This is a genomic window from Streptomyces sp. NPDC006208, assembly GCF_040613775.1.
In the GTDB taxonomy this organism is placed as follows: Bacteria; Actinomycetota; Actinomycetes; order Streptomycetales; family Streptomycetaceae; genus Streptomyces.
The window spans coordinates 56,873-114,543 of sequence record NZ_JBEXSW010000029.1 but is presented as its reverse complement, the minus strand read 5'-3'; the positions used below and the strand labels follow the sequence as shown (position 1 = coordinate 114,543).

General features: G+C 70.7%; 44 protein-coding genes and 1 pseudogene (2 of these 45 running past the window's edge). 21 read left to right on the top strand and 24 right to left on the bottom strand.

Features of this window, described 5'->3' with window-relative positions:
* The 3 genes from ABZ208_RS23865 to ABZ208_RS23855 all read left to right on the top strand — a co-directional run.
* Positions 1 to 236, top strand: partial view of a SpoIIE family protein phosphatase gene (locus ABZ208_RS23865; RefSeq protein WP_356911480.1) — the final stretch only. 2,473 nt of this gene lie to the left of the window's left edge; 236 of the gene's 2,709 nt are visible here — the last part of the coding sequence; the start codon falls outside the window, past its left edge; its stop codon occupies positions 234 to 236.
* 196 nt (positions 237 to 432) lie between these two features.
* Positions 433 to 1,515 carry an extracellular solute-binding protein gene (locus ABZ208_RS23860; protein WP_356911485.1) on the top strand — a complete coding sequence of 361 codons (1,083 nt, stop codon included), beginning with the start codon at positions 433 to 435 and terminating at the stop codon, positions 1,513 to 1,515.
* A gap of 147 nt (positions 1,516 to 1,662) precedes the next feature.
* A complete protein-coding gene (locus tag ABZ208_RS23855; protein WP_356911479.1) occupies positions 1,663 to 2,139 on the top strand; it encodes a hypothetical protein in 477 nt (158 codons plus the stop codon).
* A 239-nt stretch (positions 2,140 to 2,378) separates the two neighbouring features.
* Here ABZ208_RS23855 and ABZ208_RS23850 read toward each other — a convergent pair whose 3' ends face one another.
* Positions 2,379 to 2,783, bottom strand: a complete 405-nt coding sequence (locus ABZ208_RS23850) for a RidA family protein (RefSeq protein ID WP_356911478.1) — start codon at positions 2,781 to 2,783, stop codon at positions 2,379 to 2,381.
* A 550-nt stretch (positions 2,784 to 3,333) separates the two neighbouring features.
* On the opposite strand from ABZ208_RS23850, the gene ABZ208_RS23845 reads away from it, so the two are divergent.
* The 3 genes from ABZ208_RS23845 to ABZ208_RS23835 all read left to right on the top strand — a co-directional run bounded on the left by ABZ208_RS23845 (position 3,334) and on the right by ABZ208_RS23835 (position 5,526).
* Complete coding sequence (locus ABZ208_RS23845; protein WP_356911477.1) at positions 3,334 to 4,335, top strand: LysR family transcriptional regulator; 1,002 nt, start codon at positions 3,334 to 3,336, stop codon at positions 4,333 to 4,335.
* A gap of 85 nt (positions 4,336 to 4,420) precedes the next feature.
* Positions 4,421 to 4,612, top strand: coding sequence for a DUF6381 family protein (locus ABZ208_RS23840; RefSeq protein ID WP_356911476.1), 192 nt, complete (start codon positions 4,421 to 4,423; stop codon positions 4,610 to 4,612).
* 368 nt (positions 4,613 to 4,980) lie between these two features.
* Positions 4,981 to 5,526, top strand: a complete 546-nt coding sequence (locus ABZ208_RS23835) for a hypothetical protein (RefSeq protein WP_356911475.1) — start codon at positions 4,981 to 4,983, stop codon at positions 5,524 to 5,526.
* Between the two features lie 125 nt (positions 5,527 to 5,651).
* Here ABZ208_RS23835 and ABZ208_RS23830 read toward each other — a convergent pair whose 3' ends face one another.
* The gene (locus ABZ208_RS23830; RefSeq protein WP_356911474.1) at positions 5,652 to 6,836 is read right to left on the bottom strand and encodes a cytochrome P450; all 1,185 of its coding nucleotides are present in this window, start codon (positions 6,834 to 6,836) and stop codon (positions 5,652 to 5,654) included.
* Between the two features lie 341 nt (positions 6,837 to 7,177).
* On the opposite strand from ABZ208_RS23830, the gene ABZ208_RS23825 reads away from it, so the two are divergent.
* Positions 7,178 to 7,663, top strand: coding sequence for a hypothetical protein (locus tag ABZ208_RS23825; RefSeq protein WP_356911473.1), 486 nt, complete (start codon positions 7,178 to 7,180; stop codon positions 7,661 to 7,663).
* Between the two features lie 124 nt (positions 7,664 to 7,787).
* On the opposite strand, the gene ABZ208_RS23820 is transcribed toward ABZ208_RS23825, so the two are convergent.
* Positions 7,788 to 8,360, bottom strand: a complete 573-nt coding sequence (locus tag ABZ208_RS23820; RefSeq protein WP_356911472.1) for a TetR family transcriptional regulator — start codon at positions 8,358 to 8,360, stop codon at positions 7,788 to 7,790.
* Between the two features lie 74 nt (positions 8,361 to 8,434).
* On the opposite strand from ABZ208_RS23820, the gene ABZ208_RS23815 reads away from it, so the two are divergent.
* The gene (locus ABZ208_RS23815; RefSeq protein ID WP_356911471.1) at positions 8,435 to 9,625 is read left to right on the top strand and encodes an FAD-dependent oxidoreductase; all 1,191 of its coding nucleotides are present in this window, start codon (positions 8,435 to 8,437) and stop codon (positions 9,623 to 9,625) included.
* A gap of 242 nt (positions 9,626 to 9,867) precedes the next feature.
* Positions 9,868 to 10,293 carry a contact-dependent growth inhibition system immunity protein gene (locus ABZ208_RS23810; RefSeq protein WP_356911470.1) on the top strand — a complete coding sequence of 142 codons (426 nt, stop codon included), beginning with the start codon at positions 9,868 to 9,870 and terminating at the stop codon, positions 10,291 to 10,293.
* A gap of 53 nt (positions 10,294 to 10,346) precedes the next feature.
* On the opposite strand, the gene ABZ208_RS23805 is transcribed toward ABZ208_RS23810, so the two are convergent.
* Together ABZ208_RS23805 and ABZ208_RS23800 are read right to left on the bottom strand one after the other, a co-directional pair.
* Positions 10,347 to 10,547 carry a hypothetical protein gene (locus tag ABZ208_RS23805; protein WP_356911469.1) on the bottom strand — a complete coding sequence of 67 codons (201 nt, stop codon included), beginning with the start codon at positions 10,545 to 10,547 and terminating at the stop codon, positions 10,347 to 10,349.
* On the bottom strand, positions 10,526 to 11,521 hold the full coding sequence (locus ABZ208_RS23800) for a WYL domain-containing protein (RefSeq protein WP_356911468.1): 996 nt from the start codon (positions 11,519 to 11,521) through the stop codon (positions 10,526 to 10,528). Before ABZ208_RS23800 ends, ABZ208_RS23805 begins: the two co-directional genes overlap by 22 nt.
* 127 nt (positions 11,522 to 11,648) lie before the next feature.
* On the opposite strand from ABZ208_RS23800, the gene ABZ208_RS23795 reads away from it, so the two are divergent.
* Positions 11,649 to 12,389 carry an NIPSNAP family protein gene (locus tag ABZ208_RS23795; protein WP_356911467.1) on the top strand — a complete coding sequence of 247 codons (741 nt, stop codon included), beginning with the start codon at positions 11,649 to 11,651 and terminating at the stop codon, positions 12,387 to 12,389.
* 754 nt (positions 12,390 to 13,143) lie between these two features.
* Entirely contained in the window at positions 13,144 to 15,642 is a 2,499-nt protein-coding gene (locus ABZ208_RS23790) for a WD40 repeat domain-containing protein (RefSeq protein ID WP_356911466.1), read from the top strand.
* A gap of 665 nt (positions 15,643 to 16,307) precedes the next feature.
* Here ABZ208_RS23790 and ABZ208_RS23785 read toward each other — a convergent pair.
* From ABZ208_RS23785 to ABZ208_RS23775, 3 genes are all read right to left on the bottom strand, one after another.
* Positions 16,308 to 17,462: a sugar ABC transporter permease gene (locus tag ABZ208_RS23785; RefSeq protein WP_356911484.1), complete on the bottom strand. Its 1,155-nt coding sequence runs from the start codon at positions 17,460 to 17,462 to the stop codon at positions 16,308 to 16,310.
* Positions 17,463 to 17,593: 131 nt separating this feature from the next.
* Positions 17,594 to 18,388 (bottom strand): ATP-binding cassette domain-containing protein, encoded by a 795-nt coding sequence (locus tag ABZ208_RS23780; protein WP_356911465.1) that lies wholly within the window; start codon positions 18,386 to 18,388, stop codon positions 17,594 to 17,596.
* Between the two features lie 69 nt (positions 18,389 to 18,457).
* A complete protein-coding gene (locus ABZ208_RS23775; protein ID WP_356911464.1) occupies positions 18,458 to 19,570 on the bottom strand; it encodes a substrate-binding domain-containing protein in 1,113 nt (370 codons plus the stop codon).
* A 702-nt stretch (positions 19,571 to 20,272) separates the two neighbouring features.
* Between ABZ208_RS23775 and ABZ208_RS23770 the strand changes: the two genes are divergently transcribed.
* Together ABZ208_RS23770 and ABZ208_RS23765 are read left to right on the top strand one after the other, a co-directional pair.
* Complete coding sequence (locus tag ABZ208_RS23770; protein WP_356911463.1) at positions 20,273 to 20,749, top strand: hypothetical protein; 477 nt, start codon at positions 20,273 to 20,275, stop codon at positions 20,747 to 20,749.
* Positions 20,750 to 20,941: 192 nt separating this feature from the next.
* Positions 20,942 to 21,136, top strand: a complete 195-nt coding sequence (locus ABZ208_RS23765; protein ID WP_356911462.1) for a hypothetical protein — start codon at positions 20,942 to 20,944, stop codon at positions 21,134 to 21,136.
* A 136-nt stretch (positions 21,137 to 21,272) separates the two neighbouring features.
* Here the strand turns inward: ABZ208_RS23765 and ABZ208_RS23760 are convergent, their stop codons facing one another.
* A complete protein-coding gene (locus ABZ208_RS23760) occupies positions 21,273 to 21,497 on the bottom strand; it encodes a hypothetical protein (RefSeq protein WP_356911461.1) in 225 nt (74 codons plus the stop codon).
* Here ABZ208_RS23760 and ABZ208_RS23755 point away from each other — a divergent pair.
* Positions 21,496 to 23,448, top strand: coding sequence for an SMI1/KNR4 family protein (locus tag ABZ208_RS23755; protein ID WP_356911460.1), 1,953 nt, complete (start codon positions 21,496 to 21,498; stop codon positions 23,446 to 23,448). The genes ABZ208_RS23760 and ABZ208_RS23755 overlap by 2 nt on opposite strands.
* Before the next feature lie 223 nt (positions 23,449 to 23,671).
* Here the strand turns inward: ABZ208_RS23755 and ABZ208_RS23750 are convergent, their stop codons facing one another.
* Complete coding sequence (locus tag ABZ208_RS23750) at positions 23,672 to 24,958, bottom strand: hypothetical protein (RefSeq protein WP_356911459.1); 1,287 nt, start codon at positions 24,956 to 24,958, stop codon at positions 23,672 to 23,674.
* A gap of 234 nt (positions 24,959 to 25,192) precedes the next feature.
* Between ABZ208_RS23750 and ABZ208_RS23745 the strand changes: the two genes are divergently transcribed.
* Positions 25,193 to 25,666: a hypothetical protein gene (locus ABZ208_RS23745; protein ID WP_356911458.1), complete on the top strand. Its 474-nt coding sequence runs from the start codon at positions 25,193 to 25,195 to the stop codon at positions 25,664 to 25,666.
* Positions 25,667 to 25,918: 252 nt separating this feature from the next.
* On the opposite strand, the gene ABZ208_RS23740 is transcribed toward ABZ208_RS23745, so the two are convergent.
* The 3 genes from ABZ208_RS23740 to ABZ208_RS23730 all read right to left on the bottom strand — a co-directional run bounded on the left by ABZ208_RS23740 (position 25,919) and on the right by ABZ208_RS23730 (position 28,265).
* Positions 25,919 to 26,284, bottom strand: coding sequence for an MmcQ/YjbR family DNA-binding protein (locus ABZ208_RS23740; RefSeq protein WP_356911457.1), 366 nt, complete (start codon positions 26,282 to 26,284; stop codon positions 25,919 to 25,921).
* 972 nt (positions 26,285 to 27,256) lie between these two features.
* The gene (locus ABZ208_RS23735; protein WP_356911456.1) at positions 27,257 to 27,688 is read right to left on the bottom strand and encodes a transposase; all 432 of its coding nucleotides are present in this window, start codon (positions 27,686 to 27,688) and stop codon (positions 27,257 to 27,259) included.
* 91 nt (positions 27,689 to 27,779) lie between these two features.
* On the bottom strand, positions 27,780 to 28,265 hold the full coding sequence (locus ABZ208_RS23730) for a helix-turn-helix domain-containing protein (protein WP_356911455.1): 486 nt from the start codon (positions 28,263 to 28,265) through the stop codon (positions 27,780 to 27,782).
* 216 nt (positions 28,266 to 28,481) lie between these two features.
* Here ABZ208_RS23730 and ABZ208_RS23725 point away from each other — a divergent pair.
* From ABZ208_RS23725 to ABZ208_RS23710, 4 genes and pseudogenes are all read left to right on the top strand, one after another.
* Positions 28,482 to 28,907 (top strand): annotated as a pseudogene (locus ABZ208_RS23725) (transposase); the annotation flags it as partial.
* The gene (locus ABZ208_RS23720; protein WP_356911454.1) at positions 28,828 to 29,394 is read left to right on the top strand and encodes an alpha/beta fold hydrolase; all 567 of its coding nucleotides are present in this window, start codon (positions 28,828 to 28,830) and stop codon (positions 29,392 to 29,394) included. The pseudogene ABZ208_RS23725 and the gene ABZ208_RS23720, both read left to right, overlap by 80 nt.
* A 239-nt stretch (positions 29,395 to 29,633) precedes the next feature.
* Positions 29,634 to 32,987, top strand: a complete 3,354-nt coding sequence (locus ABZ208_RS23715; protein WP_356911453.1) for an Ig-like domain-containing protein — start codon at positions 29,634 to 29,636, stop codon at positions 32,985 to 32,987.
* 1,216 nt (positions 32,988 to 34,203) lie between these two features.
* Positions 34,204 to 34,752 (top strand): GNAT family N-acetyltransferase, encoded by a 549-nt coding sequence (locus ABZ208_RS23710; RefSeq protein ID WP_356911452.1) that lies wholly within the window; start codon positions 34,204 to 34,206, stop codon positions 34,750 to 34,752.
* 752 nt (positions 34,753 to 35,504) lie between these two features.
* On the opposite strand, the gene ABZ208_RS23705 is transcribed toward ABZ208_RS23710, so the two are convergent.
* Genes ABZ208_RS23705 through ABZ208_RS23675 form a run of 7 tightly spaced genes read right to left on the bottom strand, consistent with a single transcriptional unit; the run spans position 35,505 to position 51,642 of the window.
* Positions 35,505 to 36,401: a galactokinase gene (locus ABZ208_RS23705; RefSeq protein ID WP_356911451.1), complete on the bottom strand. Its 897-nt coding sequence runs from the start codon at positions 36,399 to 36,401 to the stop codon at positions 35,505 to 35,507.
* 5 nt (positions 36,402 to 36,406) lie between these two features.
* Positions 36,407 to 38,266 (bottom strand): class I SAM-dependent methyltransferase, encoded by a 1,860-nt coding sequence (locus ABZ208_RS23700; protein WP_356911450.1) that lies wholly within the window; start codon positions 38,264 to 38,266, stop codon positions 36,407 to 36,409.
* Complete coding sequence (locus ABZ208_RS23695; protein ID WP_356911449.1) at positions 38,263 to 39,432, bottom strand: glycosyltransferase; 1,170 nt, start codon at positions 39,430 to 39,432, stop codon at positions 38,263 to 38,265. Before ABZ208_RS23695 ends, ABZ208_RS23700 begins: the two co-directional genes overlap by 4 nt.
* Positions 39,429 to 40,244 (bottom strand): alpha/beta fold hydrolase, encoded by an 816-nt coding sequence (locus ABZ208_RS23690; RefSeq protein WP_356911448.1) that lies wholly within the window; start codon positions 40,242 to 40,244, stop codon positions 39,429 to 39,431. Before ABZ208_RS23690 ends, ABZ208_RS23695 begins: the two co-directional genes overlap by 4 nt.
* Before the next feature lie 7 nt (positions 40,245 to 40,251).
* Positions 40,252 to 40,554, bottom strand: a complete 303-nt coding sequence (locus tag ABZ208_RS23685) for an acyl carrier protein (protein WP_356911447.1) — start codon at positions 40,552 to 40,554, stop codon at positions 40,252 to 40,254.
* Entirely contained in the window at positions 40,551 to 44,981 is a 4,431-nt protein-coding gene (locus ABZ208_RS23680; protein WP_356911446.1) for a beta-ketoacyl synthase N-terminal-like domain-containing protein, read from the bottom strand. Before ABZ208_RS23680 ends, ABZ208_RS23685 begins: the two co-directional genes overlap by 4 nt.
* The gene (locus tag ABZ208_RS23675) at positions 44,974 to 51,642 is read right to left on the bottom strand and encodes an SDR family NAD(P)-dependent oxidoreductase (RefSeq protein WP_356911483.1); all 6,669 of its coding nucleotides are present in this window, start codon (positions 51,640 to 51,642) and stop codon (positions 44,974 to 44,976) included. The genes ABZ208_RS23680 and ABZ208_RS23675 overlap by 8 nt, the downstream gene beginning before the upstream one ends.
* A gap of 435 nt (positions 51,643 to 52,077) precedes the next feature.
* Between ABZ208_RS23675 and ABZ208_RS23670 the strand changes: the two genes are divergently transcribed.
* Positions 52,078 to 52,971, top strand: a complete 894-nt coding sequence (locus ABZ208_RS23670) for a LysR family transcriptional regulator (RefSeq protein WP_356911445.1) — start codon at positions 52,078 to 52,080, stop codon at positions 52,969 to 52,971.
* Positions 52,972 to 53,199: 228 nt separating this feature from the next.
* On the opposite strand, the gene ABZ208_RS23665 is transcribed toward ABZ208_RS23670, so the two are convergent.
* The 4 genes from ABZ208_RS23665 to ABZ208_RS23650 form a co-directional block, all read right to left on the bottom strand.
* The gene (locus ABZ208_RS23665) at positions 53,200 to 53,871 is read right to left on the bottom strand and encodes an alpha/beta hydrolase (RefSeq protein WP_356911444.1); all 672 of its coding nucleotides are present in this window, start codon (positions 53,869 to 53,871) and stop codon (positions 53,200 to 53,202) included.
* A gap of 194 nt (positions 53,872 to 54,065) precedes the next feature.
* Positions 54,066 to 55,091, bottom strand: a complete 1,026-nt coding sequence (locus tag ABZ208_RS23660) for an alcohol dehydrogenase (protein ID WP_356911443.1) — start codon at positions 55,089 to 55,091, stop codon at positions 54,066 to 54,068.
* Positions 55,088 to 55,498 carry an ester cyclase gene (locus tag ABZ208_RS23655; protein ID WP_356911442.1) on the bottom strand — a complete coding sequence of 137 codons (411 nt, stop codon included), beginning with the start codon at positions 55,496 to 55,498 and terminating at the stop codon, positions 55,088 to 55,090. The genes ABZ208_RS23660 and ABZ208_RS23655 overlap by 4 nt, the downstream gene beginning before the upstream one ends.
* Before the next feature lie 606 nt (positions 55,499 to 56,104).
* Positions 56,105 to 56,947: a helix-turn-helix domain-containing protein gene (locus ABZ208_RS23650; protein ID WP_356911441.1), complete on the bottom strand. Its 843-nt coding sequence runs from the start codon at positions 56,945 to 56,947 to the stop codon at positions 56,105 to 56,107.
* 534 nt (positions 56,948 to 57,481) lie between these two features.
* On the opposite strand from ABZ208_RS23650, the gene ABZ208_RS23645 reads away from it, so the two are divergent.
* Positions 57,482 to 57,671 carry the start of an alpha/beta hydrolase gene (locus ABZ208_RS23645; protein WP_356911440.1) on the top strand. Its footprint extends 608 nt past the window's final position, so only the first 190 of its 798 coding nucleotides appear in the window; its start codon is at positions 57,482 to 57,484; the stop codon falls past the right edge of the window.

Genomic DNA, 57,671 nt, shown 5'->3' with positions numbered 1-57,671 from the left:
CGCCACGACTGCGGCGGGCCAAGGTCACCGACGAGGGTGGCCGCGGACTCTTCCTGGTGGCCCGGTTCACCGATCGCTGGGGCACCCGCTACACGCCCACCGGCAAGGTCATCTGGGCCGAACTGCCCCTCCACGGCGGCGCCGGCCCGTCGGTGGAAGGACTCGCCGAGATCCTGCTCGACGAGGAGGAACCGCTTTCCGGCGAGGGCCGGGAGCAGGACGGCGGGGCACGGTGAGGGGCATCGCGAAGTCGCCGTACGAACACTCGCCCGGCACGCCCCACAGGTCCGGTCACGGTTTCCGGCCCACCGCCGCTCCCCCGGCCGGGGCGGTCGGCTCCCGACCTTGCTCGTTCCTGACCCCCTGTGTCCTGGAGCAATAGTGACTGCACCTCGTGTCCGAACAGCGGCCGTCGCAGGCTGCCTCACCCTCCTGCTCCTGAGCGGCTGCACCGAGACGCCGAAGGCCACGCCCGTGAAGCCGGCGGTCGCCACCTCCGCAGAGGACGCGGGGGGCATGGGCGTGCTGATCGCCGCGGCGAAGAACGAGGGTGCGCTCAACGCGATCGCGCTTCCCCGCGACTGGGCCAACTACGGCGGTCTGATCGACGGCTTCGAGAAGAAGTACGGGATCGAGGTCACGGTCGACGATCCCCAGGGCTCCAGCCAGGACGAGATCGACGCCATCAAGAAGAGCGGTAGAAGCGCCAACGCCCCCGACGTCATCGACGTGGGGGACACATTCGCGCGGACAGCGGCCCGGCAGAACCTGCTGGCGCCGTACCGGGTCGCCGCGTACGACTCGATCCCGGACAACCAGAAGGACGGCAAGGCCCGCTGGTACAACAACTACGGCGGCTACATCTCCATCGGCTGCGACGCCGGCCGCGTCACGCCCTGCCCCCGGACCTTCGCCGATCTGCTGGACCCCCGGTACAAGGGGAAGGTCTCGCTCGACGGCGACCCCACCCGTTCCAGCACCGCCTTCGCCGGCGTCTACGCGGCCGCCCTCGCGAACGGGGGGTCGTTCGACGACATCCGCCCCGGTCTCGACTTCTTCGCCGAGCTCAACGACCGAGGCAACTTCAATCCCGTCGAGTCCACCTCGACCGCGGTCGAGACCGGCAGGACCCCCATCAGCATCGACTGGGACTACGTCAACCTCGACTACGCCGAACGGTTCCGCACCAAGGGCGTGGACTGGCGGGTCGCGATCCCCTTCGACGGCAGCTTCGCCCAGTACTACGCCCTGGCCGTCAACAGGAACGCCCCGCACCCGGCGGCTGCCCGCCTGTGGCAGGAGTACCTCTTCAGCGCGGCGGGCCAGAACCTCCGGCTCAAGGGCTTCGCCCGTCCGGTGCTGATGGAGACCATGCGCGAGGACGGCACCCTCGACGAGACCGCCGCGGCAAGACTGCCGACGGTCGAGGGCGAGCCCCAGTTCCCCACGGACGCGCAACTGGAGAAGGCGAGGGCGACGGTCGACCGGGGCTGGGCGAAGGCCGTGGGAGGCTGAACACGTCGCGCCCGATGCTCTGCATGGTGAAGGTGCGCCACCCGTCTCCCGCGACCGGCAGCACCACATGGTCGCGCCCGAACCACCTGAGAAGGTGCCCGGGCCACCGCGGAGTTGCTGCACACGGGGCCGTGCAAGGATCCTGCCGTGGAAGGCGGAGACGTGTGGAGTACCGGACCGGTGGGCGAGGCGGCGACGGGAGACAGCTGCCTGGTATCGCTGCTGAGCCGGGGCGGCGTCGGGGAGCCGGACGGGCAGATCGTGACCGTGCCCATCGTGTGCCGGTACTGCGATTGGGATCAGTTCGAAGTGGCCGCGGGCGAGTGCCACTGCGTGGGCTGCTGCCTGCCGCTCGGCGTGCAGGACGGAGATGTGTACCCCGGTGCCTCCATGTGGGAGCTCGTGCCGTCCGGCACTCCGTTCCCAGGCTCGGCCGGGGGCCTGCTCACGCCGGCGGACATGGTCGGGTGTCCTGCGGGACACGACGTGTTTCAGGTGGCCGTCGCGTACACGCTTGCCGCGGACGGCCGGGTCCGCCGCCTGTCGGTCGGCCTGCGGTGTCCGGTGGACGGTGCGCTGCGCCTGTACATCGACAACGCGCGCGTGCAGCCGAGGACGGTCTGACAGCCGATTCCGAACCCCTTGTCCTGGCCCGGCCGTCCGGAACGCAGATCACCCGGCGCACTCGATCGAGGTGTCCCGGACGAGCCTGAAGGTGGCGTTCGCACAACGGCCACGGAGACCGTTGCGCGAACGCCGCCGGCCGGTCTCATCTCAAGGCGACCAGCCCTGAACTCCACGAAGACCCCGGCCCGGAGCGGCACAGGCCGGGACAAGCACCCCTGGGCGGTTCTGGACCGGGCCTACGGAGCGACCGCGAACGCCTCGATCTCCAGCAGCAGGTCGGGCCGGAACAGCCCGGCGACCTGCACGGCGCTGCTGGCCGGCGGGCGGGAGGTGTCCACGAACTCGTCGCGCACCTTACGGACTGCGGGCAGATGCGCGATGTCGGTGAGGAAGTACGTGAGCTTGATGACCTCGTCGAAGCCGACGCCCGCCGCAGCGAGGCAGCGCCGCAGGTTCTCGAAGATCTGCCGGGCCTGCGCCTCGGGGTCCCCCTCGCCCACGAGCTTGCCGTCGCTGTCGAGGGCGATCTGCCCGGCGACCGCGACCAGCCTGCCGGTGCCGGTCACGACGTTGGTGTAGCCGTTGCCGGGAACGACGCCCTCGGGCTCGGGGATGTGGGTGATCTCTGCTTTCTCGTTCATGCCCGCCATCCTCATCTGCCTCCACCCATCGCACCAGCGCATGTCTCGCAGAGGACCCATGCGTGGCACGCATAGGCCAACTAGGCCCTGTCCGGGCGATCTTGTCGGGCCCGCGACGACAGCTGCGGCACTTCGCCGTGTTGTCGCAGTCGCCCAAGTACGTCCAGTACGAAGGCGATCTCCCCCGGCCTCCGGCCGGGCGGTACCCCAAACGCCTTGCGATGCGTCCCCTCGACCCTGGCGGCCTGGGGAGACCCCACACCTCGGCCCGGCGGGCCTGGGGAGACCCCACACCTCGACCCTGGCGGGCCCGGGGAGGCCCCATGCCTCGACCCTGGCGGGCCCGGGGAGGCCCCATGCCTCGGCCCGGCGGGCCTGGGGAGACCCCACACCTCGACCCTGGCGGGCCCGCGGAGACCCCACACCTCGACCCTGGCGGGCCCGCGGAGACCCCACACCTCGACCCTGGCGGGCCCGGGGAGACCTCACGCATCTGACGCCGCAGACTGATCCTCGAAGATCGCCCCGGACAGAGCCTAGGCTGCCGGGCATGGACGTCACCGCGCTCCGCTCGTTCTCCGAGGTGTGCCGCCGGGGCTCGATCAGCTCCGCGGCCCAGGCGCTGGGGTACACGCAGTCCGCGCTCTCCCGCCAGATCGCCTCTCTGGAGACGCACTTGCGCTCCTCCCTCCTCCACCGCCACGCGCGCGGCGTACGCCCCACACCCGCGGGCGCCGCGCTGCTGGAGCACGCGACGGCGATCCTCGCCCAGTTCGACCGCGCGGAGCGGGAGGTCACGGCGGTCGCCCGGTACGGCACGGCGGCGGCCCGTATCCGCGTCGGCGCCGTGCCCTCGGCCTCGGCGGCGCTGCTCCCCGAGGCCCTGGCCGCCTTCGCGGCCGAACGCCCTGCCGTACGCGTCGAGTTCACCGAGGACGTCTCCCCGCGTCTGCTGCCCCGCCTCCTCGACGGCGAACTCGACGTCGCCGTCCTCACCGACTACCCGCCGGGCCTGCCGGCGCGCGAGGGCCTGCACGCGACCCACCTACTGGACGACGAGCTGCTGTGCGCGCTGCCGAGCAGCCACCGCCTGGCGAACCCGGACCCGGACGCCGGGGACCTCGACCTCGCCGAACTGGCCGACGAGGCCTGGGTCGAGGACTACGCGGGCTCCGCCTCCGCCCTCGCCGCAGCCTGCGCCCGCGCCGGGTTCACGCCACGCATCGACATCCAGTGCGGCGGCTGGCTCGGCAAACAGGCATTCGTGGCCGCCGGCCTCGGCGTCCTCCTGGCCCCCGCTCTCCTCCTCCCGGCCCTCCGCCCCGACCTGGCCGTCCGCCGCCTGCGTGAACCCCCGTACCGCAGCGTCTACGCGGTGGTCCAGGAGCGCCACTCGGCACCTTCCGAGGCCTCCGCCGCCTTCGTCGAGGCCCTTGCCCGCACCGAAACGGTGCGGAAATGTCCACCCGCCGCTTCCACGACGCACCAGGGAATGAAGGAGAAGCTGCTCCACCGAGGGCATGGTGATGAGGGCCAGGAGCTGCGCGGATAGCGGCGGGTGACCGTTCGATATGCGCGTTCGCGGCGACACTGCTTCGCTGATGGGGCCCGCTCTCCCCCGATCCCAAGGAGTGATCATGAGCGTTGCAGGTGAATCCGGCGGCCGTGCCCAGCAGATGCGCGCGAAGGCGCAGGAACTGAAGGAAGCGGCGGAGCGTGCCACCGACCCGCAGGAGCGCCAGAAGCTGCAGGAGAAGGCGCGCCGCATGCAGGAGCAGAGCGAGCAGGAGATCCGCAAGGGTGGCCAGGGACTGGACCCCATGAAGTAGCGGGCCCGCTGAACCCGGCCGGCAGCCCCTCGTCCCAGGACGGGAAGGCTGCCGGCCGGACCTCTGCGGAACACGAGCATGCCGGGAACCCACTAGTGCCGATTTAGCCCATTTGGAGGGTTTAGGGCGTTATTTCGGGCGCCGGTGCCGTCTCATGGGTTTGACCACTACTGCGTTCGGAGGTGCCCGATGTACCGCATGCGCGCCGAACCCCTGGCGGCGAAGGCCGGCCTTGGAGTGGTGTGGCACGCTCTCGACCGCGGCGGTAATGCCCTGTGCGGCCGAGGCATGAGCTCCTGCACGTACTCCATCTCCATGAACGCCGTTGCCACGACAGCTGCCGCATCCTCCCGGGGCGAGAGGTCCACGTGAGTCGCCCTGGCACCTCGCGGCAGCACACCCGGGTCAGGCCGCGGATCGTCGAGCGATGGCGCGAGTCGGCGGACCGGAACCTTACCCCCACGAAACGGTCGCTGATCGTCACGTGGATCTCCTTCGGCACGACATGGGGCGTGGTGCGGCTGATCACGCACGGCATCCGGGGCGGGTGGCTGCCGTGGGGGAACATCTCGGCCGGCGGCCAACACCTGCACCACTACAACCTCGGCATCGCCACCCTCGCCGGCATCGGCCTGGTCGCCGTACGCGGCGACGAACGGGCCATCGGGCACCCCGCGGTCGCGGCCGCCTACGGCGCCGGAACAGCTCTGATCACGGATGAGTTCGCCCTGCTGCTGGACCTGAGCGACGTCTACTGGGACAAGCAGGGGCGGCTCAGCGTGGACGTCTCCCTGGGCTTCCTGTCCGTACTCGGCGCGTATCTGACCGCCAAGCCGTTCTGGGACGAGGTCGCCCGTGTCACCCGCCACCACGTGGCCTCCGCGGCCAGGCGAGGCGTCTCGGCGGCCGTATGACGGGGTTCACCGCGGCCTCGGCCCTCCCGCGGGTAGCCGGGAGGTGCGGCTGCCCCCGCCCGGGACTCGTAGCGTCCGCGGGAGGGGCGCGAACAGCATGCCGGTTCAGCGACCGGCACTCGTGGTCAAAACCGCACGGGCAGCGCGACCAGTCCGCGGGCACGCATCGACGGCCGCCACCTCAACTCGTCGCGAGGCACGTCCAACGCCAGAGCGGGGAACCGCTGCAGCAGCGTACTCACGGCAATATGCGTTTCCAGCCGTGCCAGAGGGGCGCCGACGCAGTAGTGGATGCCGTGACCGAGGGCCAGGTGCCCACCGTCCCGCCTGTCCACATCGAGACGGCCGGGATCGGGAAACCGGTCGGGATCACGGTTGGCGGAGGCCAGCGACAGCATCACCGTCTCCCCGGCCGGGATCGTGACCCCGTCGATCTCCACGTCTTCGACGGGGAAACGGCGGATGGCAAGGAGCGCCGGACCGTCGTAACGGGCGAACTCCTCCACTGCGCCTTCGACCTTGGCCGGGTCGTCGCGGAGCGCGGCCAGTTGCTCCGGGTGGTCCAGAAGCGCCAGCACAGCGGTGCCGATGAGTTGCACCGTGTTCTCGTAGCCGGCGAACAGCATGAGGAACGCGAGTGACGTCAGCTCGTCCTCGCTGAGCTTGTCACCCTCGTCGCGCACGTTGATCAGATCCGTCAACAGGTCGTTGCCCGGCGTGCGCCGTTTCTCGGCAATGAGTTGGGTGAAGTACGCCAGCATCGCGGGCACGGCCTGCTTTGCCGCGCCGGGGTTCTCAGGATCCGGGGCGACCAACGCATCGGTCCAGGCCCGGAAGTCCCGGCGGGAGTCATGCGGCACGCCCAGCAGGTCGCAGATGACGGCGATGGGCAGCGGCGCAGCGAACTCCGCGACAAGGTCGGCGCGCCCCCGGCCGGCTACGCCCTCCAACAACTGGTCGGCCAAGGTCTGCACGCCCGGACGCATCCGCTCCACCCGGCCGGGCGTAAAGGCTTTGCTGACAAGGCGCCTGATCCGGGTGTGGTCCGGCGGGTCCATGTTCAGCAGGTTGCGGTCGAGGGCCGGGGGTAGCGAGAAGCCTCGGTAGTTGCCGGGAAGCCGGTACACCTTGTCCAGGGAAAGCCGCGGGTCGGCCAGGAGTTGCCGCACGTCGGAGTAGCGGGTGACGATCCATACCGGCAGCCCGTCCGGCCCGGTGACCCGGTGCACCGGCCCGGCCTCGCGAAGTCGGGCGTACGCCGCGTGAGGGTCAGCGACCAGGGCGGGCGGATCAGGAAGAGTGGTGGCCATGGCGGGCAGCCTAGGACGATCATCCGGGGCCGCGCGCCCTACCCCTCCGTCAACTGACGGTCCACCAGGAGCGTCAATGACCACCAGAGCGTCCACGTGGTCGCTGACCTGGGCCTTTGTGTGACCTTGTGGCCGCACCTTCGACAGTGGCAGCAGCGGCTCGGTGATCTCCCACATCCCGTCCGGAACCTCCCTCGACCGTCAGCCCCAGCACGTAGGGGCAGGTACGGGCCGAGGAACGGGCCTCCATCACGTCCCGCTCCTCCCTGCACACCTTCGACCAGTACAAATGACCGAAACGCGGCTCGCGCGGCCGCCCATCGGTGTGGTGGTCTGTCAACGTGGAGGGGATCATCGCCGGCGCCTTGGCCGTCATAGGCACCTTGCTCGGCTCTGTGACAGCACACCGTTTCCAGGAAAAAGCCACCAGCCGAGCCGAGGGACGCGCCCACACCTATCTCCAGCACGAGCGGCTGTTTGACACCTGCGCCAATTTCATCGGCCTCGCCGAGGATTACCGCCGCGCCCAGTTCGACCGCTGGTCACGCCATGACGAAGACCCTGACGGAGAAGCAGCCGCTGTCGCCCGAGCTGAGTCCTACCGGCTCTATGTCGAGACCCGCAGCAGCGCCTGCCGCCTCAGGCTCGCCAGCAGCCGGGCAGATGTGCAACAGCTCGCCGATCAGGCCAATACGGTCCTTGAACTGACCAGTGCGATCGTACGCACCTCCGACAGAGTCGACATGCTCAAACGCGGTGAGACCGCCCAGCATGCCTGCGACGCCTTCGTCGTCGAGGCCAACGCCGTACTGCACCCCAGTAGCTGACCGGGCTGCAGAACAACCGCCAACGCTCCCCAGCCGGTTCACCGCCATGAACTGTCCGATACCGAGTGGGAACTCGTGCAGCCGCTGCTGCCCCTGCCTGTACTGCGGCGGCCCACGGCAACCCCTAGCCGGCCAGGGCAGCGTCAAGCATCCGGCGGGCGACCGCAGTGAGTTCCGCCAGGTCTGGCGCGGGCCGGGTTCGGGCCATCGCGCCGGCGAGGCGGTCGAAGAGCAGGCCTTCGGTCCAGGCGACCAGCAGCTCGGCGGCCTCCCGGGGCCGGGCGGCGCCCAGCGCCGCGAGAACGGCGGCCACACGGGCGCGGGCCGCCAGGCCCGCCCGATGGAGAGCCGACGCCAACTCCGGCGTGCGCGCAGCCTCAAGGCTGAGCTCGTAGCGGGCGAGTTGGCGCTCACGGCCCGTGGTCAGCCAGCGGTGCAGCAGCGCCCCGAGCGAGGCCGCGGCCTCCTCCCGCGAGACCGGCTGCCTCAACTCGATCTCGTCCAGGTCCAGTTCGGCGATGCGCCCATAGCATGCGCCGATCAGCGCCGTACGCGTGCGGAAGTAGTACGACGTACTGCCCGCGGGCAGCCCCGCCGCTGTGTCGATCGCGCGGTGCGTGAGCCCCCGCAGGCCGGCCGCGGCCACGGTGGCAATCGCGGTGTCCGCGATGAGGGTGCGGCGGTCAGGGCTGGACATGCCCTCACTCTACAGCTGTAGAGTGAGGGCTCTACAGCTGTAGAGGATGCCTGAACCGAATGGAGAGGTGTTCCATGCCGAAGCGTCACGCGGTGGTGGTCGGGGCCGGCATAGGCGGCCTCACGGCCGCCATCGCACTGCACCGCCGCGGCTGGCACGTCACCGTCTGCGAACGCGCCCCCGAACCCCCCACCACCGGCGCCGGCATCGGCCTCGCCCCCAACGCCCTGCGCGCACTCGGCACCATCGACGTCGACGCCGCCCACGCCGTCGGCAGCGCCGTACCCACAACGATGGGCCTACGCCGCTCCGACGGCCAGTGGCTCACCCGGACCGACACCGCCGACATGGCCGCCCGCTGCGGCATGCCCCCGATCGCCGTCCCGCGCCCGGCCCTCACCGCCGCCCTGGCTGCCGCCCTCCCGCCGGAGGCCCTCCGTTACGGCACCCCCGTGACCGCCGTCGACGACGCCGCGGGCCGTCCGACCATCCGTACGGCAGTCGGCCCGGACCTTTCCGCCGATCTGGTCGTCGCCGCCGACGGCATCCACAGCCCGCTGCGCCGCGCGTATTTCCCCGCGCACCCCGGCCTGCACTACATCGGCGAGACCGCCTGGCGGACGATCGTGGACGCCCCGGACCTCCGGATACCGGCCATGAGCGAGACCTGGGGACGGGGCGAGCGGTTCGGCGTGACCCCGCTCTCCGACGGCCGGTTGTACCTCTACGCCACCGCGGTCGTCCCGGCCGGCACCCGGTCAGCCGACCACCGCGCCGAACTCCGCCATCGCTTCGGCTCGTGGCACGACCCGATTCCGGCCCTGCTGGACCGCGTCGGTCGCCTCGAACCCGCCGACGTCCTCCGGAACGACCTCTACGATCTGGCGGCCCCGCTCCCACGTCTGCACCACGGCCGGATCGCCTGGCTTGGCGACGCAGCCCACGCCATGGCCCCCAACCTCGCGCAGGGCGGCTGCCAAGCCATCGAGGACGCGGTGGTCCTCGCCCACCTGCTGCCCGCCGGAGACAGTGGTGACAGCGGTGACAGCTCAGACTCCACCCCGGCCGCCCTCGCCGCGTACACCGCCGCCCGCCGCGACCGCACCGACGCCGTGCGTGTCCGCGCCCGCCGGGTCGGCCGCCTGGGCGCCCTCCGTAACCCGCTCGCGGTGGCGGCCCGCGACCTCGCGGTCCGTGCCACCCCTGCCCGCCTGGCCCTGCGCGGCATGGACGACCTGTTCAACGGCTTCCGCCTCCCCGGGTAGCAGGGGACCCGCCAGGTTCTTTCGTCAAAGTCCCGCCTGGCGCGCGCCGCACCTCGCTTCGTCGTCGCACCGCCCAGTGACGTCCAGTACTCGACCGGACCTCTGCCTCACGATGCACGGCACCGGACGACGCGGGGCCTACCTGTGCCACTTTGACCTTCGCCGGTCCGCTGTGGCCACTTGCCGCCTTGGGCGGCGGCCGGCGCAGCGGACCCTGCCGGTTCAGGGCCGAGAATGAACCCATGAACCGCCTGCTGCACCTCGACCGCACCCTCGACGAGCTGGACCCGCCCCGCTGGACGGCCCCGGCCGTCGACGCAACCCACCTGGTCCGCAAGGTGCATGAGTTGCGGTGCGTGCCGCTGAGCGAACTCCGCCCGGCCGATCTGCGCACGCTCGTCTCGCAGCGGGTGGCCCTGCCGTACGTCCTGCCACTCGCGGTGCACTTGCTGCTCGAGAAGCCGCTGCTGGACGCATACTTCTACGAGGGGGATCTGCTGCTGGCGGCGGTCGAAGCCCCGGCCTCGGCCTGGGCCCTGCTGCCGGACCTCGCCGCGCGGCTGCGCGCCGTGATCACGACTCTGCCGGAGGCGGCAGTCGCCGAACTGCCGCGCGGCGCCGCCGAGGAACTCACCCGCTTCGTCGCGCGGCCCGGATCACCTGGCTGACCTGATCAAGATGCCGGCGAGGGGTTCGCAAGCCGGTTCTTCCCTCAATGCCGTCACGCTTCTCCGACCACGCCGCCCACCCGCAGCGTGGAGCGAAGAACGAGCGGTTGCCAGACATGACGCGAGGTCAGCCGCAGTCGACTGACGCTCAGTCGACTGCCGATGGCGGGCACGGTGAGAGCGAGGTACTCGTCAGCGCGCCAGAGGGCTCCCCAGGAGACGACGGTCCGAGTCAGGACCACCGGGGTGCCCACGGCGATTCGTAGGCTCGGGCGAGAGCCCCTACGGTGTCTGCCATGGCCTGGCGCAGTTCCGCCGGTGCGATGACCTCGACGTCGATACCGAGCCGCAGCAGCTCGCCGCAGGCGTGTTCGGTGCTCTCGGTCGGGATGACCGCCTCGAGCCATCCGTTGTCGCCGACGGCGGTCGCTGTGGATTCGACCGCCCGCACCACCTCCGGGGGGACGTTGTCGGGCAGGCGCCGGCGTCCCCGAGGGGACAGACGGATGGTGGCTGTACCGGTGTAGCGGCGTGCCTGGAAGTCGTCGAGGTAGGAGGCCCAGTAGGTGCCCAGGTCGAAGTCACCCGGCCGTTCGAACACCTCGTTGCTCAGTACCGCGTCGAGGACTTGGGCGACGCGGTAGGTCGCGATCCCCCTCTCCGTAGCGGCCACGAGGTACCAGGTACCGGATTTGAGGACAAGTCCGTAGGAGCGGAGGCGGCGGTTCACCTCCTGCGGGGCCCGCCAGCGGCGGTAGCGTACGTCCACCGCACGCCGGGTGAGCACCGCGTCGACGAACAGGGGTAGATGCGGCGTCTGTTCGGCTTCTCGATACCAGCCGGGAGCGTCCAGGTGGAAGACCGCCGCGGTCCGCGCCGCCTCTTCCCGTAGTCCTATGGGTAGCGCGGCGAGCAGCTTCAGCCGCGCTGCCGTCACCTCGGCCGCGAGCCCCAGGTCCGCGGCGGGTCCGGGCAGTCCGGCGAAGAACAGTGCCCGCGCCTCGCCCTCACTCATCCCGGTCAGCCGGGTGCGGTAGCCGTCGAGCAGCTGATAGCCGCCCCCGCGGCCCTGCTCTGCGTAGACCGGAACCCCGGCAGCCTGCAAGCGCGTCAGGTCACGGTACGCAGTCCGCACGGACACCCCCAGCTCCTCGGCGATCGCTGGCGCGGACATGCGGCCACGGGACTGGAGCAGCAGAAGCACCGACAGCAGTCGACTGGCAGACATGGATGCATTCTCCTCGGAAACCCTGACAACCCCTGTCACACGGCTCGCCTACCGTCGGTCCGCGTCCCCGCTCAGGGCGAACGAGCCGCGATCCCGTACCCGGAGAGCACCGAACAGGAGTCCTGCCGTGCCACCGACCGACCTCGTCGACCTGCCTGCCGTGATCGAGCTTCGCCAGTACACGCTGCGTCCGGGCCGGCGCGACGAGCTCATCGAGCTGTTCGACTGTGAGTTCGTCGAACCCCAGGAAGAAGTGGGGATGATCGTGCTCGGCCAGTTCCGGGACCTCGACGACCCGGACCGCTTCGTCTGGTTGCGCGGATTCCGGGACATGACGACGCGCCATCGCGGGCTCACGGACTTCTACGGTGGCCCCGTCTGGGCCGAGCACGGTCCCCAGGCGAACGACACGATGATCGACTCCGACAATGTCCTCCTCCTGCGCCCTGTGCCGACCGGGAGCGGATCCACCATCTCCTCCGCCGGGCGGCCCCCAGTCGGAGCTCCTGCGCCGGACCGGTACGTGGCCGGCACCGTGTGGTCCTTCCCTCCCGGACGACATGACGGCATCGCGCTGATCCGGGACGGACTCCTTCCCGTGCTCCTGGAGACGGGGCCCGCGCCATTCGCCTTCCTGACCACCAACCACGCGCACAATACGTTCCCCAGGCTGCCGGTCCGCTCCGGCGAGAACGTCGCCGTGATCTTCACCTCGTACCCCGACGAGAGCGCGCACCGTCGACATCTCACCGACATGCAGGCCCATCCCCTGACACGGGGCGAGCTCCTGCCGGCCATCGAGCGAGAACAGACAGCGGCACCCCGGGAACTCCGGCTGACGCCTACCGGCCGCTCGCTCATCTCCTGACTCCTCAGCTGACAACCCGGAGAGACGGACCAGGGTCACCAGGACCGACGTGTGAGGGAGGCCCGGTGCTGTCAGTTCTCGTGAACGAACCGACGCGCTTCTGGGCCAAGTGGCTCCCCAATCGGTGCCAGGCGGGCGCGCGCTCTGGACCCGATTACGAGCGAACGGCCGTTACTCGAGGAGCAATCGGTGCGACCTGCTCCAGGCGACTCTCCCCCTCTCCCTCGTGGAGGTAGCCCTGCGCGGCCCGGGTCGCCTGAGGTTCGAGACCTTGGGAGGCAGCCGGCCGACCGCCACGCGCGCGGGCTGCCGGACATGTACAGCAGAAGAAATGCCGAGCCATCGTGGACGCGTGCGCGCTCGGAGCCGGGAAGCTCCCCGACGAGCTGCGTGACCAACTCTCCGCGGCGCTGCGTACAAGCATCCGCACCATTCGGGAATGCGTTACCCGTACGGAGCCGACCCCCACGTGGGGAGGTCCATGGCGACGAGGTGTCCCGCATTCGCGTTTGACAGACCCTGTGCGCAGCGCGAACCGGCGGAGGGGACCGGGCTGCAGAGATTCGGTGGACCCGGCCCGACGAGCGTGCGAGCCGGAGTCACATGGCTGGTCGGGGCATGAGCGCCGCCGGTGTCGGTGGCCGTCGGTAGGGTCCGCGGACAGGAAGTGACCCGCCGCCGTGCGATCGGGTCGGACGGGTGGACCGGCGAGGAGCGTGTGGTGACGGTGGGGAGCGGATCTGATGAGTGCACGGTGGGGGCGGACGACCTGTCGGCGCTGTTGCGGCCCTTGGCCTTCGCGGAGGGCACCGGTCTGCCTCCGGCCTTGTGGGCGGTGCTGGCCCGCGCCCTGTCAGGTCACCCGTGGACGACTCAGGACGTGAGTGTGGTCCGGGACCGGTGGGGTGGGCGCCTGGACGAGACGGTGACGCCGACGGCCTGCGATTACCGGCTCCGAGACCCGTCGGAGGCCCAGCGGCTGCGCGACCGAGGAGATCGGGCCGGCGAGCAGGAGACGCAACGGGCAATCACTGCCGCGCTGCTGGCCGAGGTGCCCGCGGACGGCGGCACCGGGCGCCGCGACTGGTCGGCTGCCGCCCCGTACATCGTCCGGCACCTCGCCACGCACGCAGGCGCGGGCGGTGTCCTGGACGAGCTGCTGGAGGATGCCGAGTACCTGGTGCACGCCGACCCCGGCGGACTTCTGCGCGCCTGCAACGCCCCCGGCTCGGCCGAGGGGCAGATGCGGCGGAGCGTCTACCGAGCCTCGGCAGACGTCCATGCCACCGTCGGCCTGTCGGAGAGGCGGGACATCCTCGCCGTCGACGCCGCCCGCCACGGCGAGCTCGGCCTCGCCCGGGAGCTGTCCCGCTTCCGACCGTTGCGGCCACGCTGGGCCACCGGGTCGATGGTCCACCTCGCCCTGCGCCTCACCAAGGCGGGACGGGGCGTGAACACCGCCGCCTGCGCTGTCATCGGCGGACGGCCCCACGCGGTGACCGGCTGCTACGACTCGAACGTCCGCGTGTGGGACCTGGTGGACGGTACCGAACACCTCGTGATCACCGAGGACGACGGCGTCTATGCGCTGGACTGCGTCGAGATCGACGGGCGCCCCCACGTGGTGACCGGGACCTGTTCCGGCGGTGTACGGGTGTGGGACCTGAACACCGGGACCGTGCGAATGGCCCTCGGCGGACACAAGGGCTGGGTACGCGCGGTGGGCTGTACGGTGATCGACGGTCGGCCGTACGCGGTCACGGCGGGCGAGGACTGCCTCGTCCGGATGTGGGATCTGGTCGACGGTTCGGAGCATGCCCGGATGTCCGGCCATACCGACGAGGTACGGGCGGTGGCCTTCGCCGAAGTCGGCGGCCGCCCCGTGGCCGTGACGGGGGGTTATGACAACACCGTGCGGGTCTGGGACCTGGAGGACGGTGTCGAACATGCCGTGCTCACCGGCCACACGTCCGCCGTCTACTCGGTGGCCTGTACGGTGATCGACGGTGTTCCCCATGCCGTCACCGGGAGCGGCGGGGAGCTCACGGCACGGGTGTGGTGCCTCACCGACGGTTCGGAGCGCGCCCTGCTGAGCGGGCACACCTCGTGGATCTCCGCGGTGAACTGCGTCAGCCTGGACGGCCGCCCGCACGCGCTGACCACCGGTGGCGACCGCACGGTCCGGCTATGGGACCTGACCGACGACTCGCAGCGCGCGGTCCTGACCGGACACGACGGTTATGTGGACGTGCTGGCCTGCGCGGCGGTCGAGGGCCGCCCCTACGCGGTGAGCGGCGGGCATTCCTCGCGCCCCCGTGTATGGGATCTGTGTGACGCCCTCCTGCCTGTCGCGCGGAAGGGGCACACCGGAACCGTGGAGGCCGTGCAGGCGGTGACGATCGAGGGCCGCCCGCACGCCGTAACCGGCGGGGACACCACGGTGCGGGTATGGGACCTTGCCGACGGGACGGAACGACTCACCCTTCCCAACCAGCACAGGGTGGAGGTGCTGGCGTGCGCGACGGTGGACGACCGCCCTCACGCAGTGACCGGGGCCTGCTGCGGCGACGTCCGGGTGTGGGACCTTGCCGCCGGGACCGGGATACGGAGCCTGCCCGGACACAACCAGCGGGTGGAGACGTTGGCGTGGGCCGACGTCAACGGCCGTCCGCACGTGGTCACCTGCGACCAGGACCGCACGGTGCGGGTGTGGGACCTGGAGGACGACACCGGCCGTCCGTTCCTCTCCGACCGCACCCGTTCGGCGGTGCGCGGCATGGAGTCCGTCGCCATCGACGGCCGCCCCCACCTGGTCACAGGGAGCGATGACGCCGCGCTGCGGGTGTGGAGGTTCACCGCCAGGAGTCGGCGCATCATCGCCACCGTGCACACCGGGCACCACTCGATCCGCACGCTCGCACACACCGTCATCGACGGCCGCCCGCACGCCCTGACCGTAGGCGGGAACGACACCGTCGTACAGGTTTGGGATCTCGCGGACGGCACCCTGCGGGCCACCCTCCCCGGGCACGCCTCGGGGGTGCTGGCGGTGGCGTGTACCACGCGGGACGGCCGCACGGACGCCATCACCCTCGACAACGGCGGCACGGTGTACGTCTGGGAACTCGCCGAAGTCCGGCTCCGGGAGAAGGTCGAACTACCGGCGCGAGCCCAGTGCGTGGCGGCCGTCGGGCCGGACCTCGTCATAGGGATGGGCGACGACGTGGTTGTGCTCACTCGCGACAACGGCTGACCTGCACCAGCCGGGCCGGCCCTTCCACCGGTGCCGACAAGGCGTCGTTCCTCGTCGGCACTGTCTCGCAGTACGAGTGGGCCCGCGGGACACGGCCGGCCGGGCTCCGACGAACGCATCACCGACGGCACTGCCGTGCGCTGTCCCCGCCGGCCACCGTCGCACCGCCCGCTGCGACGGTGGCGGCAGGCTGCGTCGCGTCGGTCGAGGTCCGTCACGGAGCCGAGCGGAGACCCTTGCATGTGCTGTGCCACTGCTGCGCAGCACGGCGCGACGGATCGGTACCGCCTCCAGCGTGTTGCCCATCGCGGAGTGACAGCAGCGCCGCCCTCGGTCCGCGGATGCGATCCGTGCCCTCCGGGCCGTACCACGACGGACCGGGCTGCTCGGAAGAGCTTCCAGGTGGTCGCTTCCATGGCGAACGTGTCCTTGCCGCAGGTCCGTGGACCGGGGACGGACGGATTCCCGGGACCGGCAGGCGCCGCGTGCACGCGGTGGACGCGGTGGACGCGGTGGACGCGGCTGTCGAGGTGCCGAAACGCGGCCGAGTGCCGACCCCGGCTTGTCGAACTCGCGCACAACGATGACCACCCTCGTGATCCGACGATATGCCCCTGTGGGGGACCGCCCCGCGGTTCATGGACCCTGTCCGGGCGCCTGCGCGGTCAAGCCCTGCCGTGGGCCTTCTGCGAGAGGCGTGACAGCGAGTCGAGGGCCACGGCGGCGAGGAGCACACCGCCGGTGATCACGGATTGCATGGGCGTGGGGATGCCCAGAAGGACCATGCCCGACGCGATCGACTGGATGACCAGCATGCCGAGCACAACGGACCAGGTCGTGCCCCGGCCGCCGAACAGGCTGACACCGCCGATGACGGCCGCGGCGACGGCGTTGATCAGCAGGATGACGGAGCCCGAGGTCTGGCCCACCGCGGCGACGCGTGAGGCCAGGAAGAGCCCGCCGACAGCGGCCAGTGTCCCGGACATCATGAACGCGGAGATCCGCAGCCACACCACACTGATCCCGGCGCGACGGGCGGCCTCGGCGCCTCCGCCGATGGAGTAGATCTTCCGTCCGTAGAACGTCCGGCGAAGGACGAAGTCCAGGACGACGACGAACAGCAGAAAGATCAGAACGGCGAGCGGCAGACCCTCGAACCGGTTCAGCACGTAGGCGGCGGCGAACGCGACCAGCGCCACGGCGCCGGTGCGCACGGCGATGACGCTGAGCGGCCGGGACAGCACGCCGAAGGCCCTGCGGCGGCGTGTGTCCCGGTAGGACATGAGGAGGAACGCGGCCACGCTGAGTGCGGCCAGCCCGTACGCGACTGCCGGGTCGTGGAAGTAGTACGTGGTCAGTGCGTGGACCAGACCCTCCTCGTGGAGGTTGATGGTGCCGCTCGCACCCAGGATGTAGAGCATGAGGCCGTTCCAGGCCAGCAGTCCGGCCAATGTGACGACGAACGCCGGTATGCCGATCCTTGCCGAGAAGAAGCCCTGTACGGCGCCGATCGCCGCTCCGGCGAGCAGGGCGGCGACGATCGCCAGCCACTCCGGCACGCCGTTGTTCACGTTCAGCACGGCGAACACCGCCGCCGTGAACCCGCTGACCGAGGCGACCGACAGATCCACCTGGCCTATCAGCAGCACGAAGGCGATGCCGAGGGCGATCATGCCCGTGCCGACGATGTCCACGCTGAGGTTGGACAGGTTGCGGGGTGAAAGGAACTGCGGGTGAAGACCCTGGAAAATGGCCCAGAGCAGGATGACGAGGATGATGCCGGGAAGTGATCCGAGTTCGCCGCTGCGCAGTTTGGCGATGAAATCGCCGGCGTAGCTCCTGAAGCCCCTGTCACCCGCCGTCCGGTGCTGGTCGACGGCCTCGGGCGCGGCGGAGGCAGGTCCGCCACCCGCCCCGGTGGGATCGAGGTTCGCGGAGGCGCGTGTCCTTTTCACATCGCTCCCTCCCACGCGCGGGTCCTGCGATGGGCGACGGCGTTGTCGGTTGCGCCGGTGATCGAGGAGACGATCTGCTCCTGGGACGTGGTCGGCACGCTGAAGAAGCCGTTGTTGCGACCGAGATGGAGCACCGCCACCTGGTCCGCGATGGCCTTGACGTCCCCCAGGTTGTGGCTGACGAGGAGAACGCCGACCCCCCGTTCCCGCATCCGGTCGATCAGGTCGAGGAAGTGGGTGGTCTGTGTGACGCCCAGAGCAGCCGTCGGCTCGTCGAGGATGAGCATCCTGGGCTCGTTCAGCAGAGCGCGCGCGATCGCGACCGTCTGGCGCTGGCCCGCGGAGAGAGAGGCGACGGGGACGCGGACGCTGGGGATGCGTATGGAAAGGGTGTCCAGCAGTTCCATTTCACGGGCACGGCGCTCCATGGACACCTCGTCCAGGACTCCGGTCCTGCCGATCTCATGGCCGAGGAAGAGATTGCCGACGACATCGAGGGTTTCGCACAGCGCGAGGTCCTGGTAGACACCTGCGATGCCCAGGCCCTGGGCGTCGCGGGGGCGGGAGATCCGGACGGGACGGCCGTCCCACTTGATGACGCCCTCGTCGGCGGGGGCGACGCCGGTGATCACCTTGACGAGGGTGGACTTGCCCGCACCGTTGTCGCCCACCAGCGCGACGACCTCCCCGGCGTGGATCTCCAGCTCGACGTCCGTGAGCGCCCAGACGGCGCCGAACCGCTTGGAGATTCCGCGGAGTGCCAGCATGGGTGCGTTCGGCACGTGAACCACCTCCTTCGCCCGTCCCGTCCGGCCGCAGACGAAGTGGCACGGCGTTGCGGGAGGGGCGGCGTCAGGCGCCTATTCGATGAGTCCGGCATTCCGGCAAGCTGCTTCGAGCGCAGGGGTGCAGATCTGGCTGACCGTGTAGAGACCGCTCTTGACGACGGTGTCCTTGACCGTGTCGCGGGTCACCGGGACGAGGGGGCCCAGGACGGCCGGGATCTCCTTGTTCGTGTCGTTGCTGACACGGTCCTTCGCGATGGTGTCGAGCTTTTCGCCACGGCCCAGCGCGACGGCCATCTCGGCGGCGGCCGCGGCTTCTGCCTCGAAGGACTTGTAGACGGTGACGTACTGCTCGCCCTTGACGATCCGCCGCACGGCCGAGAGGTCGGCATCCTGACCGGTGACGGGGGGCAGAGGTTCGCTGCCGGCGGCTTTGAGCGCGGTGACCACGCCGCCCGCGAGCCCGTCGTTGGCCGACAGGACGCCGTCGATACGGTTCGCGCCCAGCTCGGCGATGGCGGCCGACATGTTCCTGAAGGCGTTCTCCGGAATCCACTCGGCGGTGTAGTACGACCTGGCGATCTTCACCTTGCCCTCGAGAACCGAGAGCGCGCCTTTCATCAGGTCTCTTGTGTTGGGGTCGGTGGGGTCACCGTTCATCATCACGATCTGGCCGCCACGCGCCTTGGGGCCCATCGCCTTGAGGAGCTGCTCGGCCTGGATCCTGCCGATCTCCTCCGAGTCGTAGCTGGAGTAGGCCGAGACGGGGCCCTCGGCGAGGCGGTCGTAGGAGACCACCGGGACGTCTGCGTCGCGGGCTCTGGTGATCGAGGAGCGGAGTGCCTTGTCGTCGACGGGGTCAAGGATCAGGACCTTGGCACCGTCCGCGATCATGGACTCGATCTGCTGCTGCTGAGTGGCCACGTCCGCCGAGGCGTAGGCGTGAGTCACCCTGCAATCGGGGCACAGTTCCTTGACCCTCTTCACGATGAGAGGTTTGTCCGCGGTCGCCCAGCGAGCAGTGTGGGTGTCCGGGAGCAGCAGGCCGACCGTGAAACCGTCGCTGCCGGAGGTTCCCCCGCCCGCGTCCTCGCCTGCCTCGCCGCCGCAGGCGGTAAGAACGGCGAGCGCGCATCCCGCTGCCACGGCGACGGCAGTGCGGCCCGGACACTTCTTCGTCCGAGACATCTTCCTGCCACGTCTCCGGAGACTGTCCACCGTCTGGAGCCGAACCGGCATAGACCCCAATGTATGGGAAATTCTCAAGCAGTGGCGGCCGGACGATGCGGCGGCCCTCGCGCGCCGACAGGGTGATCAAGCCCAGCACCACGGGTCCCGGCGCCGCCTGCGGCCTGCGGTGCTACCGGGATGGCTGCCGGTCACCGCACAGGGCGCCGGTCCAGCTGTATGGATCACGAGCGTTGTCGACGCGCACGGGTCTTGATCGTGGTGAAGGCCTCCGTGTGTGGTGGAGGTGTCGAATCTTCACCGCACGGAGGCCTTCGTGACCCACCGTAAAGCCCTGCTGACCGTTCGTGGCAGGCGGCTGCTCGTTGACCGCGCCGCTGACCACGGTCACTGGGCCGGCGACCAGCTCGGCGACGGCCAGCACAGTGAACGCGGCCAGGAGACCGGCCGGACCACCCCGGGCCATGCGGGAGACGGTGTTGCGGAAGCTGCTCACACCCGGGATCGCGCTCGTCTTCCTCGATGGGCAGACTCGCGTCGAGAGCCGGGTGGCCGTCAACCGTGGTCTTCCGAAAGTTGGTACCGGCGTGTCTGCGACGTACCGATCCGGTCGGGCGGTACGAGTGGCGGGCCGGGCTAGCGGTGCCGGTGTCGAAGAGACGAGAGCGGGAATTGGTTGTGGCGATGGTCGGACTGTTCTGGGTGACTCCGGACGCAGTGTACGTGGGCTCGCCGCCGGCCGCCGACGGGGGATGCGTCCGGCTGAGTGCCGACGGACTGCAAGCCCTTGACCTCGACGGTTCCCGGATGTGGGCGTGGGAAGGACTGCATTCCGCGGTCGTCGAGGACGTGCCCGCCGAGGGCCCTGCGGGCCGCGCGCCGAAATTCCTCGGGTCGATGGTCTCGGCCGCGGTCGGTGCCTTCCTCGGGGAGGGGCCGCCGGAGATGACGCTACGGCTCGAGACGGAGTACGGGCCGGAGGAGCTGAAGGTGCACGCGGCGGCGGCCGGAGGGTACGGCGCCGAGGAGGCAGCGCTCTCGCAGGACCTGCTCGCCCGCTTCGTGGCGAGAACCGCGAACCCGCGGGTTCTTGAGGCGTGGGGTCGCGAGCACGGCCTGGAGGGCACCCCGAAGCCTCATGTACGGGAAGCCTTGTTGCGGACCTGGGCGGAGGGCTGAGCCGGCCTGGCGGCGAGGCGGATTCCACCCCCTTGCGGCGCTCGCTGCCTCGGTGGCGCTGGCGCTCGGGTCGTGAGCCTCACCGAGCGGTGGAACCCCCGCCGGCACCCAGACGCAGCGGTCCCCGGTGTGGGGCATCGGCCCCCAAACCCTCGACAGTCACGAGCAGTTTGCCCGAGCCAGGAGCCGCGCATGCCGCTCCTGGCCGACCCCGAGCGAGCCCGTGGCAAGGTCGTTGGAATCACCGCGCCTCTGATCGGGATTCGCTGCTCGGTATTCATCATCACCACAGACGGCCGCCTTCACTGGAAACACGTCACCGCCGTCGGCGCCACCTACCCGCCGGCCGCCGCCCTCGACTCGCAGCTCGCCACCCTGCCGGCCTGAGCCACACGAACCCGGCCCCTCGACCCCGCATCGCCGCCAATCCGATCGCTCGTCAGCTGCGAAGTAGGGGTGAAGCAGCGGCACTTCAGCGGCGCAAAGCTGCCACCTCACCGGTCACTGGTGAGAGCTGTGTGGTCTACGTACGGCCGTACTGGCAGTGCGGAGCGCCGGTGCCTGCCACTTGCCCGGGCGCGGCGGATTCGAGGGCCCACGCGGCGCGGTACGCGAACCTGACGATGCGCTGCGGTGCGGGGGCGATGTGCCGGGCGGTGCCGAGGGACGGGAGCCGGCCGCGGGAGCTGCGGCAGACCGCAGCAAGCAGCGGAGCGCTGTCAGTGGTGGGTGGCAGCATCTGACGCATGACGGACACCACGGCATTCGACTGGCGGCCCTTCCTGCTCAAGTGGAGCGGGGAGTGGGCAGATTCCCTGCCGGACGGCGAGACGCGGGGCGAGGACGACGAGGCCGCGCGACGGGCGCGGTGGCTGGGGTTTCCACCCGCGCCGGAGGAGCGGATCGCAGCCATGGAGGAGCGCCTCGGCCGACGGATGCCCCCGTCGTACCGGGAGTTCCTCAAGGTCAGCGACGGTTGGCGGCACGCGGGTGGGTTCGTGTGGCTGCTGGCGGGGACCAAGGACGCGTGCTGGCACAACGACGGGTCGGGACTCGCGGACATGTTCGAGGAGTACCTGGACGAGGATGCCGGGGCCGAGGAGCGGCGGGAGGCGGACATCTGGCGGCGCGGGCTGCAGCTCGACGTCGAGTCCGACATCACCCACGTCCTCATGGATCCCGAGGACGTGGATGAGGACGGTGAGTGGGCCGTGTACACGTGGGCGAGCTGGCGGGCCGCGCCACCCGAGCGGCACGCGAACTTCCTCGAGTTCATGCGGGACATGTACCGAGAGTTCCACAGCCTGCGGGCGCAGCCCGGCGACAGGGCGCCCGTATTCGTCAACGACACGACGCGAAACCTGGACGCCCTGGTGGACGAGGCCCGGCTGGAGGCGCTGCGCGGCGGCTGGGAACGGGCCGGGAAGACGCTGGACGAGGCCAAGGAGTACGGCAGACCGCGGGCCGCCGGACTGGGCGACCAGATACGCCGCCTGCTCGGACAGACCTACATGGTGTACTTCGAGCACTTGGTGACGGACCCGCAGTACGCGCCCGAGTTGCTGCCGGCGTTGGTCGCCGAGCACGCGGCGCACTCGTACCGGGACGAATCCACATTGAAGTTCCATCTGCAGGGCGCCGACGACGACCTGGTGGCGCTGGCTTACGCGACGCTGGATCAGGTGAGGAACGGTACCTACCGGTACACGGCGGCCGGACCGTTCGGGGAGGCGGTCGAGCGGGCGCGGGAGCTGGCGCGGTGGGGAGACGCCGACGAGGCATGGCGGACGCTCATCAACGCTCTGCCGCTGTGGGAGCCGCTGGGACCGGACCACCTGGCGCCGCTGGGGTGGGTGGCCGACCCCCTGCTCGGGCCGCTGCTGACCCCGGGACGGGGCCGCGAGCTGCTGTCCACCCCAAGGGGCGGGCAGGTCGGCGAGGCACCGAGTCCGACGGCCGGGCTCGACCCGGGCAACCTGGCGTGGCTCGCGGAGCCGGACCCGGGCAACAACCGCACGTCCTACCGGTTCATCCTGGTGGAGGGGGTGGAGCCGGAGGAATTGCCCGGGCGTCTCGCGGACGGGGACGGCACCGTGCTGAACGAACCCATGACGTTCTGGGAGGCGCGCCACAAATCGGCGGACAGCCAAAGGGAGTTCTTGTCCTACGACGACAGGGCTCTCATGGCGGTCGGCCGGGCCGGCACCGGTTGGAGCTTCGCCTTTGACGGCGACCCCGCCCCGTTCGACCGGCGGCGGTTCGTCTCCCCAGCCGCAGCCGCCAGCGCGGGCACCCGTGCGGTGGTGGTCTGGAGCGGCCTGCGGACATGGCATGGGGAACCGTTCTTCCACCTTTCGGTGGCGCGAGACGGTGTCGAGCAGTACGCATTCACGTACGTGGACGGAGAGGTCCGGTCGAGCGGGGAGATACCACGGGCGCTCGACCCGAGCCGGTTCTTCGATGACCTGGAGGACGGCGTCGAAGTGGAACGGTCGCTGCTGGAAGGGGTGACTGGGGAGCTCGGTGCCCGTCTGCCCCGTCATGCAATCGTGAACGGGCGGCTGCACACGCTTGCCTCCCGCTCCTGGACGCGGCCGCCGAGGGACGGCGAGACGTACGCGGTGATCCGCATGCACTGGGAGGCCGCGGGCACGGCGGACGGCGAGCGGACGGGAGACGACGGGCCAGGAAGCAGGTAAAGACCGGCCAGGCCGCGCACATTCTCGATGCGGTGAAATTCGACAGCATGAAGCCCTGGGATGTCAGAGGACGAACTCCCGGGGGCCTTCGTGCTGTCGGCTGGTTCAGACCCTGAGCTCCGGCCGCGCACGAGCGGCCTGCAGTGCTCGGCCTCGGCCTCGCCGAGGACCGGGTCGCGGGCCAGGCTGTCGGGGTGAGGCAAGGTCGGACATCGGGTGAGCCTCACGCGTACAGCTTGAAGCGCCAGGCCGCGAGCGCGGCGTCGTCGCGCTTGCGCAGCGCGGTGTTGAGATCGCCGAGCGCGCGGATCACCTCGCGGTAGCCGTCGAGCTCGAGCGCGACGAAGTAGTCGATCACCACGCGGCCGCCGGGCTCAACCGCGAGCGTGGTCACCGACGCGCCGGGCAGGAACGTCTGCTGGGGCGCGGCCGGAAAGCTGGTGGGGGCGAGCGCCGCCAGCAGCGCCTCTATCCGTGTGGGATCGACCCGGCCGCGCAGGCTGCGGAGCTCGCCCTTGACCCGTTGCTGGTAGCCGAGCGTGCCGTCGGTCGTCAGGGTCAGGATCTGCCGGCCCCACGGCGCGTCGGCAGCGGTCGGGTGACCCTGCTCGAAGGTGATCGTGCGCAGCGCCGCGGTCGCACCATGCGCGGCCGGGACCTGGCCCTCGCCGAGACAGGTGGTGCAGGTGCCGTAGTCGCAGGCCGGGCACGGCAGGGCCTCGTCGTCGAAGGTGGTGCCCTCGCACATCGCGCAGCCACGGGTGCCGTGACACTCGTAGCACAGCGCGAAGCCGGGGTCGGCAGTTTCGCGCGCCGACCGAGGCGGGCCGACCGGGTGCCAGCGTCCCTGGCTTTTGCACTGGTTGCAGCGCCCGCTCCCCTTGCACGAGCGGCAGCGGCCGTCGGCCGGCGCGGCCCCCGGCAGATTGCGCGGGACGCCGGTGCCGCGGCAGGTCGCGCAGATGCCGGTGCGGTCACACGGCCGGCACGGCACCGTGCGCACCGCAGGCACTCGCATTGCGGCGACCGGGGCGTCGTCGTCACCGTCGTCGTCGGACCGGTAGGTCACGTGGCTGCGCCCGTCGGGCTGGTGGGTGACCACCTGGCACAGCCGGTCGCCGTGCCAGGAGTAGATGTCGCGCGAGGTCGGCGCGTCGGCGCCGTCGAAGTGCTCCTCGACCTGGGGCCGGCCGTCGAGATCGATCTCGGTGCGGGCGCGTGCGGTCAGGGTGCCGTCGGCGCGGTGGTAGCCGCGCTCGATCACCCGGCCGGTCGCGGTCCGGGTCGTACCCACCACCTGGTACGGGAGGGCGCCGTAACGCGCGGCGTGCCCGGCCGGCTCGACACCGTCGTAGATCACCTCGTGGATCACGCCCTCGTGGATCCGCTCGACAATCGCCCCGGCCCCGGCGTCGATCCGCCGCACGTGGTGGGGCCGGCGCGCGGCCTCGTCGGCCGTGAGCTCGCCGTCGGGCTCGCAGCTCTGATGAGCGAAGTACCGGGTAGTCATATCGGCAAGTATGGCTCCCTCGCTGGAGGGTGATCCGCGATGCGAGGCATGTGGTGAGACGCAACGGTCCTTCGCGATCGAGCAGACCGTCGCCCGAACGAGACGGCGTTGGTCACCGGTGCTGCCGTGTCTGCACGTCATGGCGGCCCATGGCCGCCGGTCCGCTCCCCGCTGGGTGGGTCGAGGGCGACGGGATGGCGGAAATCGCCGGCGTGTGAGCGGCACAATGATCCGGTGAGCGTCCCGATCGCAATCTTCAGGCTCTTCAGCTACCAGCCTTGCGGGCACGAACTGCTGCTGCGCGTTCGTCGGCCCGCTGCCTCGAACGCTGATCAAGGGGCGCTGGATGCGGCCGACGACTTCGTCGACTCGGCGACGGAGTCTCTTCGCACCTGCTGGGAGCGACGGCACTTGCAGCACGAATGTCTGCACCAACACACCTCAAGCCTGGTCGCCGAGATGCAGGAGGAACCGGTCGGAGAGGAACTGTTCCACTCGGGACCTCGGCAGTTTGGGGTATGGGTGGCGAGGACGAAGTACGGCGCACCGTGGATGGTCCTCGGGACTGCATCGACCGAAGCGGAGTTCTGGCAACAAGTCCAAGACGACTCCGACCTTCTCGATCTTGGCCCCCAGGCGCCCGCCGAACTGCACCACGTCCATTTCCTCACCGACGAGGACGGCCGATCAAGCCTCTCGCACGGCTGAAACAAACGCGCGCTGCCTTCGAGAATCAGCCGGCCGTCGCGTACACGCTTGCCGCGGACGCCTGGTCCGCCGCCTGCGGTCGGCCTGCGGTGTCCGGTCAACGGTGCACTGCGCCTGCACACGACGAGGCGCGCGCCACCGAGCTGCTCTCGATCACACTCCGGACACCCGCGCCGATCATCTCGACGACGACACAGTCGTCTTGAAGTCCCTGGCGCGCGAGAACCGGCGTGCCGACGTGGCCGCAGGCGTTCACTCGCCGGTGACCGCGCCCGGCCGCAGGTCGGGGTGCTCGTCGGTCAGCCGATCCGGCGCCGCCTGTCTCCAGGAGTCAACGAGGATGTCGCGCAGTTCGACCAGATCCTCCAACGCGATGAGCCGCACCCGGACCCAGGCTGAACTCGCCTCGTGCGGTGGCACCCAGAACTTCTGCGGCTCGGCAGCGATCAGTTCTGAGCGCTCGTGCTTCGGGCAGCGCACGGCGAACGATGTCTGATCGTCGGGGATGGTGACGTACATCTTCCCGGCCACGCGGAATGTCGGCATGTTCCATGCTTCCTTCTCCACCGTCTCCGGAAAGGACAGAGCGATACGACGGATGTCCTCGGCATCGATCATGTCCCTACGGTAGCCAGCGTCACCGACATGCTCCCGTCGCTCGGACGGACATTCGGTCTGCTCCGGGTCCACGCCGGGGTTGCCTCGCCGCACTGGACGGTCGAAACCGCAAAGCCTCTGGCAGACGGTCTGAGAGGACGTCGCACGATGGGTGCACAGGCCCGACTCGCTCATACGGCGAGCGGCTCTGTGTTGCGGGATCCTCGGCTGGGACGGCCTCCAGTCGGACGAGCACTGGCCCGCCGCCCTGCTCACACTTCAGGCGTGATCTGCTACCCGCAGACCCGCCACATGAGATGGCGTCGAGGGACCGGGGCGCGTGAGCGCCGTATGCCGACGCCTTACCCCGCCTGCGCACCGGAAGTGTGGCCTGCGCTGATCCAGAGCCAATGCTCAGCGGGCACCGACGCACGCCTGGGAGCCCAGTGCCACCGGATCCACCGAGCCGTGTGGCATCCTCGAGGAACCGCCCGGGCGCCTGCCCAGAGTTCCCGACCCCGGCACAGGCGGGCACACGCGAGACGAGGCGGCTTGCGGTGGACCGCACAGGAAGAGGCACAGCCGGGACAGCGCAATCACGCCAGTCCGGGTCACTGACCCTTTCCTGGCCGGGCAGCGAGGTGGGTGTGCGAAGCAGGCCATCATCTGCCGGTGGACAGCGAGCACCAGAGCACACCGGTCGCCCCGGCGCGCAACGGTCCTGCCCGGCAGGCCCATTGCAGGGCGACACGGCTGGCCGAGGCGCGCGGGGACGAACCGGCAAACGCTCCGAGCCATCGGGTGTCGCCCGGCTACCCGGTGCCGTCAGTACTCGGTCTGCTGGAAGCCAGGGAGAAGAAGATCCGGGAAAATGTCGCGCGGCTGCGGGAGGAGGCCGAGCGGGTCCAGGCCGCGCTACGGCCGACGCTGAACGCCCCGGCGGGCGGCGACGGGAATCCTCGGCGTCGGTGTCCGTCACCGGGGGGATGTAGGTCAGCCGTCCATGATCAGGCCGGTGCCGGCGAGGCAGCCGTCAATCAGGTCCGAGTGGTGCTGGATCTGCTTGAGCCGGTGCTTCACGGCCCAGGTGATCTGGCCGAGATCGGCTGCGGCAAGGTTGCCGATGTCGCGTTTGACCAGGGACCAGACGCCCTCCTGCGGGTTCAGGTCCGGCGCGTAGGTCGGCAACTGGAACACGGTGAGCCAGTCGGAGTTCGCCGCTGTGAACTCCCGCAGCGGCCTGGTCAGATGCAGGCGGACATTGTCCCAGACCAGCACGATCGGGCCACCTAGCTGGATCCGGGCGCGGACGATCAGGTCCCGGAAGTCCCGCCATCCGAAGCCCTTCGGCTCGCCCCTGCGGCGCCGATACTCGCGGACTCGGTATATCAGCCGGAACCGCTCACCCGTCCTGTAGCAGCTCATGCCCGCCATCGACCTCGGCCGGAACCCCGACCGCGCACGCGGACGAGCGGGGTGCGGCCGATCCGGCCCCAGGTCCTGGCGCGCGGCGGCGTCATCGACTGCCCGGCTTCGTCCCCGAAGACGATCCAACCGTTGCACGCCGCCGCGGTGCTCTTACCCGCGGCCAGGTCTCCTTCCTGCCAGGACCAACCGTGCCGTTTCCGCACCGCCGCGCGCCCTCCACGGTGTAGGGAACGCGGAACAGTCTGCCGATCAGCGTCTTCACCCGCGCCAGCGTCCACCGCTGGTCCACCCACCCATGGGCCAGCGGCCCCCGATCCAACTCCCGCTCCAGTCTGGCGATCTGGACCGGACTGAGCTTCGGCCGGCCCGGCGATCCGTTCGACTGGACGCCGACCTCTCCGCGCTCACGCCAGGCCCGGCGCCACCGCTCCACCGACCGCTCGCTCACCCGCAGCGCGGCAGCGATCTCCCGGTTCCTCTCCCGGCCCTCGAAACGTTCGACGGCTTGTAGCCGGATTCGCTCCCGCGCGGCCCTCTCGGCGTCGGTCAACCCGCCGCCTTGTGCGTACCTCACAGCTACCAGGGCTACGGAGGCAGCCAGCCGCCGTCAGGCGAACCGCTCCGACATCACCCAATCAAGTTCAGTGGGTGAGGCGGAACACGCACTTCAGCGGCTGGGGGATGCGCGTTCAACGGTGTCCGAGGCACTGGCCGAGCCGCCGTCTGAGGCTGATCCTTTGGAGTGGACACCCTGACAATGGATCTTGATGGTCCAGGGACGGATGTCCAGGTGGGATGCCAGACTCCGTATCCGGAGGATTTCAGGAAGGACACCGTCGCGCTCTATCGCGCCGCGGCCGGAAAGCGGACGTATGCGGCAGTGGCTGCGGATCTCGGTATCACCGCGGAGTCGCTTCGGACGTGGTGCGCAGGGACGAGGCGCCGACCGCGCCCGTGGGCGCGACGGCAGCGTGAGCCCGGAGGAGGAGCTGGCCCGGCTACAGGCCGAGAACGCCCGGCCGCTCAAGGCCGAGCAGGAGTGGCAGCTGGAGCGCGAGATCCTGCGCCGGGCAGCGGCCTATTGCGCCCGGGAGGTGAAGTGAGCTCCTACCGCTGGGACTTCATCTCCAACAACCGTGCCGGCTTCGGCGTGCAGCAGATCTGCCGGGTGCTCAGAGCGTCCCGCTCCGGCTACTACCGGCACCCGGCCACCGAGCAAGAACGGGCGGATCTACGGCCACGTCCGCGAGGGCGACGGGCCGGCCCTGGTCTTCCTCCACTACTGGGGTGGCTCCCACCGCACCTGGCGACCGGTCATCGAACACCTCAGCCCCACGCAGACCTTCGTCTCGTACGACCACCGCGGCTGGGGTGAGTCCACCCAGGTTCCTGGCCCCTACGGCATCGAGCAGCTCGCCGACGACGCCGAACGCGTCATCGACGAGCTCGACCACGGCGAATACGTCGTGGTGGGCCACTCAATGGGCGGAAAGGTGGCCCAAGTGCTCGCCTCTCGCCGCCCCGCCGGACTGAAGGGCGTAGTACTCGTCGCACCCGCCCCGCCGGCTCCGATCGGTGTGACACACGAGTTCCAGGAGGCGCTGGCGCACGCTGGATTCCCAGCTCATGTCGCCGATCAGGCCGATGGTCTTCATCCGTTCACGCTCTCATGCCCGCGCAACCCGATTTCCGGGAGCAGCTGATCCGTACGGACCGGCCGGCGCCGGCAGGCGCCCCCGATGCCGCTCGTCCCCCTTCTCTCCCGCTGGGCGTCTGCTCCGGACGGGTGGTTCTGTCGGTGATCTTGGTGAATTCCGGTGACCCGTCCCGAGACCCCCCGGGGGGAGCGGCGCCGGGCTGCCATTGTCTGCGGGCGATCAGCACCGCCCGCCGGTCGCTGGACCGGAAGGAGAAGGATGAGCAGAGCCAGACAGGGGGACGCATGCTGAACAACCGCAGGCAACGGCGTGCCCTCACCATCGTCAGCAGCATTCTCCTCGTGCTGCAGGCGCTTGTCTTCGTCGGACCCGCCCCCGCGTGGGCAGGTCAGGACCAAGCGCTCGAGACCGGCTTCGAGCCGCACAACGCCACGGCAAATCCCCGCAAACCATCGCAGGTCGCCGTCATGCGGGGATGCACCGTCCGTATCGACAACAACTTCGGCAAGGACGGTTTCCCGATCACGCGGACGTCGGCCCTCCCGTGCTCGGGGGACCCGTCCCTCGCCTTCGACTCACAGGGGCGCCTGTTCGTCACCCATCTCTCGACCAGCTTCAACACCACCCCCAACCGGTTCGGAGTGGGGGTCGGCCAGATCAACGACCTGACGACGACGGGGAACCAGACCTACACACCCGTCCAGGTGAGCGCGAACAGCCCGAACAACCAGGACAAGCAGTGGCTGGTGGCCGATGCCAACCCCACCAGCCCCTACCGGGACAACCTCTACGTCGTCTGGTCGGACCTCGGCACCCCGTGGGAGATCCAGTTCTCCCGCCTCGAGAGCGGCGCCACGAACTGGTCGGCGCCACAAGTCCTCTCCACGGCCGGGGACGGGAACTCCTGGCCCTCCCACGCGGCTGTCGGTCCGAATGGCGACCTCTACGTCGTCTATCACGCCAACATCTGCGACGAGGGGACCGACGGGGCGCCCGGGGCGGGCACAGTACAGCTCCTCCGCGACGGCTCTGGCGGGGCCGACTTCGCCGCCGGTACCGTTCCGCAGCGAACCTCCGCGTTCGGGCCCGGACAGGCAAGCGTCTCCTGCAACGTGCAGGACAACTCGGGGGGTGAGATCCCGGGGACCGACTTCTGGCTCCAGGGCTCCATGCAGCCGTGGGTGCTGCCCGACCCGGCCCGGCCGGGCAACGTCTACGTCGTCGCCAACGACGACCCCAACGACAACTTCGGGAACGGCGACGACGGTGACGTCCGCATCGCCCGCTCCACGGACAACGGCGTCTCCTTCGGCCCGCCCACCAGGGTCGACCACGGACCGGGCCAGACCCTTGCGGTGATGCCCACCGCGCACCTCGACCAGGACGGGAACATTGTCGTCCACTGGTACGACACCCGCAGCGGCGAGCGGAACGGGGGCACCGGGCCGAACGGGAACGACAACTTCCTGCTCGAGGTCTACGGCACGACGAGCCGGGACGGCGGACTGACCTGGTCGCAGGACTTCAGGATCAGCGACGCCCCGTTCGACCCTGACCTTAACGCCCGGTGCCGCTTCGGGCCGACCTGCCCCGCCCGGCCGGCCGACCCCGAGCAGACCCTGCGCATCGGCGAGTACAACGGTGTGTGGACGGTCGACGGCATCGGCTACGCGACCTGGACCGGTAATGCCACCCCGCCGACCGGCGGCAACCCGGCCGCCGGAAACCAGACCACGTACTACGACACGTTCTCGCTGCTCGGGGCCTTTCCCGACACGTTCGAACCGAACGAGTCCATCGACACGGCCGTCGCCGCCGCGCTCGGCTCGGACGACCGGTTCAACGGGCGCCGGCTCAGCCTGCACAGCGCGACCGACGTCGACTTCTTCCGGGTCGTACCCCGCCACACCGGGCACCTGGCCGCCGACATCGCCTTCAACGAGGTGATCTCCGGGCTCCAGGCCCGCGCGTACGACAAGTTCGGCAACAAGGTCTCGACAGGCATGGTGGCGACGATCAGGCCGGGCAGCTCGACCAGCAGGCTCGCAATCCCGGTCGTCGAGGACGAGCCGTACTTCATCGTGGTCAGCGACAGCGGCATCACCGACCCGACCAAGCCGGGTGACGCCTCGCCGACCGACCCACCGCAGGCGACGTACGACCTCTCCGTCGTCAACCGCGAGGCCCCCGAACCCTTCGGCCTCGACCTCAAGCGCGAGTCCGACTCGGGCCGGTTCGACAACGACGACGTCACCAGGACCACCGGGCCGGAGCTCTTCCTCCGGGTCGACGACGCGGACCTGCGGGCCGCGAACATCCCGCTGTCGCCGGAGAACGGCACGTCCGCCCTCGTGGACGACGCCCCCGGCTTCAAGGTGGCCGTGGAGCGCGACGGCGAGCGCGTCGGCTTCGCACAGCCCGTGAACCCGGTCACCAAGCCGGGGCTGTACGCAATCGACCTGGACCCCGTCCTGACGGAGGGGGAGAACCTGATCACCGCCGAAGTGATCATCGTCGACCCGTCCGACGACCCGGCCGTCCCCGGCACCGCCCACGTCGTCGGCTCGGGCCCGGAGAGTGCGCACCGGCTGGGGATCACGCTCGACACGACCGCACCGGCCGCAGCGGCCGCGGCCCCGGACCTGCTGTCGTCGAGCGACACCGGCGGCAACAGCATCGACAACATCACGACCATCACCGAGCCCGCCTTCCAGGGCTCGCCGGTCGAACCGAATGCGCTGGTGCGGCTGACGGCCGACCCGCCGTCCGCCACCGGGCCCACCGTGGTCGGGAAGGACACCGTCACCTCGGCCGGTGAGTACGAGGTCGTCAGCGATCCGCTCGACGACGGAACGTACGACATTGCCGTGCGGCTCGAAGACCTCGCGGGCAACGTCAGCGCCCCGTCACCGTCCCTCGCGGTGACCATCGCCAACCAGTCGCTCACGCTCACGGGCGCCACGGCCGACCTCGTCGTCGACGTCGACCAGAACACCGTGACCGGCTACCCGGGCATCCCCGGCGGCTTCGTCGGCATCCGCGGTATCCCCGTGGTAAACCTGGACGCCACCGGCCACGAGGTCGCCATCCAGGGCGGTGCGGGCGACGAGTCGCTGACGTTCACCCCGACCAGCGCCAACAGCGGGCGGCTGTCCCGGTCCAACTCCGCGCAGGCGCTCAACTTCACCGGAGTCACAGGCGACTTGGCAGTCAACCCCGGCGCCGGCGACGACGAGGTCACCATCGTCGGCACCACCGGATCCGACTCGGTCTTCGGCACCGTGGACCTGCTCACCCTGCTCCGGGTCCAGGGTCTGCTGGGCCTCGAGATCACCACCGACCAGACCGAGCGGATCGGCGTAAGCGCGCGCGGCGGCCCGGACACGGTGGACATCACCGCCATGGACACGGTCAGCGCTCTGCTGTCCGTCAACTCGGGTCCCCCGAACACGGCCGCACCACCGCAGGGTGACACTCTGATCGTCCGCGGCGGCTCGCCCAAGGACCAGTTGGCCAACGCCCCCGGCGGCCCGTTCTCCGGCGAGGGCTCGGCCTTCGTCCGCTACCCGCACACGACCGGAGCCGAGACGCGCATCGACTACACCGAGACGGAGCGCGTGATCCTCGACCACTCGTAGAACACGGAGGCGAACACACCGCGGCGCCCTTCCCCGGCAGCACCGGAGAAGGGCGCTGTCGCGTTGTCAGTGGTGTTCTGCGGGGCTTTGCCGGGCACCTCAGGTCACCGCTCCCCCCGCCGCCACACCTTCGTGACCAGCGGGACCCCCGGGCGGTACGCGAGGTGGACGTGCGACGGGGCGTCGAGGAGGGCGAGGTCGGCACGGGCGCCGGGCGCTGGCTCCTGCCCATCACAACACGGCCAGCCTTCAGGAACCCACCAATCGAGTTGCGCCGGCCTACCCACACACCCGCCCGCTGCACTACCGTTCCGAGCTCGCTCGACACTCGCTGACCGAGCCGTGCAGAGCTCACGGCCAACGGGAACGGACGGGGCTCCCGAATAGAGTTCGCACGAGCCGCCGTAGGCGGCCGCTTTGCAGTTGGTCGGCGGGACAGGTATGACCGGCTTGCAGATGTTCCTCCCAGGCTGCGGCTTCCAAGGAAACGAGGACGACTCCCTCCGACGTAGCGAGAGCAATCTCCCTTCCAAGCGGCAAGACGTCGTGCACGCCGATACCAATGGAGAGGACGAGAGAACTGCAGCCGGCAGCAGGGTCCCAGACCCGCACCGACCCCGTCGCTGCTGGCGGTGGCCAGGAGGGTGCGACCGCCGGGGCCGGTGAACACCGTAACCTCGTTCACCTCGCGGGTGTGGCCGCCTGTCAGGACCGCGGTCTGGGAGCCGGTGACGGCGTTCCAGATCCGCACCGGAACGAGGACACCGGCGGCTTCGAGAGCGGCGTGATCGCCCACGGCCCGCACGCCGAAGCCCTCGCGGACGAGTACGTGAATCTGCTCCGCCGCTGGGCTGCCCATGACCACCGCCGCCGAGGAGCCGCCACGTTCCGGTACATGCCAGGCCCCGCCCCCTCGCCCCTGCCCCAGAACGCCGTACTGCGACGGCACGGCATCGTCACGGCGACCTGGCACTACCGATCTTGGGGGAAATTGAGCTTCGGGCGTGCCGGCCTGGCGGCTCGGCTGGTGGGTGAACGGTGGCCCGCTGCGCGGATCGGTCGGAGACGAGTGAGGCGATCAGAGATGGGGCTCGGCGTAGGTATCACGGCGGCCGCAGGGCCTTTCTCATGTCACGGCCCGACCGGAACGATCATGACGTCCGCCGAGGCTGTAAAGCGGTGGACAGCCCTCTGGCGCTGGGCGAGCATCTCCGCGATGAATAACGAACTCCTCCCCATCGCTAAACGCGTTCGCTTCGTCGAGCTCAGCGCAAAGGCGCTGCGGGCGCTTGCCGACGGTGACCTCGCCGGCGGGAGCGCCGAGGCCGGGGTCGCCCTTGACGAACACTTCGTCTGCGACCGGGCCCGCAGGATCTTCGGCTATCGCGCTGACCAGCTCGCCGAGGACCCGTCTGCCGCGCCCTGGATCACGCGGGCCGCAGTGTCCGAGCCGGACGGGGCCGTCGTCGGCGACGCCGGGTTCCACGGGCCGCCGGACGAGGCCGGCATGGTCGAGGTCGGCTACACCGTCGTGGCCAGGTACCGCCGCCAGGGCTATGCCCGCGCCATGCTGACCGCGCTGCTCGCCAGGGCCGCCGCCGAACCCGGTGTCAGGACCGTGCGGGCCACTATCGGATCCGACAACAACGCCTCCCTGGCCACCATCGCGGGCTTCGGTTTCACGCGCGTCGGCGAGCGGGGGACCGAGCGCGACGGGCTCGCGATCGTCTTCGAGGTCCCGGCAGACGCGACTCAGGCCGAGTAGCCATACGCCTCGGCGGACTTGGTGATCGTCCCGGTCGGGCCGTGACAGGAGAAGGGCCGGACGGGTTGGGTGAGTTGTGAAGCTGAGCTGGGCTCGTGCGGCCTGTTCCCATCCTGCCCTGTCCGGTGTCTCACGCTCACATTTCGGCGAGTTGTCAGCCGAGCTCGCCAGTGGGTGGGAGGCCGTGCGGCAGTCCGCACTCCGCGAGGCCCGAGGCGGGGAGCGTCGGCGGGCGGAGGGTGTCGGCCGAAAGCCCAAGCTGGTCCGGTGCGCCTCTCGCCGCGGTGCAGGTCGAGTTGCTTCACGTAACTGCTGTTCGGCGGAGCCAGGCGATCGATCGCGGACTCAAGCCTGCTCACTATGGGTCTCGCCTGATTCGATCCATCAGCACCCTCTGCACGTGGTGGGCAGATGAAGTCTTCGTACTGCCATATCAGCTCGTCGAGCTGAGCCGCCATCTTCAACGACGTCAAGGCCGTCCCACCGTAGGCGAGTTGCTCTACGGAACAGATCAGGAGACAACCTGGGGCAGCCACGAGCGTTGCAGCCGCAGCCGCGGATTGATGCGTTCTGCGACTTCCTTCGGGAGATCGGACGGCGGTTCGGCAGCCGGTGCTGATGGATCCCGAAGGCGGCCATGGCCATCCGGCCGCGTCCAGATCGCCACCGATACTGTCATCGACGGCCTCACCCTCTTCCGCGACCACGGCCTGATCCAGGGCAAGTGGAACCCCGACGGCGGCGCCGGCCGTTCACTCCTCGCGGCGGGCCGCGCCCGCCACGGTGATGTTCACCAGCCGCGGTACGCGCAGCCCGCGGTCGCGGAACTCCTCGGTCACGGCGGTACGTACATCCGTCAGCCGCTCCCGCGGCAGCAGGACCATGGCGCTGCGCTCCGGCCGCCGCCCGGGCCACCAGGCGGCCGTCGCACCGGCGCGCCGGGCGCAGGCCACCGCGCGCTCGATCTCGTCCGGCGCGGGCTCGTCGCCACGGGTCACCAGCAGCGTCAGCCGCGAACCATGCGCGTCCGGGTCGAAGCGGACCCGGCGCCGAGTGCCACGTCCGAGCATCAGTGCTTGTCCGGGCCGCGCGAACAGCGCCGCCTCGCGCAGCACTTCGTCCCCTTCGGCGACTGCCGCCCGGGCCAGGGCGGCCAGCCGGCCGCGCGGCAGCCGTGGTCCGGCGCGGCCGGCGTGCAGATCGGCGACCGCCAGCGCCACGGCGCACTCCAGCGGCTCGGCGCTGGACAGCCCGGTCGCGGCGGTCAGCGTGGAGTGGATGTGGAGATCGAGGCCGCCTCTGCCGTATCCGGCGCCGGCCATGGCGCGCAGCAGGGCGTAGGTGCGAGCCGCCCACTCGGGGTGCGGCAGCGGCGGTCCGGTGAGCGGGAGTTCGCAGCTGTGCGCGGGATGGGCAAGGGAACTCAGGCGTACGATCCCGTCGTCGCGCGGCGCGGCAGCGGCGGCCACGGGCCACCCGGCCGCGGCAACAAGCCGCGGTGACCCGAGGTGGAAGGCGTGCGGAGCGCTCCACACGGTGGCCGGTGGCCGGTCGTGGGCGGCCTCCAGGGCGTAGGCGACCAGCCGGAAGAGGGGGTCGGCGGTGTGCCGCCGGGCGATGCCGAGCGGCCCGACCGGCTCGGGGCTCATCGCCGTCACCTCGGCTCGTGGAGCGTCGGTGTGCGGCGGGCCAGCAGACGGTAGGCGTTGCCGCCGTCGGTGACACGGGCCGTGGCCGCGCGGACTTTGTCCAGGACAGCGGCGGCGGCAAAGCACGGCAGCGAAGCCGTCCAGACGCCACGGCGGATCGCCCGGCTGATCAGGGTCGCGCTGCCCGGGCCCCAAGGGGCGTACGGACTGGGCGCGATCCGGTTCGCGGCGAGCAGGACCGCGCCGACGAAGTCGCAGGACTGGTGGGCCGCGCCGTGTTCCTCGGCCAGCACCGTGAACCCGCGGTCGGCCAGCGCGTCGCGGAGGTTGCCGACCGGGATCAGGTGCTGGTGCTGGGGCTGGAACCACGGCAGCCAGTACGGGCCGAGCATGCGGCCGAGGCGGGATTCGGGGTCCGGGAGTTCGATCAGAAGATGCCCACCGGGCGGCAACACCTCGGCGGCGGCGTCGAGTTCGGCGAACGGGTCACGGGTGTGTTCCAGGTAGTGGTACATGCTGATCGTGTCGTAGCGGTGCACCAGCCCGGCAGCCAGCTTGGGGAACTGCCCGCAGTGAGCCGTTCCGATCCAGCCGCGGGCCTGTGCGCCCCGCACCTCCGCGGCCATGTCGAGGCCGTCGAAGCGCGTGTCGGGCCAGACGTCGCGCGCGCTGTTGCAGAAGTGACCGTGCCCGGTGCCCACATCGAGCCAGGCGGACGGGGTGCCGTACGGCTTGAGCATTTCCGCGCGGGCCAGATACGAGCGGCTCATCCGGCCGAACACGTGGGACGCGCTGCTCACGCTGAGGCCGTCGTAGAAGTCGCGGTAGTAGAAGTCGAGTCCGTCCAGGGACAGGCGCGGGTTCTGGAACACATGCCCGCACACCCCGCACTCATCGAGGGTGAAGCTGCCCGGCTTGGCCTGGAACAGATCCGGCATCCGGGTGCGTACGGACAGGTCGGCGGAGCCGCACCAGGGGCAGTCGGGGCGGCGCGGTTCGAAGAACCGCTCGGTGCCGGCCTTGAGTTCGGCCGCGTAGAGGGGTCGCAGCGCCTCCATTTCCGGAGTCGGACCGGACTGGGACGGGCCCCTGCTGGTGGCCGTTCGCAGCATGGTGTGGACGGAGTGCAGCGGCCGCGCCGCGGTGGCGCGCGGCAGATCGGCCGGTCGCAGCGGGCTCTCCGGGCGGCCCAGGATCAGCGAGGGCTGCAGCCAGTACAGCGCGAGCGCCGCCGCGCCCCACCGGCCGTCCTTGACGGCCGCGCGTGCCAGCACGGCAAGACCTGCCAGCTGGGCCGCGGTCACCACGCCCGGCGGCAGCCCTTGTGCGCGTAACTCCGCTGCCCGGCGGGCGGGTTCACGGGCCGGGACGGCCAGTCCCGGAGCGACGGCGATGCCGGTGGAGGCCGGTGCGTAGTCCTTCAGCCGGCCGAGCAGAGTGTGCATTTCGGCGGTGGTGAGGCCGGCGTCGGTCTCGATTCCGGCGCGCGTGCGGACGTCCTCCGCGACCAGGACGGCATGTCCCGCACCGCGCGGCTGCGCCGTGCGGGCATAGCGCCCGTCGCCGATCTCCAGCAGGCGCAGGAGGCCCAGCGCGCGTTCGGCGTCGAGGCTGCCCGGCAGCAGGTCGAGGACTTCGAGACCGGTACGTTCCGCGTGGGCGACTGCGGCACTCACGGTCGCTTTGTCGACTTCGACGCCCCGGGCCGCGATCACGTGCCAGCCGTCCGTGGGGTGACTCTCGACGGTCATGTCCAGGACAGGAACGGCGGCCAGCCGGCGGCGGGCGCGCACGGTGCCCGCGGTGAGGCCCGCCAGGACGGCGGCGGCGGTCCAGGGGACGCGGCGGGTACGCGACGGTGTCATGTGAGCTTCTCCAACCTGTCGGCCGCGGCCGCGGCGCCGCCGGCCGCCGCGAAGGATGCCTGGATACGGCGGGCGGCCCGCCGGTGGTCCGGATCGTCGAGCACCGCGGTGAGCGCGGCCTGGATCTCGTCGGCGCGAGGCCGGCCGAAGCGCACCCGGACTCCGGCCCCGGCAGCCGCGACCTGCTGGGCGATGATCGGCTGGTCGTCCCGGACCGGCGCGACGACCAGCGGCAGACCATGGGCGAGCGTCTCGCAGACGGTGTTGTGTCCGCCGTGAGAGATCACGGCGTCGAGATGCGGCAGCAGGGCGAGTTGGGGAACGTACTCCTGGAGCAGGACATGGTCCTCGCGCACCTCGCCGACCACGTCCGCGGGCGCTGCGACGATCAGCTGCACATGCTCGGCCAGCCGTTCCACGGCATTCAGGGCAGCGGCGTAGAAGCGGCCGCCTGCCTCCCGGTTGAGCGTGCCGAGCGAGACCAGCACCCGGCGCCGTACGGGATCCAGTCGGTGCCACGGGAACGACGCGGCATCGGAAGGACGGGAGCCCAGGGCGGGTCCCACCCAGGCATGGTGCTCGGGGAACGCGCCGTCCCCGCCGACCAGTTCAGGAGTGGAGAAGATCAGGACCAGCCGGTCCGAGAACCGCGGGTCCCAGTCGACGGGCGCGCGGCAGTCGGCCAGGAATCCGGCGATCCGGTCCGTCACCCACTCCCCCACTTTCGGGAATCCGGCGAACGGCCCGGTGAACTCGGCCGTGGTCGTCGCGGATGTCACCCATGGCAGTCCGCGCCGCCGCGCGACCAAGGCCCCGGCCAGCGCCTGCTGGTCGACGACGAGCACATCGGGGTCGTACGCGTCGACCGCCGCCTCCACTCCGGGAACCATCGCGTGGGCGAGCGGGATCAACGCCTCCTGCCAGAGGAAGCGCAGTGCGGCGACGCCGCGCAGATCGCGCCAGCGGTCGTGCAGCGCGCCATAGCCTCCGGGTCCGGCGTGGTCGCCGGACGGGAGGAGCGTGACGTGGGCGGGCAGCAGCGCGGACAGGACCTCGGCGGGGCCGGTCCACGCGACCTCGTGTCCGCGCGCGGTGAGTTCGGCGGCGACGGCGACGGTTGGGTTGACGTGCCCGGCGAGCGGCGGCACGACGAACAGCGCCCTCATACGGTCACCGCGTCGGGCTGTCGACGGGCAGCAGCGGCCAGGCGGTCGAGCACGACCCGGCGGAGCTCATCGGTGCCGCCCTGCAGTACGTCGTGACCCAGACCGGGCAGGACCCGGACGGTGCAGTCGGGTGCGTGACGGACCAATTCCTGGGCACCGGCGATGAGTTCGGAGTGCTCACCACACACGGCCAGCACCGGACAGCGCAGCTGCGCGAAGTCCTCGGCCGTGAACACCCGGCCCGCCCCGATGTCGTCGATCAGCGACGTCCGGTTGAGGAGTTCGTCGGCGGTCGCCGTCAGCCGGGCCGCCTTGCGCGCTCCGAGCGAAGCGAGTTCCTTCGGTACCTTGCTGCCTTCGAGGTCGAGAGCGGCGACGGAGAGCGTGTCCAGCATGTTCTCGATCCACGGGCCGCTGAGCGGTGCCTCGATCAGGATCAGCCCGGCGACGAGATCGGGCCGCGCCAGTGCGGTACGCAGCGCGATCGTGCCGCCGTAGCTGTTGCCGACGAGGGTCACCGGGCGGGTGTCGAGTCCGAGGGCACCGAGCAGGGCGGTCAGGTCCTGAACGGCCGTGGCGGTGTCGTAGCCGGTGGGCGGGCGTTCGGTGCGGCCGTGGCCGCGCAGGTCGTACAGGACGATGTCGTGCCCGGCACGGGCGGCCGGGACGGCGAGGGTGGCGTAGAAGCTGGAGAGGTTGTCGACGACCAGACCGTGGAGGAAGACGGCGGTCGCGCCCGCTTCACCCGGTGCGTCGGCTGCCGGCAGCCGGTGGACATGGAAGCGCAGGGAGTTGGCGAGGATCTCGGCCATCGCGTGCTCAGCCGGCCGGAGCCGACACGGGTGTGCCGGAGATATGGGCCACGAGGTCGCCGACCGTCAGCGCCAGGATCTCCTCCATGTCCTTCTCGGCCAGGAAGGAGATCAGGTCCACCGCGGCGCCGTAACGCTGTTGGAGCAGTTCGGCGAGCGCGACGAACTCGATGCTCTCCAGCGCCAGGTCCTCGTTGAAGGTGGTCCCGAACGTGACCTCTTCGGCGAGGAGGAACTCGTCGCCGACGGTCTGCACGAGCATGGCGGTGATCTCGGCGAGTATTCGTATCGCTGCGGGGTCGGATGTCATGGCTGGGCTCCGTCCGGGTCGGGGGTGGGGGGTACGGTCCAGGCGACGACGTGCGGGGTGGGTGCGGTGTCCGGTCCGGACAGGTCGTGCAGGGTTTCGGTTCGTACGCAATGGGTGCGGCCCTCCGGAGAGACCACGCGCAGTCCGGCCGTTGCGGCTGTGACGGTCCACTGCCGAGGGCGTCCCCCCAGGCCGGTGCCCTCCGCCTTGGCCGCGGCTTCCTTTGCGCACCAGAGCGTGGTGAGCGCATGCGCCTCGCCGTGTCGGTCACGGGCGGCGATCTGTCCGGCGAGCCGTCGTTCGTCGGCGGTGAGCGCGATCCGGCTCAGAGCAGCGGGGTCCTCGGTGACGGTCTCGATGTCGATGCCGACGGCGTGGGTGGGGTGGGCATACGCCACCGCGAGGCGGTCCTTGTGGGCCAGCGAGAGCCGCAGCCCGGCGGTGAGCGGGCCCTCGGGGTGCGGGCGGCCCGCCTCGTCGTTGCCGACCGTGACCTCCACGGGGAACAGGGGTCCGGCACCACGGTCCCAGAGGAGCCGGCGTACGGCGTCCTTCGCCGCGATCCGCCCGAGCAGCCAGGCCGCGCGGGCTCGCGGCGCGCGCTGCTCGTACGCCACCCGCTCTGCGGCACCGAGATAGCGCCGCATCACCAGCTCCTGCGAGGCGGGATCGGTCCAGCGACGCCGGGCCAGACACCAGCCGCCGGGCTGCGGCTCGCCGATGCCGCAGATCTCCGGCGTGAACTTCATCGGCCACACCCGCTCGTCGGCGGCGAAGCGCCGGTACGTCCAGCCGTCCATCCGGGCCAGTACGGTGCCGTCCGCGCGGACGAGCTCCACGTCGCCCTGCACGGCGTCCGGCCGCACGGAGCGGATGCGGGCGGTGGCGCGGATCAGCGAGCCGTCGCGGGGCACCGGTCCGTACAGGCTGACCCGCTCCAGCGACGCGGGGAACACCAGCCGGTCGACCGGCAGCCGCAACTGCATCCAGTGGCCGAGGAGTTGACCGGCCGCGTCGAGCAGCGCGCCGGGCGCGGGCAGGGCGCGCAGCACCCCGCGAATGCCGTCGTCGGCGACGGCGGACACCTCGTGGACACCGGCGAAGCCGGGACCGTGGAACATCCACCGGTCGCGGTAGAGGGCCTCGGCGCTGACGGGGGCCGGGCCTTCGCGGGTGAGTGCGGAAGGATCGGGTGCGGGAGGGGAGGGGTGGCGGGCTCCGAGGATGACGGTGACGCTCGCGCACCCGCCGATCTCCACGCGTACGCGCCCGCCGGCTTCTGGAGTGACGGTGAACTCCGCGTCGACGGGGGGCGCGACGGGCAGCCAGCGCAGAGCTCGTACGTCGTCGAAACCGGTCACGGTGGTCTGCGGGGCCGCTTCGAGGGCGGCGTCCGCGGCAAGGTCGAGCAGGGTGGTCATGGGGACGACGGGGAAGCGGTCGGAAGGCTCGGGCCAGGCGTCGGGCTGGAGGTAGACGCAGTGATCGCGGACGTAGGGCATGGTGTCGAGGGACAGCCGTCGGGTGGTGGCCCCGGACGCGGGCGGGGTACGCCAGCCGTCGGCGACGGCGCGCGCCGCGTCTTCGGCCTCGTCGAGCACGGCGTCGAGGGCCAACTGCAGTCTCGGCCGATCGGCGAGGTGCGTGCGGACGGTCCGGGGCACTCCGGCCAGTTGGAGCGGAGGCGCGGCGGCACCGAGACGGATGAGGGGCGAGCCGAGATCGAGGGGTAGGGAGCGGGGCGCGGGGCCGACAGGCTTCGCGGTGGCGGCTGCAGCCGTCGGCGCCACCGGCTCGGTGCTCGTCACGGCACCAGACTCCGGCTCGCGCTCGACCAGAGTGTCCCAGCGAACGTCCAGACCCTCCGTCCACAACGCCGCCGCCAGCGCGCGGAGTTGGGCGAGTCCGGTGTCTCCCCGGGACGCACCCGCCGAGACCGCCAGGTGGGGGCGGCCGTGCAGGGTGTCCGAGACGAAGCCCGGGAGGCTGCCCGGGCCCAGCTGGACGAAGGCGCGCACGCCCTCCGCGTACAGGCGGCTTGTCAGCTCCCGGAAGCGCACCGGCTCCAGCAGATGGCGGAGCACCACATCCCGCACCTCGCGCTCGTCGGCGGGGTACGGCGCGACCGTGGTCGCCGACCAGACCGGCACCGGCGCGGGCCTCAGCGGCAGGCGGCCGAACGCGGCGCGGACCTGGTCGAGGTACGGCGCCCACATCGGCGTGTGAAAGCCCGAACGGAACGGTAGCTCCTGTGTGAGCACACCCTGCCCGGCCAGCCGCCGCAGCGCTTCCCCCACAGGGCGGGGCTCTCCGCAGAGCACCGACTGGTGGGGGCAGTTGTCGTGGCTGACGGCCACCCCGTCCAGGCCGTCCAGCACCTCGGCGGCCTGCCGGGATCCGCAGCCGATGGCCGCGTACACCAGATCCGGAACGTCGAGATCACCCGGCCGCAGCGAGTCGAGGAACGTGTCGACGGCCCGCTGCGGATACATCCCGGCGACCACCATGGCGGTCCATTCCCCCAAGCTGTGGCCCGCCAACAGATCGGCCTCTATGCCGAGTTCGGGCAGGACGCGGGCGAAGAACCGGCCGACGGCGATGGCGTCCACCGCTCGCTCCACCAGCGTGCCACCGTCGGTCAGGGCGGGCCGTGGCAGGCCGAAGTGGTCGGCGACGTCGGCGACGCACGGCGCGAAGTCCGGCTCCAGGCCCGGGAAGACGAACGCCAGCCGGCCGTCGCGCGCGAGCAGCGGGCTGGGGGTGAACCAGACGCCACCGCGACCGCGCCACGGCCTGCCACGAGCCACGACCGCCGCGGCCAGCGCCTGGCGCTTGGGGGTCAGTCCGAGGACGGCGAGGCGGCAGGGTCCGGCCGACGACGGCATGACTTCTCCAGGCATCGCCTCGACCAGACGGCCGAGTTCGGCAGGAGTCGCGGCGGCCAACAGCGTGACATCGGCCGATACGGGCCGTCGGACACGGCCGGCCGGGACGACCGCTCCCGGTGCCTCCTCCAGCACCACATGCGCGTTGATCCCGCCGAACCCGAACGCGTTCACCCCCGCCCGCCGCGGCCCGCTCCCCCGCCGCCAGGGCTCCGCCTCCGTCACCGGACGCATCCGTGTCCCGGCAAAGCCCTCGTGCGGCTCCTCCAGATGGAGGGTCGGCGGCAGCGTCCCGTGGTGCACCGCGAGCACCGCCTTGATCAGCCCGGCCATACCCGACGCCTGCATGGTGTGGCCGAGCATCGACTTCACCGAGCCCATCGCCACCGGTTCGGCGCCTGGAGTACGCCGCCCGAACACCTCCGCGAGCGTGGCGAGTTCGGCCTCGTCCCCCACCGGCGTTCCGGTGCCGTGCGCCTCGAGCAGACCCAGCGCGTCGGGCGCTGTCGGGTCGAGGCCGGCCTGCGACCAGGCCTTCCGCAGAGCGCGGACCTGGCCGTCGACCAGCGGGCTCATCAGGCTCGCGGCCCGGCCGTCGCCCGCGACGCCCACTCCCCGTACGACGGCATAGACGCGGTCGCCGTCGCGCTCGGCATCGGCCAGGCGTTTGAGGAGTACGACTCCGGTGCCCTCGGACAACAGCGTGCCGTCGGCGCGGCGGTCGAACGGGCGGATGTGCTGGCTCGGGCTCAGCGCCCGCAACTGGGTGAAAACGCTCCAGAGCGTAGCGATATGGCAGTGGTGCACGGCTCCGGCGGCCACCACGTCGCAACTCCCGCTCGCCAGCAGACCGACCGCCTGCTCGACGGCGATCAGCGACGACGCGCAGGCGGCGTCGAGGGTGTAGGCGGGGCCCCGGAAGTCGAGCCGGTTGGCGGCCCTGGCCGCGGTGAAGCTCGGCACGAGGCCGATGGACGCCTCCGGCTGTTCGGGCCCGAGCCCGGCCTGGAAGGCCTCGCGTACGGCGGCGATCCGCTCGTCGCCGAGTTCGGGTGCGAGTTCCCGCAGGGTCGCGGCGAGCTGATGGGCGGTGCGCACGCGCTGGTCGAGGCGGGCGGTGGCGACGCCCATGAAACCGCCGCGGCCGAGGATCACGCCGATGCGGGAACGGTCGGCAGGCAGCCGCTCCTCGCCTCCCGCGTCGGCCACGGCCTCGGCGATGACGCGCAGCGCGAGCAGCTGGTCGGGCTCCGCGCCCGCCACGGCCGCGGGCATGATGCCGAAGCGGGTCGGATCGAACGCGGTGAGGTCGTCGATGAATCCGCCGCGCCTGCAGTAGAAGTGGTCGCTGCGGGCGAGGCCCTCTGACGCGCCCGGGTCGTAGTAGACCTCGGGGTCCCAGCGGTCGGGCGGCACATCGCCGATCGCGTCGGTGCCGGCGAAGAGATTGCGCCGGTAGGCGGCCAGGTCCCCGGCGCCGGGGAAGACCGCGCCCATGCCGACGATGGCGGCGTCGGTCGGGCGTGGCCCGCCGTCAGCCATGGGAGGGCTCCCCCGCCATGAGCACGACCTGCCCCTCGGTGCCGTGCGCCAGTTCGGCGAGGAACGCCGCAGTTCCGGCTGCCGGAACGAGGACCGGGATTCCGCGGCTCGTGTACATCCGTTCCAGTTCGGGTGTGACCATGCCGCCGGCCTCGGCTGCCCACGGGCCCCAGTCGACACTCAGCACACGGCCTGGGAACCGGCGTGACCAGGCGGGGGTGGTGGCGAGCGTGTCCAGGGCTTCGTTGGCGGCCGCGTAGTCGGCCTGGCCGCGGTTGCCGAAGACACCGGCGACGCTGCCGAAGAGAGCGAGGAAGGCGGGGGCCGGATCCTCGCCGTGGTCGGCGGCGGCGTGGGCGAGGTGGCGGGCGCCGTCGACCTTGGTGGCGAAGACCCGCGCGAAGGATGCCGGGTCCTTGTCGGCGAGCCGGCGGTCCTCGATGGTTCCGGCGCCGTGCACGATGCCGTCGAGACGGCCGTGGCGGGTACGGATGTCGTGCACGACGGCGCGTACGGCTTCGGCGTCGGTCACGTCGGCGACGTGGTAGCACACCGAGGCGGCTGTGCTGTTGAGGGCGGCAAGCGTGGCCCGCACCTCACGCGCGGCGAGGATGCGGGTCGCTGCGTCCTCGATTTCGGCGGGTGTGCGCAGTCCCTTCCCGAACAGGGCGGCACGCAGGGACACGCGGTCGTGGGCGTGGGCGACGGCCGGATCCTCGGCGTCGTCGGGCCGTGAGGTGCGGCCGACGACTTCGATGTGGCAGCCGGTCGCCTCGGCGAGGGCGAGGGCCGTACGGGCGGTGATGCCACGGGCTCCCCCGGTGAGGAGGACGACCGCGTCACGGCCGATCGGGAGCGGTGGCATCGCTTCGGTGACCGGCAGGGGCGCGGACACGGTCCGCAGCGTGTTGCGGGTGCCGTTGGTGTAGCCGATGACCAACGGCTCCTCGGCGGCGCACAGTTCGGCGATGAGATGGGCGGCGATCCGCTCGGGGCGGTCCTTGGGGTCGACGTCGACGGCGCGTACTGCGGTGCCGGGGTACTCGATCACCGCGGTACGGACGAAGCCGTACAGTCCGGCGCCGGGGACGGGGTCGGGCGAGCCGGTCCGGCCGAAGTCGCCGCCGCGGCCGGTGACGAGCAGGAGCCGGTGCGTTCCTGCGGTCAGAATGTCGCGCAGCGCGGCGAAGTTCTCCGGAAGCACAGGCGCGGGGGTGGGTCGCAGGGCGCTGAGGTCCACGACGCCGTCTGCTCCTGCAGCGTCCGCGAGCCGGTCCGGGTGGAGTGTGCGCACCTCTGCGCCATGGGACTCCAGCGCGGCGGCGAGGGCGGCGGCGACACCGAGCCCGTCGTCGACGACGGCGAGCCGCAGTCCGGGGAGTACGTCGGCGGGGTCGCGGGTGTCGGCCGGCCCGATGGGGGCGACCTCGACGACCAGCCGGTTCGGCAGCGGCACCGGGGCCGTCGCCGCTTCCTCGGGGGCCGGGGGCCCTGCGGCGCGCACCGGCCCGTCGGCCGACACGGCTTCCGCCGCCGCGTCCCGTGTCACGATCCACTTGACGATCCCGCCGATCGTCTTCAGCCGGGACAGTTCCTCGACGGCCGAATTCGCCGGGCCGTCCGTTCCCCGCGGCAGCCCGATCCGGTCGGCCAGCGCGCCGATGATCTCCACTCGCTTGATGGAGTCGACCGAGAGGTCGGCCTCCAGATCCAGCGTCGGGTCGAGCATCTCCCTCGGGTATCCGGTCCTGATGTGGACGATTTCCAGGACGGCGTCCAGGAGTTGATCGGGCGTCAGAGGAGGTTGACCGGCAGCGGGCTCCTCGGAGTCGGCCCGCACTGGCGCAGGAACCGCCTGCGGCTCCGGCAGCGGCTCCGACACAGCTCTGGGAGCGGCCTCAGCGCCCAAGTACCCCAGCAGTACGTCCCGTTGCGCAGCCACCAGTTCCCGTGCCCCACGCAGGTACTCCAGTACTGCGTCCTCACGCCGGTCCGCGGCCTCCGCCGCCGGACGAACCGGGGTCACCCGCCGTGCCGGGAGCAGTCCACCCGCGACCGGAACGCCGTCCGCCGTGCGGACGAGGTGGCCGTCGACCAGCCATCCGGCTCGGCGGGGCGGCTCAGCCGGCAGGGCGGAGGCGCGGCCGGCGAACAAGGGCTCCGGGTCGAACCGGACCCCGGCGGCGGCGAGTTCGCCCAGCGCGTTCAGCAGGCGCGTGAGGCCGTGTTCGCCCGCGATGTCGATCGGCACCGCGATGTGCGGCCGGTCGCCCAGAATGCGGCCGACGAGGCCCGTGAGCACCCGACCCGGCCCGGCCTCCACAAAGGTCCGCACGCCCGAGGCGTACATCGCTTCGATCTGCTCGGCGAATCGCACGGGTTCGGCGAGTTGACGCGCCAGGAGCGCCCGTACGGACGGCGCCTCGACCGGATAGGGGCTCGCAGTCGTGTTGGACCACACAGGGATGGCGGGCTCCGTGACGGACGCGGCGGCCAGCTCGGAAGCCAGCGCATCCGCTGCCGCCGCGACGACCTCGCTGTGGAACGCGCAGGCGACCGGGATGCGTTCGGCCCTGATCCCCGCGTCTCGCAGCGCTCCGATGGCGGCCTCGACCGCCGCGGTCGGGCCGGAGATGACGCTCTGAGCCGGTGCGTTGTGGTTGGCGAGGACGCATCCGGGCGGCAGTTCGAGCAGCTCGCTCGGCGCAGCGGACACCGCTGCCATCGCTCCCGGGTCGTCTCCTGCCGCGGCGAGGATCGCATGGGCCCGCCGGTCACTGAGCCGCAGCAGCGTCTCGGTGTCGTACGCGCCGGCGGCCCAGAGCGCGACAAGTTCGCCGTACGAGTGGCCCGCGGTGCAGTCGGGACGTATGCCGAGGGAGGTGAGCAACTGGTGAGCGGCGGTGCCCGCGATGCCGAGGGCGGGCTGGGCGGTGCGGGTGTCCGTGACAGCGGCGCGCTGGGCGGCGCGCTCCTCGGGGGTGAAGGCGGCGGGCGGGAACATCGCGGCCGCGAGGTGTGGATCCGCCTCGTACAGCAGCCCGCGCAGGTGGGGAAAGGCGATGAACAGGTCGTTCAGCATGCCCGGGCGCTGGCTCCCCTGGCCGGGGAAGAGGAAGGCGGACCGGCCGCCGGAAGCGGGCGCGGCGTCCTGCACGTAGACGCCGTCGCCGGACGCGAGAGTCCGGGCCCGGTCCAGCTTCGCGGGCAGGTCGTCCAGGCCCGTGGCGACGACCGCGATCCGGACGGCTCCCTCGCCGCGCGAGGTCTCCGCGGCGAGGTCGCGCAGGGGCCAGGGCCGGCCGGCCGCGTCGTTCTGCTCCAGTCGCGCGGCGAGGCGGTCGATGGCGCCGAGCGCGGCGTCCCGGTCGGCTCCGCGGAAGCAGAACAGCTCGGCGGGCCAGGCGTCCAGGCCGTGCTCGGGCTCGCCGCCGCCATAGGGTCCGTCCTCATGACCGGAAAGCACCGCGTGGTAGTTGGTGCCGCCGAAGCCGAAGGCGCTGACGCCCGCGAGCCGCTTTCCCGGGGGCGCCGTCCACGGCCTGGCCTCGGTGTCGAAGAAGAACGGGCTGGCGTCGGGCTTCCAGTCGGGGTTGGGGCCGGCCAGATGCAGCGTCGGCGGCCGTACGCCGGAGTGCACGGCCCGTGCCGCCTTGATCAGCCCGGCCAGGCCCGCCGCGCATTTGGTGTGGCCGAGCTGCGACTTGACGGATCCGAGCGAGCAGGAACCCGTCCCGGAGTCTGCGAAGACCTCGGTGAGGACCCCCAGTTCGGTGCTGTCGCCGACGACGGTTCCGGTGCCGTGCGCTTCCACCAGGCCGATCTCGGCGGGTGCGATTCCCGCGCGCCGGTAGGCGCGTTCCAGAGCCCGTCGCTGTCCTTCCGGCCGGGGCGCGGTGAGGCCGAGGGATCGTCCGTCGCTGGACGAGCCGACGGCCTTCACGACGGCGTAGATGCGGTCGCCGTCGCGTTCGGCGTCCGCGAGGCGTTTGAGTACGACGCAGGCGACGCCTTCGCCGAGTGCGATGCCGTCGGCGGATGCGTCGAAGGGCCGGCAGCGGCCGGTGGGCGACAGGGCGCGTACGGAGGCGAACATCAGGTAGTCGTTGATGCCGTTGTGCACATCGGCGCCGCCGCAGAGCACCATGTCGCTGTCACCGTCGCGCAGTTGCTTGCAGGCCAGGTCGAGTGCGGCGAGCGAGGACGCGCAGGCGGCGTCGATGGTGCAGTTGGCGCCGCCGAGGTCGAGTCGGTTGGCGACGCGCCCGGCGATCACGTTCGCGAGGACTCCGGGGAAGGAGTCCTCGGTCAGCTTGGGTAACTGCTCGTCGAGTTCGGGCGGCAGTTGGCCGAAGTAGCTGGGGTGCAGGGCGCGGAAGCCGTACGCTCCGGCGAGGTCCGTTCCCGCTTCGGCGCCGAAGACGACGGAGGTGCGGGAGCGGTCGAACTGCCGCCGGCCCGCGTATCCGGCGTCGGCGAGTGCGCGGGCGGCTATGTCGAGTGCGAGCAGCTGCACCGGCTCGATGCTGCCGAGTGAGGCGGGTGCGATGCCGTGCGCGAGCGCGTCGAACGGTGCGGCCGGCAGGAACCCGCCCCACCGTGACGGGGTGCGCTCCCCCGCGCGTGCCGGGTCGGGGTCGTAGTGGATCTCGGGGTCCCAGCGGTCGGCCGGGACTTCGGTGACGGAGTCGGTGCCGGCGACGATGTTGGACCAGTACGCGGCGAGGTCGTCCGCGCCGGGATAGCGGCAGGCCATGCCGACGACGGCGATGTCCAGCGGTTCCTCGGGCCCGGACGTCGGCGCGCCCGCTCGCAGCTCCTCGAGTCGCTCTTCCAGCAGCCGTGTTGCGCCGTCGGTGACCTGGGTGTGCAGTTCGGTGACGGTGGTGACGGCGGTGCGTGCGGTGGCGATCTGGCCGAGCATGTACAGGCCCTCATCGCGCTGCACGGCGTCGTCCACCGGCACGAGTCCCGTCTCGGTGCGGCGCAGGCCCTTGCTGGCGAGCCGCAGCCGTCCGAGGTTGAGCTTCTCCAGTTCGGCCCAGATCTCACTCTGGCTCGCGCCGTCCTGCCGCAGCCGTTCCGCGGTGGCGGTGAAGGCGTCGACGTACGGCGTGGTGGCGCACCGGGTCGCATGGCCCGGGGAGGTGTGCAGCAGCGTGGTGGCCTCGCAGCCGATGGCTTCCTGCTGGAAGCCGGGCAGGACGGCTCCGGCGGTGACGGCATCCTCGGTGAACAGATAGGCGGTGCCCATGAGGACCCCTGTCCGGGCTCCGCGCTCGGCCAGCGGGCCTGCGGCCGTCATGGCCATCGCGGCGGACCGCTCGTCGTGGATGCCGCCGGCGAACAGCACGTCGAGGTCGGCGGCGTACGGGCAGGCGAGCAGCCGGTCGATCTGCTCCTCCCAGAGCGGGAAGGCGGCGCGCGGGCCGATGTGGCCGCCGCACTCCAGCCCTTCGAAGACGAACCGCCGCGCGCCTTCGGCGAGAAACTGCTCCAGCAGTCCTGGTGAGGGCACATGCAGATAGGTCCGGGTGCCTGCGGCCTCCAGCTCGGCGGCCTGCGCGGGCCGACCGCCGGCGATGATCGCGTACGGGGGTCGGGCGTCGGCGACGGCGGCGAGCTGTTCGCGGCGCAGTTCGTCGGGCGCGAAGGCGAGCAGGCCGACGCCCCAGTCGCGGCCGGCCAGGCGTGCGGCGGTCTCGGTGAGCAGTTCATGTACGTCGGGGCCGTTCATCACGGCCAGCGCGACAAAGGGCAGCCCGCCCGCCTGGGCCACGGCGCAGGCGAAGGCGGGCCGGTCGCTGACGCGGGTCATGGGCCCTTGGGCGACGGGCAGATGGCCTTCGCCGGGGCGAGGCTGGAGCGGACGGGCCCGTACGGCCGCTTCGAGGTGGCCGTTGATGGCCGCTCGCACCGCCTGTACGACGGAGCCGGTGGTGCGGTGGCGCGCGGCGAGCCGGGCGGCGGCGGCTCCGTCCTGGCCGACGGGCAGCGGCTGGATGCGCAGACCGCGGGCGCCGAGCTGTTCGGCGACTTCGCCTCGAACGGGTGCCAGATCGGGGCGGGTGTAGATGCGGTGGCCCCCGACGACGGTGGTTTCGCTGCCGTCCATGGCCCGGATCGCGGCCTTGACGTCGGCGGGCAGTCCGTTCGCGCCTTCGGTGGTGAGCGCGAGCTGGGTGTCGAGTACGACGCCGGCGGCCCCGCCCGCGACGGCTGCGGCGGCCGTGTGCGTTCCGATGCCCCCTGCCGCATGGATCGGCACCGTCAACTCCGGGTCAGCAAGGAGTAGTTGGAGCAGGACAAAGGTGGTCAGTTCGCCGACGCGGCCGCCCGCCTCGTGTCCCTTGGCGACGAGTCCGGACGCTCCGGCGGTGACGGCGGCACGGGCCTCGGCGACGTCGACGACCTCGGCCCATACCCTGCGCGTGGCCGTGCGCGCCCCCCACCTTGTCGTTCCGGTACGCCAGTGCTCTGCGGCGAGCAGGACGGTGTCCACTGTGTCGGGCAGTTCGTCCGGTGCAACGAGACATCCGGCCGGTATGCGTACGCCGTACCCCCGTCCCCGCAGTGAGTCCATCGCGGCCCGCGCCCGTTCACGATCCCTGCCGAGGTCGAGCATGCCCAGCGCGCCGGCACGTTCCGCGGCCGCGACCATCCGCGCGTCGGGCTCCTCGAACGGGTTCACCACGACGACGAGATCCCGTACGGCGTGCCGGAGGGTGGGGTGAGGGATCACGGGCTCTCCTTGGGTTCCGAGCAGGGCCGGGCGAGGGAGCGAGCGTGGCGCATGTGCCTCATGTCCACGGAATACCGGTGGCACGGCACCGCGGATACGCAGGCATGACAAGGCGCACCGCGACGGTCCCAGGAGGTACGGGCTCCTGTTCGCCAGGGCGGTACCGGGCGGTAACCCGCCATGCCGCGTTGAATCCTGCGGCGGTCGGCCGCCAGAGTCAACGCTCAGCCGCCAGCCATGCCACAGAGGTATGGCCTGTCGTCTGCGGAACCACCCTCAACTCCCCCGTACTGACGGGAGTTTGTTCCCATTCGCGCTCTTACACCTGCAACACCCCAGGGCTACCGTCCACACATGACCCCCACACTTCAGCAGCTGCGTTACCTCGTCGCCGTTGCGGACTGCCGATCCATCACGGCCGCGGCGCACTCGGTCTACGTCGCCCAGCCCGCGCTCTCCCGGTCCATCCAGTCGCTCGAACGCGACTTAGGGGTGGAGCTCCTCGAGCGCACGACCTCGGGCGCGACGCTCACGCCGGAAGGCGCTCGTGTCGTGCGGCTGGCCCGCACCGTCCTTGACGCCGTGGAGGCGATCGAGGACATCCGTCCGGCGCATGCGGGCTGCTCGCGCGCCTCGCTGGCGGTCGCCGCGACGCCGACCCTCTCACTGGATCTCGCCGCCGACCTGGTGCCCTCCTTCGCCGAGCGCCATCCCGCCATCGACGTACGCCTGCTCCAGCACGACAGCCGCGAGGCGCTCGTACGGGCTCTGACCGACGGCGCGGCGGAACTGGCGCTGGTCGATCTGCCGGTCGACAAAGAACTGTTCACGCACCATCTGCAGGACCGGGAGATCGTGCTGATCTCGCCGCCCGGCTCGGGGCTGCCCGATCCGGTTCCGTTCCGCATGCTCGACGGTCTGCGGATGGTGCTGCCGACGCCCGGTACCGGCCCTCGCGCGGAGCTCGACGCGATGTTCGGCCGGCTCGGTGTACGGCCCGTCGCGGTGGTCGAGTCGGACGAGCGGCCGGCGTGGGTGGCCGGCGTCGCGGACGGTCGTGGCTCGCTGATCTGGTACCGGGACATGGTCTTACGGGCTTTCGGCAGTCGCGTGGAAGTCCGGTCGTTCACACCGCCGTTGCTGCGTGCCGTCGACATCGTGCACCCCCGCCGCCCGCTCAGCCGCGCCGCCCGCGCGTTCCTCTCGCACGCCCGGCACAACGCAGCGGTGCCGGAGCCTGCGAGATAGGGCGACGGGTCCTCGTGCCTGCCGGGCATCGACCCATGCCCAACCGGCGCTCCACGCTTGGGGCATGGAGTTCTCGACGTGGCTGATGGTTCGGCGCCCCGACGACCGGCCGAGCACGGTCCGCGACGCTCACCAACCGTCAGCCCTCACGACACCACGCCTTCAGGCTCGGCAGTAACGTCGGCGAGGGCCGAGTCGCCCTTCGGGATTGGGCCGGCGTTGCCTCATTCATTGAAGCTTCCGAGTGCCGGTCTGCTCGCCGATCCATGACTCGGCGAAGCGTGTCCATGTCGACGCCTCGCCGGCCTCATGGGCAAGGCCCAGGCTGTGGGGGCCGTGGGGGAAGACGTGCACCGTGTGCGGCACATTGTCGGTGGCCAACGCCGCAGCGAGGCGATACGTGTGCTCAGGCGGAACGTAGGAATCCTCCGCCGTGTGCCAGAGGAAGAATGGAGGAGACGACGGAGTGACCAGCGCGTCGAGCGAGGTCGCACGGCGCAACTCCGGCGATGCGTCCTCACCTAGCAGAATGAGCTGCGAAGGGCGGTACGTCTCGGTCTCCATCGACGTGATCGCGTAGCCGAGAACAGCGAACTGAACCGACGTCCGCTCGTCAGCGTTCGGAGCGAGGGCTGCCAGGCCCGCGAGGTGCCCACCGGCCGAGAAGCCCACGACCCCGATCGTGTCCGCCCCCTTGTCCCGTAGGCGTCGGATCTCGGTCTGAAGTGCCGCGAGCGGTGCTGGATGCGGTGTGTTGAGCGGATACCGGAAAACGCTCGCCTCCAAGCCCGATCCTTCGAGCCAATCGACGATCGGCTGGGCCTCGTGCTCGGCGTGCACCTCGTACCCGCCCCCTGGCAACACGATCACATGCACAGACATTTCATCGTCCTCGTTCATTGACCTGGCGAGCCGCTCGGGCACACGGGCCGAGTGAGACCGGCCAGGCAGGTCCCACAATCAGTAGTACGACACCCGGGACAGCCGGACCAGGGCAAGTGCTGCCAGGAGTCACCCTGCCGTGGCCGCGTGGCCTCGCAAGCGAGCGACTCGACCGGGGCGGGGTGACTGGAGCGCCGTGTCGCTGACGGGTGTCAGCCGAATGTGAGCACCATCCGGAAGCGGGCCTTGCCGGCTAGCATCTTCTGGTAGGCCTCGTCCGCACGGTCCAGCGGAACGGTCTCGGTCATCGGCCGGATGTTGTGCAGGGCCCTGAAGGCCATCGTGTCCTCCACGTCCTGCGAAGTGCCGGCCGGATGACCTCGGACGATGTGGGCGCTCACGAGCAGCTGGGTCGGGTTGATGCCAAGTGGTGTGGAGTCCACTCCGATGGTCACGAGCTCCCCGAGGGGTGCCAGGCCGTCCACGGTGGCGGTGATGGCCTCGGAGTTGCCTGCGGTGGCCAGTACGACCTTGGCGCCGCCGAGGGACTGCAGCGCTTCGGCGACCGGGGTGCCGGAGGTGCTGTCGATGTAGTGGTGGGCGCCGAGCTGTTTGGCGAAGTCGGCCTTCTCGGGGCCGCGGGCGATCGCCACGGTCTCGAAACCCATCGCGACCGCGTACTGCACCCCGAGGTGCCCCAGGCCGCCGAGGCCGAGCACCGCGACCAGGTCTCCGGGCCGGGCGGAGCTGCGCCGCATGCCGTTGAAGACGGTCACGCCGGCGCACGCCATCGGCCCCGCGTCGACCGCCGACAGCGCGTCGGGGATACGGGCCAGGGCGTCGACGGGCGCAATCACCTTCTCGGCGAATCCTCCGTCGTACGCCCACCCGGGGACCTTCAGGTTCCGGCAGATGATGAAGTCGCCCCGCCGGCAGGGCTTGCAATGGCCACAGCTGCCCCCGAACCAGCCGACCGCGACCCGGTCACCAACCTGCCATCCACGGTCCTGAACGCCTTCGCCCAGCTCCTCGATGTGCCCGGCGATCTCATGTCCGGGTACCTCGGGGAACGACACGCCTGGAAGTCCAGCGCTCACGAAAGCTGCGTCGGAGTGGCAGACGCCGCATGCCTCCACGGCGATCCTGACCTGGCCGGAACCCGGCTGCGGCACCTCTCGCTCGGGGAGTTCGAACGTGCCGTTGGGTTCGTTCACCTGCGCGACTCGATAGGTACTCATTTCCGGCGCTCCTCGGGGAAGTTGTCGCCGTACATCGGCAGACCGCTCAGGGATTGCTCCCGGGAGGCTTCCTCCTCGATCACATCCCAGTGCTCCGCCAGGATGCCGTCCTCGAGGCGGAGAAAGTCGGCGGCGATCCACGGGGCGGGCTGCCCGTGACCCGAGAAACGCCCGCGCACCATGACCGTGTCCCCGTCCGCCATGATCAGCTCACATTCGTGCTTCAGCTCCACCGGGAGGCTCTTGACCAGGTCGAAGAGCCCCTCTCGGCCAGGCGCGATGTGAGCGCTGTGCTGGACGTAGTTGGGGGACCAGAACCGCTCGGCAGCAGCGTAGTCCCGCTTGTTGAACAGAGCGTCGAAAGCTTCACGGACGATGGCCTTGTTCCTGTCTTCGACGGTGCTCATGGGGTATTCACCTTCTATCTGCCGCGTGCAGAAATTGGGTGGGCGCAAGCACCCTGGAAGACCGGCCGGTCAAGCCGCGTACCGCCGACCGGGTGTCGCCTGAGCTTTGGGATCTACTCCGGTCGTTCGGGTCTTCAGTCCTTGCTGAGGAGCTTCCTTGCGGTCTGCACGAAATCTCGTTGGTGCAGGCGCGCCCGCCGATGCCCAGCCGCCTGGAACGGCCTCGGTCAGTTCCACCCAGGTGCGCTCTGCGAGGGAAGCGTCTCCAGGTGCCTTGGCGATGAGGGCGGAGACGCTTTTCATCAGTCCGAGTTGCTGCTCGCGATTCGGTGAGGAAGGGAATCGCCGGCACCTTCTCCCATCTCATGATGGTCTCAGCGAGCTCTTGGCCCAGGGCATGCTTGTCGCTGAAGGCCCCTTTGGGGGCGTACACGTCGAGCATCGGCATGGCAGCGGTCCGCATTCTGTGAGGAGGTGCCGTTGCTGTCGATCCTCGTCGGAGTCGCGTCGATCAACGACAGTGTTCAGGGCCACGCCTCGTAGTTTTCGGGACATCGGAGTCGCCACGGTCGACCTGTCTCACCTCGGCGGGCAGGTTCTTGGCTTTCACTTCTGGCGGGGTTGGGGCCCTGCCGTGGTTGTCTGCTGGAAGGTTCGCCGGTAGGCGGAGGGCGTGGTGCCGAGGGCGTCACGGAATCGGGCACGGAGGTTGGTGCTGGTTCCGAGGCCGCTTTGGGCGGCGATCTGTTCGATGCCGAGGTCGGTGACTTCCAGGAGTTCGCGGGCGTGGTTGATGCGGGCGGTCAGCAGCCACTGGTGCGGGGTGACTCCGGTTTCCTGGCGCCACATGCGGACCGGGGTGCGGGCGGAGACACGAGCGTGCCGGGCAAGAACCTCCAGCGTGAGGGTTTCGTCGAGGTGACTCAGGGCCCAGTCGCGGGTGTCGGTGAGGGTGTGAGCGGTGGGTTCGGGCAGGGGCTGGGCGATGTACTGCGCCTGGCCGCCGTCGCGGTGTGCTGCGGCGACCAGTTCGCGGGCGATGTCGTTGGCGACGGCAGCACCGAGGTCCTTGCGGACGATGTAGAGACACAGGTCGATGCCGGCGGTCACGCCCGCGGAGGTCAGCAGGGGATCGTCGTCGATGTAGAGGACGCTGCGGTCGACGCGGATCTGGGGGTAGAGCTTTTCGAGTTCGTCGGCGCTGGCCCAGTGCGTAGTGACCGTACGGCCGTTGAGCAGCCCGGCCGCGGCCAGCGCGAAGGCGCCGGTGCAGATGGAGGCGATGCGGACGCCTCGGCTGAAGGCAAGTTTCAGGGCCGCCGAGACCTCGGGTGCCGGTGGCCGCTGATATTCCCAAGCCGGGCACGATGATCGTGTCCGCCCGGGCCAGGGCAGGCAGTCCTGCTGTGTCTCCGACCGTGAACCCGGAGCTGGTCGTGATGCTGCCACGGGCTCCGCTGCACACTGTGAGTTCGTACGGCGTGTTGGGCCGCGCGTTGAAGATCTGTGTAGGAATGCCGAGATCGATGGGGAGTACGAGGGGCAGCACCAGGACCGCGACGCGATGAGGAGCCATGGCTCCAATGCTACGACCGTAACTTTCTGGACAGGCGGATCCCGGGTACTGCAGGAATGGCGGCGCATAGGCAGGTGAATGCGTCGGCTGTGCGGAACTCGGACGGCAGGGTGACGTGCCGGAGCGGTTCCATGCCGTAGCCACCCGAGCAGCCGTATCGGCGCAGGGCCGCCGGCGTGTCCCAGCCATCAGCCGTGGTCACCGAGGGGCAGCGACGCGGCTCTGTTCGTCAGCCAGTGACCGTCCGTGGGCGTGTCCCGAAAATTGCTAAGGGTGGCATGCGAGCTTGTGGCTGATCGAGAAGGGCCGGACGACGATCGAGTCATGAGCAGATGGCCCAGCCACCGGGGCTCACGCCGACAGCGGCCGCAGCAGAGCGGCTTAGCACCGGCCCAGGCCCGACTGCCGTGACCTCCTACGCCCCGATCGGCCGGTACTTCAACGTGACGAACGGGCGGATCTACGGCCACGTCCGCGAGGGCGACGGGCCGGCCCTGGTCTTCCTCCACTACTGGGGTGGCTCCCACCGCACCTGGCGACCGGTCATCGAACACCTCAGCCCCACGCAGACCTTCGTCTCGTACGACCACCGCGGCT

Excerpts from the sequence above, each read along its gene's own strand:
- ABZ208_RS23850 (WP_356911478.1), bottom strand. The coding sequence starts at position 2,783 with ATGAACGAGAAAGCAGAGATCACCCACATCCCCGAGCCCGAGGGCGTC.
- ABZ208_RS23845 (WP_356911477.1), top strand. The coding sequence starts at position 3,334 with ATGGACGTCACCGCGCTCCGCTCGTTCTCCGAGGTGTGCCGCCGGGGC.
- ABZ208_RS23840 (WP_356911476.1), top strand. The coding sequence starts at position 4,421 with ATGAGCGTTGCAGGTGAATCCGGCGGCCGTGCCCAGCAGATGCGCGCG.
- ABZ208_RS23830 (WP_356911474.1), bottom strand. The coding sequence starts at position 6,836 with ATGGCCACCACTCTTCCTGATCCGCCCGCCCTGGTCGCTGACCCTCAC.
- ABZ208_RS23820 (WP_356911472.1), bottom strand. The coding sequence starts at position 8,360 with ATGTCCAGCCCTGACCGCCGCACCCTCATCGCGGACACCGCGATTGCC.
- ABZ208_RS23815 (WP_356911471.1), top strand. The coding sequence starts at position 8,435 with ATGCCGAAGCGTCACGCGGTGGTGGTCGGGGCCGGCATAGGCGGCCTC.
- ABZ208_RS23810 (WP_356911470.1), top strand. The coding sequence starts at position 9,868 with ATGAACCGCCTGCTGCACCTCGACCGCACCCTCGACGAGCTGGACCCG.
- ABZ208_RS23800 (WP_356911468.1), bottom strand. The coding sequence starts at position 11,521 with ATGTCTGCCAGTCGACTGCTGTCGGTGCTTCTGCTGCTCCAGTCCCGT.
- ABZ208_RS23775 (WP_356911464.1), bottom strand. The coding sequence starts at position 19,570 with ATGTCTCGGACGAAGAAGTGTCCGGGCCGCACTGCCGTCGCCGTGGCA.
- ABZ208_RS23765 (WP_356911462.1), top strand. The coding sequence starts at position 20,942 with ATGCCGCTCCTGGCCGACCCCGAGCGAGCCCGTGGCAAGGTCGTTGGA.
- ABZ208_RS23755 (WP_356911460.1), top strand. The coding sequence starts at position 21,496 with ATGACGGACACCACGGCATTCGACTGGCGGCCCTTCCTGCTCAAGTGG.
- ABZ208_RS23760 (WP_356911461.1), bottom strand. The coding sequence starts at position 21,497 with ATGCGTCAGATGCTGCCACCCACCACTGACAGCGCTCCGCTGCTTGCT.
- ABZ208_RS23750 (WP_356911459.1), bottom strand. The coding sequence starts at position 24,958 with ATGACTACCCGGTACTTCGCTCATCAGAGCTGCGAGCCCGACGGCGAG.
- ABZ208_RS23740 (WP_356911457.1), bottom strand. The coding sequence starts at position 26,284 with ATGATCGATGCCGAGGACATCCGTCGTATCGCTCTGTCCTTTCCGGAG.
- ABZ208_RS23735 (WP_356911456.1), bottom strand. The coding sequence starts at position 27,688 with ATGAGCTGCTACAGGACGGGTGAGCGGTTCCGGCTGATATACCGAGTC.
- ABZ208_RS23715 (WP_356911453.1), top strand. The coding sequence starts at position 29,634 with ATGCTGAACAACCGCAGGCAACGGCGTGCCCTCACCATCGTCAGCAGC.
- ABZ208_RS23710 (WP_356911452.1), top strand. The coding sequence starts at position 34,204 with ATGAATAACGAACTCCTCCCCATCGCTAAACGCGTTCGCTTCGTCGAG.
- ABZ208_RS23705 (WP_356911451.1), bottom strand. The coding sequence starts at position 36,401 with ATGAGCCCCGAGCCGGTCGGGCCGCTCGGCATCGCCCGGCGGCACACC.
- ABZ208_RS23700 (WP_356911450.1), bottom strand. The coding sequence starts at position 38,266 with ATGACACCGTCGCGTACCCGCCGCGTCCCCTGGACCGCCGCCGCCGTC.
- ABZ208_RS23695 (WP_356911449.1), bottom strand. The coding sequence starts at position 39,432 with ATGAGGGCGCTGTTCGTCGTGCCGCCGCTCGCCGGGCACGTCAACCCA.
- ABZ208_RS23690 (WP_356911448.1), bottom strand. The coding sequence starts at position 40,244 with ATGGCCGAGATCCTCGCCAACTCCCTGCGCTTCCATGTCCACCGGCTG.
- ABZ208_RS23685 (WP_356911447.1), bottom strand. The coding sequence starts at position 40,554 with ATGACATCCGACCCCGCAGCGATACGAATACTCGCCGAGATCACCGCC.
- ABZ208_RS23680 (WP_356911446.1), bottom strand. The coding sequence starts at position 44,981 with ATGGCTGACGGCGGGCCACGCCCGACCGACGCCGCCATCGTCGGCATG.
- ABZ208_RS23675 (WP_356911483.1), bottom strand. The coding sequence starts at position 51,642 with ATGGTCGCGGCCGCGGAACGTGCCGGCGCGCTGGGCATGCTCGACCTC.
- ABZ208_RS23670 (WP_356911445.1), top strand. The coding sequence starts at position 52,078 with ATGACCCCCACACTTCAGCAGCTGCGTTACCTCGTCGCCGTTGCGGAC.
- ABZ208_RS23665 (WP_356911444.1), bottom strand. The coding sequence starts at position 53,871 with ATGAACGAGGACGATGAAATGTCTGTGCATGTGATCGTGTTGCCAGGG.
- ABZ208_RS23660 (WP_356911443.1), bottom strand. The coding sequence starts at position 55,091 with ATGAGTACCTATCGAGTCGCGCAGGTGAACGAACCCAACGGCACGTTC.
- ABZ208_RS23655 (WP_356911442.1), bottom strand. The coding sequence starts at position 55,498 with ATGAGCACCGTCGAAGACAGGAACAAGGCCATCGTCCGTGAAGCTTTC.